Annotated in this window: 54 protein-coding genes and 8 pseudogenes (2 of these 62 only partly in view); 32 read left to right on the forward strand and 30 right to left on the reverse strand. The window is 68.2% G+C overall.

What is annotated here, in order from left to right; genetic code table 11:
- Positions 1-1,031, forward strand: partial view of a hypothetical protein gene (locus ACHFIV_RS12090; protein WP_398966779.1) — the 3' portion only. 481 nt of this gene lie to the left of the window's left edge; only the last 1,031 of its 1,512 coding nucleotides appear in the window; the start codon falls outside the window, past its left edge; its stop codon occupies positions 1,029-1,031.
- Between the two features lie 1,426 nt (positions 1,032-2,457).
- Here ACHFIV_RS12090 and ACHFIV_RS12095 read toward each other — a convergent pair.
- Positions 2,458-2,694 (reverse strand): annotated as a pseudogene (locus ACHFIV_RS12095) (hypothetical protein); the annotation flags it as partial.
- Positions 2,695-2,868: 174 nt separating this feature from the next.
- On the reverse strand, positions 2,869-3,525 hold the full coding sequence (locus ACHFIV_RS12100) for a hypothetical protein (protein ID WP_398966782.1): 657 nt from the start codon (positions 3,523-3,525) through the stop codon (positions 2,869-2,871).
- A 57-nt stretch (positions 3,526-3,582) separates the two neighbouring features.
- On the opposite strand from ACHFIV_RS12100, the gene ACHFIV_RS12105 reads away from it, so the two are divergent.
- Positions 3,583-3,816, forward strand: coding sequence for a transposase (locus tag ACHFIV_RS12105; protein ID WP_398966785.1), 234 nt, complete (start codon positions 3,583-3,585; stop codon positions 3,814-3,816).
- A 25-nt stretch (positions 3,817-3,841) separates the two neighbouring features.
- Here ACHFIV_RS12105 and ACHFIV_RS12110 read toward each other — a convergent pair whose 3' ends face one another.
- The 4 genes from ACHFIV_RS12110 to ACHFIV_RS12125 form a co-directional block, all read right to left on the reverse strand.
- Complete coding sequence (locus ACHFIV_RS12110; RefSeq protein WP_398966788.1) at positions 3,842-3,967, reverse strand: LPXTG cell wall anchor domain-containing protein; 126 nt, start codon at positions 3,965-3,967, stop codon at positions 3,842-3,844.
- 595 nt (positions 3,968-4,562) lie between these two features.
- Positions 4,563-4,988: a hypothetical protein gene (locus tag ACHFIV_RS12115; RefSeq protein ID WP_398966791.1), complete on the reverse strand. Its 426-nt coding sequence runs from the start codon at positions 4,986-4,988 to the stop codon at positions 4,563-4,565.
- A gap of 468 nt (positions 4,989-5,456) precedes the next feature.
- Positions 5,457-5,717: a hypothetical protein gene (locus ACHFIV_RS12120; protein WP_398966793.1), complete on the reverse strand. Its 261-nt coding sequence runs from the start codon at positions 5,715-5,717 to the stop codon at positions 5,457-5,459.
- On the reverse strand, positions 5,714-6,010 hold the full coding sequence (locus ACHFIV_RS12125) for a DUF6247 family protein (protein WP_398966796.1): 297 nt from the start codon (positions 6,008-6,010) through the stop codon (positions 5,714-5,716). The genes ACHFIV_RS12120 and ACHFIV_RS12125 overlap by 4 nt, the downstream gene beginning before the upstream one ends.
- A gap of 187 nt (positions 6,011-6,197) precedes the next feature.
- On the opposite strand from ACHFIV_RS12125, the pseudogene ACHFIV_RS12130 reads away from it, so the two are divergent.
- A pseudogene (locus tag ACHFIV_RS12130) lies at positions 6,198-6,476 on the forward strand (transposase); the annotation flags it as partial.
- Between the two features lie 168 nt (positions 6,477-6,644).
- On the opposite strand, the gene ACHFIV_RS12135 reads toward ACHFIV_RS12130, so the two are convergent.
- The 4 genes from ACHFIV_RS12135 to ACHFIV_RS12150 form a co-directional block, all read right to left on the reverse strand.
- Complete coding sequence (locus tag ACHFIV_RS12135; protein ID WP_398966799.1) at positions 6,645-7,574, reverse strand: DMT family transporter; 930 nt, start codon at positions 7,572-7,574, stop codon at positions 6,645-6,647.
- A 256-nt stretch (positions 7,575-7,830) separates the two neighbouring features.
- Positions 7,831-8,223, reverse strand: coding sequence for a hypothetical protein (locus tag ACHFIV_RS12140; RefSeq protein WP_398966801.1), 393 nt, complete (start codon positions 8,221-8,223; stop codon positions 7,831-7,833).
- Positions 8,224-8,420: 197 nt separating this feature from the next.
- Positions 8,421-8,690, reverse strand: coding sequence for a DUF6233 domain-containing protein (locus ACHFIV_RS12145; protein WP_398968174.1), 270 nt, complete (start codon positions 8,688-8,690; stop codon positions 8,421-8,423).
- On the reverse strand, positions 8,597-9,988 hold the full coding sequence (locus tag ACHFIV_RS12150; protein ID WP_398966802.1) for a serine/threonine-protein kinase: 1,392 nt from the start codon (positions 9,986-9,988) through the stop codon (positions 8,597-8,599). Before ACHFIV_RS12150 ends, ACHFIV_RS12145 begins: the two co-directional genes overlap by 94 nt.
- A 557-nt stretch (positions 9,989-10,545) precedes the next feature.
- Between ACHFIV_RS12150 and rpmF the strand changes: the two genes are divergently transcribed.
- The 6 genes from rpmF (at position 10,546) to ACHFIV_RS12180 (ending at position 16,080) form a co-directional block, all read left to right on the forward strand.
- Positions 10,546-10,716 (forward strand): 50S ribosomal protein L32, encoded by a 171-nt coding sequence (gene rpmF / locus ACHFIV_RS12155; protein ID WP_398966804.1) that lies wholly within the window; start codon positions 10,546-10,548, stop codon positions 10,714-10,716.
- Between the two features lie 7 nt (positions 10,717-10,723).
- Entirely contained in the window at positions 10,724-11,899 is a 1,176-nt protein-coding gene (locus ACHFIV_RS12160) for a GTP-binding protein (RefSeq protein ID WP_398966806.1), read from the forward strand.
- A gap of 743 nt (positions 11,900-12,642) precedes the next feature.
- Complete coding sequence (locus tag ACHFIV_RS12165) at positions 12,643-12,972, forward strand: helix-turn-helix domain-containing protein (protein ID WP_398966809.1); 330 nt, start codon at positions 12,643-12,645, stop codon at positions 12,970-12,972.
- Between the two features lie 247 nt (positions 12,973-13,219).
- The gene (locus tag ACHFIV_RS12170) at positions 13,220-14,269 is read left to right on the forward strand and encodes a permease (RefSeq protein WP_398966812.1); all 1,050 of its coding nucleotides are present in this window, start codon (positions 13,220-13,222) and stop codon (positions 14,267-14,269) included.
- Entirely contained in the window at positions 14,266-15,030 is a 765-nt protein-coding gene (locus ACHFIV_RS12175) for a TIGR03943 family putative permease subunit (protein WP_398966815.1), read from the forward strand. Before ACHFIV_RS12170 ends, ACHFIV_RS12175 begins: the two co-directional genes overlap by 4 nt.
- A gap of 633 nt (positions 15,031-15,663) precedes the next feature.
- Positions 15,664-16,080, forward strand: coding sequence for an FG-GAP repeat domain-containing protein (locus ACHFIV_RS12180; protein WP_398966817.1), 417 nt, complete (start codon positions 15,664-15,666; stop codon positions 16,078-16,080).
- 117 nt (positions 16,081-16,197) lie between these two features.
- On the opposite strand, the gene ACHFIV_RS12185 is transcribed toward ACHFIV_RS12180, so the two are convergent.
- Positions 16,198-17,190, reverse strand: a complete 993-nt coding sequence (locus ACHFIV_RS12185; protein ID WP_398966820.1) for a LacI family DNA-binding transcriptional regulator — start codon at positions 17,188-17,190, stop codon at positions 16,198-16,200.
- A gap of 329 nt (positions 17,191-17,519) precedes the next feature.
- On the opposite strand from ACHFIV_RS12185, the gene ACHFIV_RS12190 reads away from it, so the two are divergent.
- The 3 genes from ACHFIV_RS12190 to ACHFIV_RS12200 all read left to right on the forward strand — a co-directional run bounded on the left by ACHFIV_RS12190 (position 17,520) and on the right by ACHFIV_RS12200 (position 21,625).
- Complete coding sequence (locus ACHFIV_RS12190) at positions 17,520-19,238, forward strand: discoidin domain-containing protein (RefSeq protein WP_398966823.1); 1,719 nt, start codon at positions 17,520-17,522, stop codon at positions 19,236-19,238.
- Between the two features lie 179 nt (positions 19,239-19,417).
- On the forward strand, positions 19,418-20,788 hold the full coding sequence (locus ACHFIV_RS12195; RefSeq protein WP_398966826.1) for a DUF1996 domain-containing protein: 1,371 nt from the start codon (positions 19,418-19,420) through the stop codon (positions 20,786-20,788).
- A gap of 282 nt (positions 20,789-21,070) precedes the next feature.
- Complete coding sequence (locus tag ACHFIV_RS12200) at positions 21,071-21,625, forward strand: hypothetical protein (protein WP_398966828.1); 555 nt, start codon at positions 21,071-21,073, stop codon at positions 21,623-21,625.
- A 253-nt stretch (positions 21,626-21,878) separates the two neighbouring features.
- Here the strand turns inward: ACHFIV_RS12200 and ACHFIV_RS12205 are convergent.
- The 6 genes and pseudogenes from ACHFIV_RS12205 to ACHFIV_RS12230 all read right to left on the reverse strand — a co-directional run.
- Positions 21,879-22,355, reverse strand: a pseudogene (locus tag ACHFIV_RS12205) (NF041680 family putative transposase); the annotation flags it as partial.
- 511 nt (positions 22,356-22,866) lie between these two features.
- Complete coding sequence (locus tag ACHFIV_RS12210; protein WP_398966830.1) at positions 22,867-23,193, reverse strand: hypothetical protein; 327 nt, start codon at positions 23,191-23,193, stop codon at positions 22,867-22,869.
- A 509-nt stretch (positions 23,194-23,702) separates the two neighbouring features.
- On the reverse strand, positions 23,703-24,011 hold the full coding sequence (locus ACHFIV_RS12215; protein WP_398966832.1) for a MerR family transcriptional regulator: 309 nt from the start codon (positions 24,009-24,011) through the stop codon (positions 23,703-23,705).
- Between the two features lie 715 nt (positions 24,012-24,726).
- On the reverse strand, positions 24,727-25,992 hold the full coding sequence (locus ACHFIV_RS12220; protein WP_398966835.1) for an IS701 family transposase: 1,266 nt from the start codon (positions 25,990-25,992) through the stop codon (positions 24,727-24,729).
- Between the two features lie 364 nt (positions 25,993-26,356).
- Positions 26,357-26,782 carry an STAS domain-containing protein gene (locus ACHFIV_RS12225; RefSeq protein WP_398966838.1) on the reverse strand — a complete coding sequence of 142 codons (426 nt, stop codon included), beginning with the start codon at positions 26,780-26,782 and terminating at the stop codon, positions 26,357-26,359.
- 483 nt (positions 26,783-27,265) lie between these two features.
- Positions 27,266-27,988, reverse strand: a complete 723-nt coding sequence (locus tag ACHFIV_RS12230) for a recombinase family protein (RefSeq protein WP_398966841.1) — start codon at positions 27,986-27,988, stop codon at positions 27,266-27,268.
- Between the two features lie 364 nt (positions 27,989-28,352).
- On the opposite strand from ACHFIV_RS12230, the gene ACHFIV_RS12235 reads away from it, so the two are divergent.
- Both ACHFIV_RS12235 and ACHFIV_RS12240 read left to right on the forward strand, forming a co-directional pair.
- Positions 28,353-28,958, forward strand: coding sequence for an ArsR/SmtB family transcription factor (locus ACHFIV_RS12235; protein WP_398966843.1), 606 nt, complete (start codon positions 28,353-28,355; stop codon positions 28,956-28,958).
- Positions 28,955-30,268, forward strand: a complete 1,314-nt coding sequence (locus ACHFIV_RS12240) for an MFS transporter (RefSeq protein WP_398966846.1) — start codon at positions 28,955-28,957, stop codon at positions 30,266-30,268. The genes ACHFIV_RS12235 and ACHFIV_RS12240 overlap by 4 nt, the downstream gene beginning before the upstream one ends.
- A 114-nt stretch (positions 30,269-30,382) precedes the next feature.
- Here ACHFIV_RS12240 and ACHFIV_RS12245 read toward each other — a convergent pair whose 3' ends face one another.
- The 4 genes and pseudogenes from ACHFIV_RS12245 to ACHFIV_RS12260 form a co-directional block, all read right to left on the reverse strand.
- Positions 30,383-30,559 (reverse strand): hypothetical protein, encoded by a 177-nt coding sequence (locus ACHFIV_RS12245; protein ID WP_398966849.1) that lies wholly within the window; start codon positions 30,557-30,559, stop codon positions 30,383-30,385.
- Positions 30,560-31,110: 551 nt separating this feature from the next.
- Positions 31,111-32,001, reverse strand: coding sequence for a MerR family transcriptional regulator (locus tag ACHFIV_RS12250; protein WP_398966851.1), 891 nt, complete (start codon positions 31,999-32,001; stop codon positions 31,111-31,113).
- A gap of 102 nt (positions 32,002-32,103) precedes the next feature.
- Positions 32,104-32,190: pseudogene (locus ACHFIV_RS12255) on the reverse strand (mycothiol transferase); the annotation flags it as partial.
- A gap of 1 nt (position 32,191) precedes the next feature.
- Positions 32,192-32,506: pseudogene (locus ACHFIV_RS12260) on the reverse strand (transposase family protein); the annotation flags it as partial.
- Positions 32,507-33,130: 624 nt separating this feature from the next.
- Here ACHFIV_RS12260 and ACHFIV_RS12265 point away from each other — a divergent pair.
- Genes ACHFIV_RS12265 through ACHFIV_RS12280 form a run of 4 tightly spaced genes read left to right on the forward strand, consistent with a single transcriptional unit; the run spans position 33,131 to position 36,800 of the window.
- Entirely contained in the window at positions 33,131-34,066 is a 936-nt protein-coding gene (locus ACHFIV_RS12265; protein WP_398966854.1) for an ABC transporter ATP-binding protein, read from the forward strand.
- Entirely contained in the window at positions 34,066-34,830 is a 765-nt protein-coding gene (locus ACHFIV_RS12270; protein ID WP_398966857.1) for an ABC transporter permease, read from the forward strand. The genes ACHFIV_RS12265 and ACHFIV_RS12270 overlap by 1 nt, the downstream gene beginning before the upstream one ends.
- A gap of 6 nt (positions 34,831-34,836) precedes the next feature.
- Positions 34,837-36,183, forward strand: coding sequence for a sensor histidine kinase (locus tag ACHFIV_RS12275; protein WP_398968176.1), 1,347 nt, complete (start codon positions 34,837-34,839; stop codon positions 36,181-36,183).
- Positions 36,180-36,800, forward strand: coding sequence for a response regulator (locus ACHFIV_RS12280; RefSeq protein WP_398966859.1), 621 nt, complete (start codon positions 36,180-36,182; stop codon positions 36,798-36,800). The genes ACHFIV_RS12275 and ACHFIV_RS12280 overlap by 4 nt, the downstream gene beginning before the upstream one ends.
- A 213-nt stretch (positions 36,801-37,013) precedes the next feature.
- Here the strand turns inward: ACHFIV_RS12280 and ACHFIV_RS12285 are convergent, their stop codons facing one another.
- Complete coding sequence (locus ACHFIV_RS12285) at positions 37,014-37,937, reverse strand: LysR family transcriptional regulator (RefSeq protein ID WP_398966862.1); 924 nt, start codon at positions 37,935-37,937, stop codon at positions 37,014-37,016.
- A gap of 71 nt (positions 37,938-38,008) precedes the next feature.
- On the opposite strand from ACHFIV_RS12285, the gene ACHFIV_RS12290 reads away from it, so the two are divergent.
- Entirely contained in the window at positions 38,009-38,614 is a 606-nt protein-coding gene (locus ACHFIV_RS12290; RefSeq protein WP_398966867.1) for a maleylpyruvate isomerase family mycothiol-dependent enzyme, read from the forward strand.
- A gap of 114 nt (positions 38,615-38,728) precedes the next feature.
- Positions 38,729-39,184, forward strand: coding sequence for a MarR family transcriptional regulator (locus ACHFIV_RS12295; RefSeq protein WP_398966870.1), 456 nt, complete (start codon positions 38,729-38,731; stop codon positions 39,182-39,184).
- Between the two features lie 24 nt (positions 39,185-39,208).
- Here the strand turns inward: ACHFIV_RS12295 and ACHFIV_RS12300 are convergent.
- Positions 39,209-39,766, reverse strand: a pseudogene (locus ACHFIV_RS12300) (IS701 family transposase); the annotation flags it as partial.
- Positions 39,767-39,917: 151 nt separating this feature from the next.
- Complete coding sequence (locus ACHFIV_RS12305) at positions 39,918-40,061, reverse strand: hypothetical protein (protein WP_398966873.1); 144 nt, start codon at positions 40,059-40,061, stop codon at positions 39,918-39,920.
- 165 nt (positions 40,062-40,226) lie between these two features.
- Here ACHFIV_RS12305 and ACHFIV_RS12310 point away from each other — a divergent pair, with 165 nt between their 5' ends.
- On the forward strand, positions 40,227-40,679 hold the full coding sequence (locus ACHFIV_RS12310) for a VOC family protein (RefSeq protein ID WP_398966875.1): 453 nt from the start codon (positions 40,227-40,229) through the stop codon (positions 40,677-40,679).
- Positions 40,680-40,714: 35 nt separating this feature from the next.
- Here the strand turns inward: ACHFIV_RS12310 and ACHFIV_RS12315 are convergent, their stop codons facing one another.
- The gene (locus ACHFIV_RS12315; protein ID WP_398966877.1) at positions 40,715-41,692 is read right to left on the reverse strand and encodes an ArsR/SmtB family transcription factor; all 978 of its coding nucleotides are present in this window, start codon (positions 41,690-41,692) and stop codon (positions 40,715-40,717) included.
- Between the two features lie 645 nt (positions 41,693-42,337).
- Here ACHFIV_RS12315 and arr point away from each other — a divergent pair.
- Positions 42,338-42,748 carry an NAD(+)--rifampin ADP-ribosyltransferase gene (arr, locus tag ACHFIV_RS12320; protein ID WP_398966879.1) on the forward strand — a complete coding sequence of 137 codons (411 nt, stop codon included), beginning with the start codon at positions 42,338-42,340 and terminating at the stop codon, positions 42,746-42,748.
- A gap of 636 nt (positions 42,749-43,384) precedes the next feature.
- Here arr and ACHFIV_RS12325 read toward each other — a convergent pair.
- Together ACHFIV_RS12325 and ACHFIV_RS12330 are read right to left on the reverse strand one after the other, a co-directional pair.
- A pseudogene (locus tag ACHFIV_RS12325) lies at positions 43,385-43,655 on the reverse strand (Tn3 family transposase); the annotation flags it as partial.
- Between the two features lie 565 nt (positions 43,656-44,220).
- Positions 44,221-44,916 carry an SAM-dependent methyltransferase gene (locus ACHFIV_RS12330; protein ID WP_398966882.1) on the reverse strand — a complete coding sequence of 232 codons (696 nt, stop codon included), beginning with the start codon at positions 44,914-44,916 and terminating at the stop codon, positions 44,221-44,223.
- A gap of 337 nt (positions 44,917-45,253) precedes the next feature.
- Here ACHFIV_RS12330 and ACHFIV_RS12335 point away from each other — a divergent pair, with 337 nt between their 5' ends.
- From ACHFIV_RS12335 to ACHFIV_RS12345, 3 genes are all read left to right on the forward strand, one after another.
- The gene (locus tag ACHFIV_RS12335; protein ID WP_398966883.1) at positions 45,254-45,724 is read left to right on the forward strand and encodes an EF-hand domain-containing protein; all 471 of its coding nucleotides are present in this window, start codon (positions 45,254-45,256) and stop codon (positions 45,722-45,724) included.
- A 188-nt stretch (positions 45,725-45,912) separates the two neighbouring features.
- Positions 45,913-47,349, forward strand: a complete 1,437-nt coding sequence (locus ACHFIV_RS12340) for a PP2C family protein-serine/threonine phosphatase (protein WP_398966886.1) — start codon at positions 45,913-45,915, stop codon at positions 47,347-47,349.
- A complete protein-coding gene (locus ACHFIV_RS12345; protein ID WP_398966889.1) occupies positions 47,346-47,714 on the forward strand; it encodes an STAS domain-containing protein in 369 nt (122 codons plus the stop codon). Before ACHFIV_RS12340 ends, ACHFIV_RS12345 begins: the two co-directional genes overlap by 4 nt.
- 101 nt (positions 47,715-47,815) lie before the next feature.
- Here ACHFIV_RS12345 and ACHFIV_RS12350 read toward each other — a convergent pair whose 3' ends face one another.
- Positions 47,816-48,820: an NADP-dependent oxidoreductase gene (locus ACHFIV_RS12350; protein WP_398966891.1), complete on the reverse strand. Its 1,005-nt coding sequence runs from the start codon at positions 48,818-48,820 to the stop codon at positions 47,816-47,818.
- A gap of 101 nt (positions 48,821-48,921) precedes the next feature.
- Between ACHFIV_RS12350 and ACHFIV_RS12355 the strand changes: the two genes are divergently transcribed.
- Positions 48,922-49,827, forward strand: coding sequence for a LysR family transcriptional regulator (locus ACHFIV_RS12355; protein ID WP_398966893.1), 906 nt, complete (start codon positions 48,922-48,924; stop codon positions 49,825-49,827).
- A gap of 264 nt (positions 49,828-50,091) precedes the next feature.
- Here the strand turns inward: ACHFIV_RS12355 and ACHFIV_RS12360 are convergent, their stop codons facing one another.
- The gene (locus tag ACHFIV_RS12360; protein ID WP_398966896.1) at positions 50,092-50,391 is read right to left on the reverse strand and encodes a MerR family DNA-binding protein; all 300 of its coding nucleotides are present in this window, start codon (positions 50,389-50,391) and stop codon (positions 50,092-50,094) included.
- Between ACHFIV_RS12360 and ACHFIV_RS12365 the strand changes: the two genes are divergently transcribed.
- The 6 genes and pseudogenes from ACHFIV_RS12365 to ACHFIV_RS12390 form a co-directional block, all read left to right on the forward strand.
- Positions 50,390-50,803, forward strand: coding sequence for a hypothetical protein (locus ACHFIV_RS12365; RefSeq protein ID WP_398966899.1), 414 nt, complete (start codon positions 50,390-50,392; stop codon positions 50,801-50,803). The genes ACHFIV_RS12360 and ACHFIV_RS12365 overlap by 2 nt on opposite strands.
- 237 nt (positions 50,804-51,040) lie before the next feature.
- Complete coding sequence (locus ACHFIV_RS12370) at positions 51,041-51,712, forward strand: phosphotransferase (RefSeq protein WP_398966902.1); 672 nt, start codon at positions 51,041-51,043, stop codon at positions 51,710-51,712.
- 33 nt (positions 51,713-51,745) lie between these two features.
- Entirely contained in the window at positions 51,746-53,356 is a 1,611-nt protein-coding gene (locus ACHFIV_RS12375; RefSeq protein WP_398966904.1) for a methyltransferase domain-containing protein, read from the forward strand.
- A complete protein-coding gene (locus ACHFIV_RS12380) occupies positions 53,347-53,562 on the forward strand; it encodes a hypothetical protein (protein ID WP_398966906.1) in 216 nt (71 codons plus the stop codon). The genes ACHFIV_RS12375 and ACHFIV_RS12380 overlap by 10 nt, the downstream gene beginning before the upstream one ends.
- An 85-nt stretch (positions 53,563-53,647) precedes the next feature.
- Positions 53,648-54,709 (forward strand): NUDIX hydrolase, encoded by a 1,062-nt coding sequence (locus tag ACHFIV_RS12385; RefSeq protein ID WP_398966909.1) that lies wholly within the window; start codon positions 53,648-53,650, stop codon positions 54,707-54,709.
- 169 nt (positions 54,710-54,878) lie between these two features.
- Positions 54,879-55,187, forward strand: a pseudogene (locus tag ACHFIV_RS12390) (M15 family metallopeptidase domain-containing protein); the annotation flags it as partial.
- A 27-nt stretch (positions 55,188-55,214) separates the two neighbouring features.
- Here the strand turns inward: ACHFIV_RS12390 and ACHFIV_RS12395 are convergent.
- On the reverse strand, positions 55,215-55,702 hold the end of the coding sequence (locus ACHFIV_RS12395; protein ID WP_398966912.1) for a hypothetical protein. Its footprint extends 1,030 nt past the window's final position; 488 of the gene's 1,518 nt are visible here — the last part of the coding sequence; its start codon lies off the right edge, out of view — the gene reads right to left on this strand; it ends in the stop codon at positions 55,215-55,217.

The following is a 55,702-nucleotide window of genomic DNA, read 5'->3' on the forward strand; positions in this document are numbered from 1 at the left end:
ACCTGCCCGCGGGCAGTGATGACAACGGCGCCATCCAGGCGGCCACCGTCCCCCTCGCGGACGTCCTCGCGGGCAGAGTCGTCGTCGAGCTCAACTTGGAGACGGGCAACGACGACGCCTGCCGAGTCGGCCCCAAACAGTGGACCGTCGACAGCTTCGTCCTCACCGTCCAGGCGTCCGCCCCGGGCTGCGGCAGACCGTTCCTCCGTACGACCTGCCGCGACTGCGACGGCGCGATCACCTGCACGACCGACACCCTCGACGGCTCGTCCCGCCCCTACGCCCCGGTCCCCCCTGTCGTCCCCGTCTCCTCCTGCCAGGACGGTTGCGCCACCGCGCGCCCTCCGTGCATCTCCACCGACCGGGGCAACGCCATCACCCGCGGCAGCGACGGGTGCCTGTACGCACCCGACGCACCAGCTCTGGACCCGTCCCCGTGCAATGCCGCACGGCATACGACCGGTGGGCTGCTCGTGCCGCGGATCGACGTCACGGGTATCGCTCCCGGCGGCAACACCAGCTCCCACCGGTCGGTGGACATCGACGTCACTGGGACGCCCGGCTGCCCCGAGCGGTGGCAGGTCGGCGCCCGCCTCACCCCGGTGAGCGCGTTCCTCAACGCCGAGCGGCAGCACGCCAACCTCCTGGCCCGGGCTGGCACCGACGTGCCGATCCCCGAGTCCGACATCGTGCTCCCGGAAGCCGGCGTCTACCACATCGACAGCGACGTGCGGTACGCGCTCGGTTCCGCCACCGGGGGCAGCGGCTACATCACCGGCTGGCTCCGGGACGAGACCACCGACACCCTCCTGACGAGCTTCACCCAGATCGCGGCCATCAACGCGGAGCGGCAGGAGCAGCAAGGCGGAACCACACACATCATGACCGAGTACACGGTCGCCTCCGGCCCTCGGACAGTCCGTCTGCACCTGATGTTCGTCCTCACCGGCGGCAAGATTTCCAACGCCGAGGCCGGCGGCACCGACAGCAATGGCGCGACCCGGATGCGCTTCCTCAAGGTGCGGGACTAGCTAGGCCGTACAGGACAGGAGTTCGGGCACTCCCTGCGTGCTGAAAACGGCTTGAAGGCAGGGGTGAGGTCGCGGACGAGCTTCACACATCGTGGTGCGCCGATCCGCAGAGCCGGATCAAGGGCTTCGGTCGCTACGGCCGCGGCCTGCTCTGGCTCGCCCCACTCCAAGAAGGACTCGGCTGATAGGTCTGGTAGACACCGTAGGTTTTGATGCCACCGCCATCGGCAAGGCCTCGCCCGGCAGACCCCTACGTGCCTTCGCCGCGCCCCGGCATTCTCTTCTCGGCGGCGGCGGTCATTCAGGAGGCGGTAAGGCCCCATCCGGGGTCCTGGTCCTGCTGGGCGGTGCGCGGGTTCGGCGTGGTGTTCATGGCCGGAGCGTACGCCCGGAAGACCGGGGTGGACAGCCCTGTTCTCGTTGGCTTTCGCCTCGCCGCATGTTCGACACTCCGTCGCGCGGCGAGGTTTCAGGGCGTCCACTCGCTCAGGGCAGAGGCGATTTTCGCGGATGCCGAGCCCGTTCGCGGCCGCCTCCACCAGGTCCGCGGCGCCAGCCCCGCCACCGAGCGCTTCGACACGGAGACCCGCGCTTCGACACGGAGACCCAGGAGCTGCTGGACGCGATCGACGTGGAGCTGCCGGATTTCGGCAACATCGACCTGGACGTCGCCTTCGGTGCGCCGCTGGAGATGCTCGAGGCCGGCCCCCTCCCCCCACGAGCGGCTGGACGGCCTGGACATCACCGCCGCCCTCGCCGCGATCGAGGCCCGCGAGAACCGCATGCTCGCCGCCTCAGCCGCATCAAGCAGCGGTGACCTTCTGTCCCCCATAGACGCGCGCCTCAACGCGCCCGCCGCCGCCCCTCCGCCGCCCCTCCGCACACAACCGCAGCTCACAGGCGTCGAACCGCGAGCCGCCATCTATCGATCAACGTCGCATTCGTCTATATCCGGGGAGTGGGGAGAAATCTCCGGCCTCTGTCCACAGGTCCGCCGCTGGACCCCGCTCAGGACATCACCATGGGCCCGGCCTGGGTGGAGGCCGGGCCCGCTGTGCTCACTGCGGCTTGGGCAATGTGGTCAGCACCCGCCGGTCTTCACCGTGGCCGACGACCCGCCACACGGGCGGGTCGGCCCCGTCGTGGGTGAGCTGGTGCAGGGTCGTCGTCGCCACGCTGATCCGCCAGTTCGGCCGGGCACGGTCGTGGACGGTGGCCTCCCGCGTGTCCGGGGCCGCGCGGCGCGGGGCGGGGCGAAGACAAACAGCAGTGGTGGGAAGGGCCCCTCCAACGACGGCCCGGCGTAGGTCTCCTGCCAGTGGCTGCGCGGGGCGCGGGCGGCATTTCCGCGCCCGGACGCGGGGGCGCCGCGGTAGGCGTCGTAACGCTCCAGTTTGGCGAGCAGGCGGGCGTAGGACATGGTGCGGTCGATCTCCACGAACGCGCTGGAGCCGTCAGCCAGGAGCACCATGCAGTCGGGCAGAAGGTTCCCGGCCGGCGTGGGGTGGGCGACTTCCACCCGCCAGTCGGCGTGGTCGGCCACCTCCGCCTGGGGTGGAGAAGGTTCTACGCCGCCCAGTCCGGAGTCGAAGGCGCCATCTGCGAGTTCATCAACGGACACCGGGCCCGCCGCAGCCGCTACCACGGCCACCGCAAGACACACGTGCAGCCCTCCTGACCGGCATCGCCATCAACATCGAACGCCTAGCCTCGCCACCCCCACCGCCCCCGACGCCCCACGACCTTCCAGCAGTACCTCGATGCCCGCGGCCCGACCTGGGGATGCTGGTGGCACAAGGTAAATGAGCCGCACGCACAAGATCCCCGACAGAGTCGCTCAAGGAGTGAGGAGGTGGACGGCGGGGAGATTCCCGGCCTGTGCGGCATCCTGGTCGATGCTCAGCCCCGTGTACGCGCCCAGCGCGGTGAACACCAGGGTGGGCAGGCGCGCGCCGTGCTGTTCGTAGTAGGCGGTCACCTCGTCGGCGGTGGCGTCGGGGATGGAGGGGAAGACGGCACCGGCGGCGGTGAGCGCCGCGTCCAACGCCGACTCGTGGCCGGTGGTGGTGCCGAACTCTGCGCGCCATATCACCTCGTCGCCTTCGACGTGCAGGATCGCGGCGGGCGGGCTGTACAGGTTCCGGCTGGCGCACAGGATCTCTTCACCCGGGCCGGGCCTCATCGAGGGGACACGGCGGAAGCCGGTTGCCCAGGTCGCGGCGTGGTCGTTCTCCAGCACGTACGTCCACTCACCCTCGCTGCCGTACATCGCGCAGGCGTAGCGGGTGGGGTCGTGGCCGGGCGGGGTGGGCCGGCTACGCAGTGCGGCCAGCGGGGTGCGGGCGGCGAGCTGATCAAGGTCGGCCCCGAGGTTGATGAGGAACTCGTCAGGGTCGATGCCTCGGGCGAGGGTGAGGGAGATGCCACCGCGCATTCCGGGGACGGGCGTGGCGGTGTGGGCGTGGGCGCCTATCCAGGTGAGGCCGTTGGTCACGTAGGGGGGTCCGTTCGCTGGTGCGGTGGGGTGGGGTCGAGCTTAAGAGGGTGTCTCATGTGGTCGTTCGCTGATGCAGCATGCTGCTGTCGGACTGTGAGTGCTGATCCGTCGCGTCGGCTGGTGCCGGGCGAACTGTGGGAGCTGACCGCTCCGTTGTTGCCACCGTTCGCAACCCGTCCGCAGGGCGGAGGAACTGCTTCGGTGGAGGAGCGGGCGGCGTTCACGGACGTGGTGTACGTGCTGACGAGCGGGTGCACGTGGCTGTATCTGCCGGAGGGGCAGGCATGAAATTCACACTCGTCAGAGCGCAGAGCTACTTCTTTTCACGCTTGTAGCGCCAGTAGAGCAGGCCGAATGCCGCCATCATTATCAACGCTCCTAGGATGAGAGTGGCTGCCGGATTATCCTCGAATCCGATACCTACCAGCGCTATGTTCACTTGCATCAACCTTTCAGAGGGCGTGCACTGCTCAAAAAGCGGAGGTTAATTCTCTGGCGCAGGGATGTCCACCGACTGCTCCAGCGCGGCAGATTGCCTTGCCGCAACGGCTACGGCCGTGCGCCGCCAGAACAGTTCCTCTGCTGGGTCGAGGGCCGCTGACGCGCTGCGGGAGGCAATCCTGCGCCAGGCGACGGCCTCAGGCGCTGCGCTTCTGGCCCCGGGGCAGGCCGTCCGTTCCGGGCCGCAGCCCCGGGGCCGCCAGAGGGCGGGCTACTCCGGCTCCTGGCAGTGTGCGGGGAACGCTGCGGTAGGTGTCATGGCCCGGAGCGTGCGGCTCTCTGGTGCGCTCTTGTGCTCAACCCCGCCCCATGTCTGACTATCTGTGAGCACGCGGATACTGCGGAGCCGGGGTTGCGATGTCGTCGGACACAAGCGGGGAGTACTGGGCGGACAAGGCGTTGCCCAGTGTGTTCAAGCACGATCTCCTGAGGCGGTACCTGCCGCAGTTCGGCGGGATGACGGGCGCACAGTCGCACGACAAGCGGGTGGTGTACCTGGACGGGTACGCGGGTGAGGGCCGGTACGAGAACGGTCAGCCGGCCTCCGGGGAGATTGCCCTGCGGGTCGCCTCAGACTTGCGTTCAAAGAATGGGCTGACGCTGGATTGCTTCTTCTCGGAGGCCCAGGCGAAGTGTACGACCGGCTGCATGAGGTGGTCGAGCAGTACAAGGCCCGTGGCGTGCGGGCGCATGCCCACCGCGGTGAAGTCGACGGCGTCCTTGACCAGGTCGTCGAGCGGGCGGTACGGGAGCCGCTGTTCCTGTTCCTGGACCCGTGCGGGCTCGTCCTGCCGCAGAGCCGGCTGGTGGAGGTGCTCGCACGCAAGCGGCCGGAGAAGCGGCCGGCGACCGAGCTGCTGATGAACTTCAGCAGTTGTCGCATCCGGCGGACACCCGGTCGCAGCCGGTTGTCGGATCCAGGTCGCCTCGGTCCACTCGATCGAACTGCGTTCGCTCACCGGTCTCCTCCCGCCCTCACGCCGATTGCCGCACCCTGCGGGACGACGTTGTGTACTGCCTAACGATGCCCCGCAGCCGGGGACACCGCAGCGGGTACGGCGGTATCCGCGCGTACTTGGTCATTACTCGTAACTTCACGTTCGAACCTCCACCAAGGAACCTAGCCTCCGCGATCGACGCCGGTCGATACGGCCAACGTCCCGCGCGGCTTCCTCTCCGGACAGGCCCCGTGAGCCCGACGCTCGCACTTGTCGCCTGATCGCCATCACCCTGCTGAGATCGTCAACTGGGCGGCGCCCGGTGCGAGTGTGCGGGCGGGGGTGCCATTGGGAGCTCCGAACAGCGGAACGTCAGCTGCAGAAGCGTCTAAGCGGGCGGTGGCGGGCTCCCGACTCCGTCGGCCTCGGCGCGGGCCTGGCGCTCCGCCGCCGTGCGCTGGAGCGTTTACGGGCACGCCCGCCTGGTGGCTAGCCAAGCCAGACGATGTCCAGGACAGCCAGGTGCCGAGTGAGCTGGTTGATTACGTAGACGATGGATAGCTGGCCGATGGAGGCGGCGCGGACGCCTTCGCCTTCGGGATCGCCGGTGTTCCACTGCGGCCAGCCCCACGGGGAGCGCACCGCGATGTCGAGGACGTCGCGGGCCATTTCCCGGGCGGCTGGGGAAAGGTCGGTGAGTGTTTTCGCAGCCTGGGGTGACAGGCGTACCGCCCACGGTTCAGCGGTCATCCACGGGCGCCAAGGATGTCGTCCAGGTCGACGAAGGCCGCCTCGTCGCGGCCGGAGTCCATGTAGGCGTCGACGGCCGGGGCTGCGGCGACGCGGAGTTGCCAGGCACGCACGACATCGTGGAGCGGGGTCAGGCTGTAGGTGTGGCGGGAGTCCTCGAGAGCCTTGGTCCAGTCCCGTTCGAAGGCCGGCACCCATGTCTCCGCGCGGCGGTCGGCGCGTAGCTGGGCGAGCACGTGGGCTGCGGCGGCCGGGGCCGGCGGGGTCGGGGCTTCCTCGGGTTGCGCGCTCATCAGGTCCTCCAGTGGTCGTATTGCCACGGTAGCCGTCACCGGGACTGCTGGAGGAGGGGTTGGCGCAGCCGGAGCGGAGCGGCCCACCGTCGGTCGCCGGTCCGGGGCTCCGCGACGGGCCGAAACAAGTGCCAGCGCAGCGCTGCCCCGCTTCCCCGAGATGACGCCCGCCTCAGCCACCGCCCCACTGCTGCGCCGACTTGTCCGGGAGGCTGCAGGCCGGGACGCCGAACCGAGCGCGTGCGTCCTGGACGCCCAGAGCATCAAGACGTCTGCCAACGTCCTGGCCACCGGCCAGGGCATCGACGCGGGTAAGAAGATCGCGGGCCGCAAGCGCCATATGGGCGTCGACGCCCTCGGTCTCCTTCTCGCGGGCTGGGTCACCGCGCCCAGCGTCTCCGACAGCGCCGGCGGGATCCACCTGCGCTCGCGCATCGCCAAAGCAACCCCAGAAGCACCAAGGGCTCCTCGGTCGAGGGCGACCTGCCGGTAGCGCGTGGCGTGGTCCCACCGGGTCGGGCGGGGATCTCGACGGCGACTGTGTGTTAGCGCCAAGCGCATCACCTGCTACCAGTAGTGATGGCGGGCGAAGGCCTCAACGGCCGCCGCCCGCGTTGTGTTTGGTGCTTGGATGTCAGCCCTTGGTCTGTGTGGCCGGACGCGACGTGCGCCGACCGTGGTCAGCACCTGGACCGGACGTCCTCCGGGAGGCGCCTCGGCCGACCCCCTCGTCGGCGGCGAGGAAGACAACGACGAACAGCAGAAGGGCCGTTCCGGTGAGGAGGATCGCGTTGAGCCGCTCGCCGAAGACCAGGACGCCGATGACCGCTGCGGTGAGCGGCTCGACCAGGGCGACCACGGATGCCGTGGTTGCCCGTACGACGCCGAGGCCGGCGAAGAACAAGGTGTATGCCAGCGCAGTCGGCACAGCGCCCACGTAGAGGATCAGGCCCAGGGTCCATGCCGGACGCTCCAGGTCGGGCAGCAAGCCCTCCAGCAGAGCCATCGGCAGAAGGCAGACCGTTCCGACCGCGAAGCCGATCACCGTGGGTTCGAACGCAACCCCGGCGTTCTTTCGGCCGGAGAAGCGCCCCAGCAGAATCACTCCCGCGTAGCCGGCCGCGGAGAGCAGCCCGTACCCGATGCCCAGTAGGGGAGCCGGGCCAGTGCTCCCGTCCGCGCCCCCCGTCAGCAACACCAGGCCGACGACGCCGCTCACCAGTGCTGCGGTTCCTGCGGCGCCGGTGCGCTCGCCCAGCGTGAGCCGGGCTCCGATGGCGACCAGTACTGGACCCGAACCCAGGGTCACCACCGTGGCCACGGTCAGTCCGGCCTGCTGCACGGAGGCGAAGTAGGCCGTTTGATACACCGCCAGTCCGAAGCCTGTGACCAGGGCTCGCCGAGGGTTTGCCGCGAACGTTGCGCGCAGCGACGCCGCCGTCTCCGGCCGCCGTGACCGTCGGACCAGGTGAGCTGAAAGAAGCAGCCCAAGGCCGGTCAGGAACCGCCAGAAGGAAACGGAGACGGGGCCGATTTCGCCGACGTCGTACAGTTCGGCGGCCACTGCGCCACCAGTTCCCCATGCTGTGGCCGCGATTGCGACGTAGAAAACACCCTGCCGAACGGGCAGGGCAGAAGAGGACTGCAACTGAGGTCTCCTCGATTGATTGCCATCACGATGTCTCCGTGGGCAACCCGCGCAGCCACCCCGGTAACCCCGGGACGGCTCTGCATGACTGCCCGCCTCAGGCGGCGGGCGGAGGAGGAGTCAGAAACAGTTGCATGTTGTCACCCTACCCGGCAAAGGGACCGGCGCCCCATCATGGGCCGGTACCTGTCCACGGCTTGGGGACAAGTTCCTCGTGTGAGCTGAGCGTTCTGTACTCAATCGCCCACTTGATCACCGACTCCGAGGTGTCGGTGCGCGACTCGTAGTCGCAGGCCACCCGGCGCCCGGCCGCCGCCTTCCAGGGGGGGGCGATCACCGTGCCGGGATCGGCGTACAGCGCCTTCTTGCCGAGATCGGCGGGCAGCTCGACACTGCCGGTGATCGTGTACGTCAGGTCCGGACCCCGCAGTGTCGTACGCGACCCGGCGGCGGTGACAGTGCCGAGGAAGACGTCTCCGTGCTGGTGAGTCTCTTCAGCGGGCGACGCCCCGCAGAACCCGGCCCGCCGGGCACCGGGGTCACGCGGCGGACGCCTTTCTCCCACGGGCGGGCGGCGGGTCACCATCCGTGGGCAGATCGCCGGGCTCGCCTACGAGGACCAGACCTCATCGAGTTCCTGCGGCGGGCCGGGCTTCCGGACGCGGAGCGGCTGCTGGACCTGCCGGGAATGGGTCCAGTGGCGGGGCGGGCGTGCGCATACGTACGTGGCGGCGTAGGGGTGCGGCATCTGGTGCCGTGAGTTCAGCCCATCAGTCTGGTGTCCGGTCGGCAGACCTCGCACGGCTCGATGTCCGGTTCGGCCAGGGCCACCATCGCGTCTTCCCGGGAGATCAGCCCCACCTGGTCCGGGTAGGTGGCGCAGCCGCCACGGTGCAGCAGTGCCGTTGAGGAGGGGCACCTTCCCGGTGGGCGTTGCGTCAGCGTTTCGGGGCCGCCGACTTGTGCTTCTTTCGGGATTTGCTCTCGTCCGTGTCTGCCTTCCTTGCCTGACCGGGTGGTTGGGAGGGGTATCGGGTCGCCGTGTCACTTGCCGTTGGCGTCCTTGGGGTGTCTTTGTTCTTCGGTGCGGGTTGTGTTGACCTGGATGCTGAGTTGCTTGCGGATGCGTCGGGGCGCTTGTTGGCAGAGGCACTGTGGTCAGGGGCCGATGCCGTCGGCGAGGCAGCGGGCGCCCTTTTGTGTCCCGTGTTGCTGGGTGTGCTTGTCGTGCCGCTGGGGCTACCGGTGGCCCTGGTTGCGGTGCGGTCGTTGTCTTGCGGTGCGGAGGTGCCGGTGACGCTGAGTGCGGTCGCCACGACAGCGGTGAGTGCGACGGCCGTGCCGACTGCCACGGTGCGCCTCCGTGCGGGCGGGCGTGGGCTGGTGGTGTGTCCTTTGCCGAGCCCGGAGTTGGGGTGCGTATGGCCGCCCGTTTGTGATGACGGTCGTGTAGCGACGAGGCTCGTGGTGGGGGGCGATGGAACGAGGGGACGGCGGGCGGCTGTGTCCGCCACTGCGAGCAGTTCGTGGGCGCAGTCGCGGGCCGGTGGTCGGTCCTGCTCGTCCAGGGCCGTCATCCTGCGCAGCAGGCGGCTCAGTCGTTCGGGGAGCTCAGGAGGCAGAACGGGGGGACGGTGCAGTCGTGCGATCGCGGCCTCCAGAGGGAGGCCCTCGTACTCGAGCGTTCCAGTGAGGCATTCGAGGAGTACCAGGCCGAGGGCATAGATGTCGGCGGGCCGGCCGACGGGCTGGCCGAGGACCTGCTCGGGAGAAAGGTAAGCGGGCGTGCCGATGAGTGTGCCGGTGGCCGTGTGGCTGGTGGTGTCTAGAAGCCGCGAGATGCCGAAGTCAGCCAGGTGGGGGTGGTCGGCGTGGTCCAGGAGGATGTTGGAGGGTTTCACGTCGCGGTGGACGATTCCGGCTTCGTGTGCGTGACCCAGAGCCAGAGCGACAGCGGCCCCGAGTGAGGCAGTGGCCTCGGGTGTAAGCGGGCCCTGGGCGATGCGCTCCTTCAGCGTGATGCCTTCGATCAGTTGCATGACCAGGAAGGCACGCCCGCCGTGCTGCCCGGCGTCGAAGGCGGTGAGGAGTCCGGGGTGGTGGAGCCGGGCCAGGATCAGCGCTTCGCTGTCCAGGCCCTCCTGCCCGCCGAGGCACGCATCGGGCCGGAAAATTTTGACTGCGACTGGTCGTCTCAGCCGCAGATCGAAGCCTCGGTGCACGTCCGCGGCGCCGCCCGAGCCGAGGCGGTCGTCCAAACGGTACCGGCCGCTCAGCACCTCTGCTGAACACCGGGAAGCCGTGGCCTGAGCGAAGTCGCGCAGCCTCATTCCCACTCCCTCTGCATCGGGGGGCTCGCACCCTTGGCGAGCCCGTGACAACGTGCCTCCGCGAGGCGGGTACCCGCCAGGAGCTGGAGTAGCCTCGCGCGTGCACAGGCACAGCCGCTCTCAGCAGCGATTGAACAGTCATGGTGGGTCTTGCGATACGGTTACCCGTCTTCGCCGCCGCTCTGCTGATCGCGCTCCAGATGCGCCGTGGACGCGGCTGGGCCCGGACCACTCCGACGCTCGGCTTCGGTGTCCCAGGCACAGCGTCGATGGCGGTCCAGCCAATCGGTTGCCCGCCGTGGGAGACCGAGGGGGTGGACGACTACCTGCGGTTTCGTTCGTCCACCCTTTCGCACATGGTGCAACGGGAACGGTGTGCGCAATGAGCAACCTCAACCGGGAGAGGACGCAGAGGGGGCGACCTCAAGTCGGCGAGGAGTGCGCCGTCCTAGGGAGGCTTCACGGGCGAGGAAGCCGCTTCGTGCCCACTGAGCCATTTGATATTGAATATCATTTTCATATAGCGTTCGTTGCCTACGCCGACCCAGGAGGTCTCCATGGCAGTCCCGAAGCGGAAGATGTCCCGCAGCAACACCCGCCACCGCCGCGCGCAGTGGAAGGCCACGACGCCTCAGCTCGTGCCGGTGACCGTCGACGGCTCCGTCTACCAGGTGCCGCAGCGGCTGGTGAAGGCGTACGAGCGCGGCTTCCTGCACCCCGAGGACTGATCCTTCAATGGCGCAGGACCTGCTGCCCGTAACCGTGCTCTCCGGTTTTCTGGGAGCCGGTAAGACCACACTGCTCAACCATGTCCTCGGCAACCGCGAGGGCCTGCGAGTCGCAGTGATCGTCAACGACATGAGCGAAATCAACATCGATGCGGCGCTGGTGCGCGGGGGCGAGGCGGCCCTCTCACGCACCGAGGAACGCCTGGTCGAGATGACCAACGGATGCATCTGCTGCACACTGCGCGACGATCTCCTCGAAGAAGTGGACCGACTCGCCCGCGAAGGGCGCTACGACTACCTGCTGATCGAGTCCAGCGGCATCTCGGAACCGATGCCGGTGGCCGCCACCTTCTCCTTCCCACGCGACGACGGGGCGACGCTGGGCGACCTCGCCCGGCTCGACACCATGGTCACCGTGGTCGACGCGGCCAACTTCCTGCCGGAACTGGCCGGGGGTGACGGCCTCGCCGAGCGTGGACTCGACCAGTACGAGGACGACGAGCGCACGGTCAGCGACCTGCTCATGGACCAGATCGAGTTCGCCGACGTCATCGTGCTCAACAAGCTGGACCTCGTGGACGAGCGAGAGCGTGAGCAGCTCAACGCCGCGCTCAACCGCCTCAACCCTGCGGCCCGGATCGTGCCCGCCAGCCGTGGGCGCGTGGAACTGTCCGAGGTCCTCGGTACCGGCCTCTTCGACCTGGAACGGGCCCAGCAGGCTCCCGGATGGGTGCGGGAGCTGAACGGAGACCATATGCCGGAGACCGAGGAGTACGGAATCTCCAGCACGGTCTTCCGTTCGGACCGTCCCTTCCATCCCGACCGCCTGTGGACGTTTGTCACCGACGGGCTAGACAGCGGCCGGTACGGCCAGGTTCTGCGTTCCAAGGGCTTCTTCTGGCTGTCCAGTCGGCCGAATGTGATCGGTCTCTGGTCGCAGGCAGGCTCCGTGGCCCGCTTCGAGCCATCCGGCGCACGTGACTCCGGGACCACGCAGGGTCAGGAACTGGTCTTCATCGGTACGGATCTGCGCGCGGAGACACTCCACGAAGCGTTGTCCGCATGCCTGATGTCGGAGGGTGAGGCGCGGCCCGCAGCCGATCCCTTCCCCGAGTGGGACACCTACGGCATCGACGACTCGTGTGAGCACGAGCACCCGGACGCCTTGGCAGCGCACCCCTGAACTCCGGGCCGGACGGTGGTCGCAGCCACGGCATCGTCCGGTCCGGCCCGTACCGCACACAAGTGGGCCCCGCCGACGATGACATCGGTCGACGGGGTCCACCTGCGCTGTCTGCCTGGCGATCATGCTGGCTAGGCGGTGGCTGTGGATGACGGGCAGGTGCTCTCCTGGCTGGTGGCGAACTGGTGGAGCCTCATCGCGCTCGGCCCGCGGCCGTGGCTGTGGGCGGGGCGGTGACCACTCGCCGCGCCCTTGGCGGAGTTCCCGAAGCTCCCGGCCCCGCAGTATCCGCGCAGCCGAAGCCGACATCCTCGACACGCTGCCCGGCATACGCCTCCCATACCTTCAGGAGCTGCGAGCGCACGGGGTGGTCGGATTCCACCTGGCTGGCCCGGCAAGCACTCGCCGGGCCCTCAGATCCGGTGCTGCAGACGAAGAAAGTCAGCAGCGGGCGCACTGTGCCGAGCCCGACGGAGGCTCTCCGCTCCACTGATCTTGGAACCTCAGGGCAGGCAGGGAGCACAGCAACTCGCTGCAATGGAACGAGGGTGAGGTGATCACGGTCGCCGCTTTCAGCCTGCTGCCCAGCACCCTCCCCCGGTTCACCGCCGCCAGGCGGCAGGTACCGATGAGTGCAGTGTCCGGTCATGACGCTTCACCCCGGCGCCTGGAAGCACTGTTCGGCGGCCGAGTTGATCAGTTGACCTGCGAACAGATAGCTGGGCCGGCTGGTGTAGAAGCCGTTGGCCGATGCGGAAGACCTGGAGTTCAAGCGGGAGGTCGCCGCTGCGGATCCGAAGGGCAAGCAAGAGCTGGCCAAGGACATCTGCGCCTCGGCCAACCACATCGGCAGCGCCTTGGTGATCGGCCTGACCGACGCCAAGGGTGTCCCCACGAAGGTTACGGGCATCGACCTCGCGGACGCTCATCTGCGCCACGTGAAACAGGGCATTGGCAGCGGTACGGCACCGCAGGTCCGTTACGAGACCTACCCATCCGCAACCCCGACGATCCCGGCCGGGGCTTCCTCATTCTTGCGGTGCCGCGCAGCCCCCACGGGCCCCACGCCATGACCACACCGCTGGTCAGGGCGACGGAAAAGCGCTGTGCTACCCCCGGCGCACCGGATTCCTGGTCCGGCACCTGGACCGGCGATTCTCCCCACGCCGGCAGGTCGAGCCGGCGCCAGGGCTCCCAACGACATGCGTGCTGCGCCGCCGCTTCTCCTGGCTTGTTCGCCGCGGCCATCACCGGTGTGCGCCGGAGTGCGGGACGAGTGACAGGTATCTTTCGATCCGAGCATCAGATAATCGGAGCGCTATGCAAAAGACAGTTCAACGGTCAGAGGATCCGTATGAGGCCTCGGTGGACGAAGTGGCTCCCATGGTCGCCGACGACGAGGCGCCCCTCCGCGGCTCGCCCCTGTTCTTGTCACTGTTTTTTCTAGGCGCGGCGGTGCTTCCCGGAACGTTGGTCGTCGTCGTCGGCCTGTGGGGCGACGAACCGGCCGTGCAGGCGTGGCGGAACGTCTGCCTTTCCATCTCCGTTCAGGCGTTGCCGTTCCTGCTGCTGGGAACGGCCTTGTCCGGCGCTATCAACGCATTCGTACCAGCAAGGGTGTTCGACCGAGCCCTGCCCCGCAGACCCGCGCTCGCCGTCCCGGTGGCCGGGGCAGCCGGGGTCATACTGCCCGGCTGCGAATGCGCGTCGATACCCGTCGCCAACAGCCTGATCGGCCGCGGTGTCACGCCGGCCGCCGCCTTCGCCTTCCTGCTGTCGGCTCCGGCCGTCAACCCGGTCGTCCTGACCACAACGGCCATCGCCTTTCCCGGCAACCCGTCCATGGTCGTGGCCCGGCTGCTCGCCTCGCTCGCCACGGCCGTCGTGATGGGCTGGCTGTGGCTCGCGCTGGGTCGGGAGAAGTGGCTGCGGCCGACCGTGCGTCACACCGGGCACCAACCGGGACACAGTCGCTGGACGGAGTTCCGGCTCGGCTTCCAGCACGACTTCCTGCACGCGGCCGGTTTCGTCGTCGTCGGGGCCATGGCCGCGGCCACCTTCAACGTCGCCGTCCCCGAATCCGTACTCGACACGTTCTCCGGCTCGCCCTGGCTGTCGGTGCTGTTCCTGGCCGGGCTCGCCATCCTTTTGTCGGTGTGCTCAGAGGCCGACGCCTTCCTCGCGGCCTCGCTCACCGGCTTCTCGCCCGTCGCACGGCTGGTGTTCATGGTGGTCGGACCGATGGTCGACCTCAAGCTGATCGCGCTCCAGGCGGGCACGTTCGGCCGCGCCTTCGCGATCCGCTTCTCCACCGCGACGGCGGTCGTCGCCATCCTGTCCAGCACACTCGTCGGAGGGATACTGCTGTGAAGCGCTCCCTGCAGGCGATCCTGCTCGTCCTCAGCGGTACCGGCCTGCTGCACATCTCGCTCCTCACCGACCTCTACCTGCGCTACGTCAAGGATTGGATGCGTCCGATGCTGATCGCATCGGGGGTTCTGCTGCTCCTGCTCGGCGTGGCCGACGCCTGGTCGCACCGCAGGCCGGGCACACCTCGGGACGAGGGTGAACAGGGAACGTACGAGGACCACGACAGTCACCCTCACGACCACTCCGGTGTGCCCCGGGCGGCCTGGCTCCTATTCCTGCCCGCGCTGAGCATGCTCTTCTACGCCCCGCCGGCCCTCGGCGCCTACACCGCCTCCCGGCAGACCTCCAAGCCGATCGCCGTACAGCAGGACGACTTCGAACCGCTCCCGTCGATCTCGCCCCTTCCGCTGACCCTCGGCGACTTCGCCAGTCGTGTCGGGCAGGACCCCGAACAGGCCCTCAAGGGACGCAGCATTCAGATGACCGGCTTCGTCACGCCCGTCGAACGGGGCGAGGGATGGGACCTGACCCGGCTTTTGATCAATTGCTGCTCGGCGGACGCCCAGGCGGTCAAAGTACGGATCTACGGTAGTGAGACCCCGCCCGCCGACACGTGGGTGACCGTCGTAGGCACCTGGCACGCGGACGGAACGTTGGGGACGAGTTCCGCCACGGTCGCGCTCGACGCTCGTACCGTCAGCAAGGTCGACCGTCCGCCGAACTGGTACAGGGACGCCCTTTTGCTGCCCCTCCCGCGCTGACGGTGGCACCCGTCCTGTCACGACACCGGACGGCAGCAGCGGGCCGGTTCAGCGAACGGACTTCGGACGTTCGCATGGCCGGCGTCCGCGCGTCGACCGGACGGTGCCCGGGCCGGGCGATCACGGCAGGGGCGGACATGACGGTTCGTACCGCCATGGCCGCCTCGGTCTCATCGGCACGCGAACCGCCGCCGGCCCGGATGCAGGACAGCTTGAACTCCACTTTCACCCCACACCACTCCGTTGAACGCCGCGCCGTCCGGCGCGTCTCCGTTTGGCTGACCAGGCCCCGCTCGGACACCCGCTACAGGAGGCCGCTGTCCGGCCGGCACGCGATGACCTCCATCTCCGAGACTATGCCGCGTGGACCCCGCCCGAGCCCCTGCCCTGCCGGGCAGCCAGGTGGGTGGGCGGCACTGGGCGAACGCCTCCTCGCCGACACCACGGGAAGCGGGCAGGCGGACATCGTCGGGCTCAAACCCGCCAAGGGCGCGGTGACCTCCTTCAGCCGAGGGGACGGGACGTTCTACGACGACGAGCGGGTACTGCAGGCGGCCGCATCGTCTGCGAGTCCTGCGGACCTGCCTGTGGACCCTCGCAAAGCTCACGAGCGAGAGCCGTCCCAGAGCCGTTGTGCTCTGCGTCGATGGTGTCCGGCTCTCCGCCCAGGACGAGGGTGTCGCATTCGCGCCCGCCGGCGGCCAACCGGCCCTCAAGGCGTTCGGCCACGGCAAACAGACCGGCGGCTGGCTTGCCGACAAGCACCTCCGCCTCCTCGCCGACGTGACCGGCGACGGCTCCCCTGATCTCGTCGGCTTCGGCAACGAGGGGGTCTGGGTATCACACAACGACGGTGACGGCGGCTTCGAGCAGGCCCAGCTGGTCTGCCGCGGCTTCGGCTACAGCGAGAACGCCGGCGGCTGGCGAGTCGCACGCCACCCACGATTCCTCGCCGACACCACCGGTGATGGACGCGTCGACATCATCGGCTTCGGCGGCCCCGGCGTGCATGTCGCCCGCAACCTCCACCGCCGCTTCACGACCCGATAACCCCCGGGAAGCCACGCCCTGTCAAGAAACCGCCGGGGCGAATGAGCAGTTCCGGCGCGAGCGGAGCGCCGTCGGTGCCAGCGCTCCGCTCGCGAGGTGAGGCGTGCTGACGGGAAATCAGGTCGAGTCGCGCACGACGAGTTCGTTCGGCATGATCACCGGCCCAGTGGGGCCGCCGTCGATCAGGCCGAGGAGCAGGTGGACGGCGGCGGTCGCCTGGTCGGCCATCGGGCTGCGCACCGAGGTGAGCGCGGGACTGGTGTAGGACGCGGCTTCTATGTCGTCGAAGCCGATGACCGCCACGTCTTCGGGGACACGTCGGCCCGCCTGATGGAGGGTGCGCAGGGCTCCGATCGCCATCAAGTCGTTGGCTGCGAACACCGCGTCGAGGTCGGGCTCGTCCTCCAGGAGCTGTTGCATGGCTTCGGCGCCGGAGGCTCTGGTGAAGTCGCCCAGAGCCACGATGGAGCGACGGCCGGTGTCACGCAGCGTCTGCCGGTAGCCATCGAGACGCTCACGCGCCTCGTACAGTTCGAGCGGTCCGGTGATGGTGGCGATCCGGCGCCGACCGCGCTCCAGGAGATGACGCACGGCCAGCGCCGCTCCGCCTGCGTTGTCCAGCGCGACGTACGGGACGTCCTGTGCGGAGGTGCGGTTGAAGGACACGACAGGCAGGCCCTGCCGGGCCAGTGCGGCCGGCAGCGGATCCGTACCGTGCAGGGCGACCAGGAGCACGCCGTCCACATGCCCGCCGGCGATGTACTGCACGACCCTGGTCCGGCTCCGGTCCGATTCCGCGAGCATGAGCACGAGCCGTTTGCCCGCCGTCTCGAGCTCTCTGCTGACGGCGCGGACCACGGCGGAGAAGAGGGGGTCGTCGGAGACGACTCCTTGAGGCGGGTCGGATACCACCACGGCGAGGGTGTCTGTGCGGCGGGTGACGAGATTGCGTGCCGCGCCGTTGGGCACGTAGCCCAATTCGTTTACGGCGCGCATGACGACGTCTCGGATCTGCGGGGCGACCGTCGTCTCACCGTTGATGACCCGGGAGACGCTCGATTTTGACACACCCGCTCGGGCGGCTACCACATCGAGAGTGGGGCGTTTCATACCTGTCCGTCCCCTGTGCCGCCGCCCGGGTTCGTGCGCGGGGCGGGTTTTCTCATCAGGGCGACCTCCGGCTCTGCGTCATGGCGATGCGAGCAGCGTATCCGCAGGCCGGGGCTACACGAGCGTGCTCGGAAAGGCGTCCCTTTCAGCACTACCCCCCTGGCTGTCGGCGCGCTGCGCAGGCCATGAGAGACCGCTCCCTCCGTGGGTCGTAGGTGTTACGCCGCTGTTTTTTCGAGGTGAAGAAGCTCTTGACAGCCTCTACTAGTCCCTCCATTCTCCCTTTCAGGGAGCGCTCCCTGACTCCCCCCCCACTTGAGGAGTCGCCCGTGCAAGCGCCGCTGCGTCGCTTCAGCTTATTTTTGGCCCTCGCGGCCGCACTGCTCGCTTTCATCGCTCTCCCTCCCCCTTCCGCGCAGGCGGCCGAGGTGCTGCTCTCTCAGGGAAAGCCCGCCACTTCATCGAGTACCGAGGGAAACTTCAGCGCTCGTAGCGCCGTCGACGGCGACCCCGGGACGCGATGGTCCAGCGCCTTCGCCGACCCGCAGTGGATTCAGATCGACCTTGGGGCGAGTGCCGGGATCAGCCGGGTCGTCCTCAACTGGGAAGCCGCGTACGGCACGGCGTTCAAGATCGAGGTATCGAGCGACGCGGAGAGGTGGACCGTCGTCCACCAGACAGCCGCGGGCACGGGCGGCACCCAGAACCTGACCGTTTCCGGCACCGGCCGTTATGTGCGCATGTACGGGACGCAGCGCGCCACCACTTACGGCTACTCGCTGTGGGAGTTCCAGGTGTACGGCACCGCCGACGGTCCCGGCGGTGACGCCGCCAGGCTGCTCTCCTACGGCAGGCCGGGCGCGGCTTCCTCTTCCCAGAGTGATCAGAACTGCTGGGATTGCACGCCGGCCAGGGCATTCGACCGGGATCCGGCCTCCCGCTGGTCCACAAGCTCCACCACGGGATGGACTGATCCGGGCTGGATCTCCGTCGATCTCGGTGCGACGGCGCAGATCGACAAGGTCGTCCTGCAGTGGGATCCCGCCTACGCCAAGTCCTTCCAGATCCAGGTCTCGTCGAATGGAGCCGACTGGACACCGATCTATTCGACGACGTCCGGCACGGGCTTCAAGCAGACGCTGACCGTCTCCGGCACCGGCCGCTATGTGCGCATGTACGGGACGCAGCGTGCCACCCCTTACGGCTACTCGCTGTGGGAGTTCCAGGTGTACGGCACCGGCGGCGATCCGATACAGGCTCCGCCGCTGCCGAGTGACCCCGCGAACCCGCCGCGGCTGGTGTGGAGCGACGAGTTCGACGGCGCGGCAGGCGGCAAACCCGACTCCTCGAAGTGGAGGGCCGACCCAGGCACCGGGCCGAACAACGAGCTGGAGAACTACACCGACCACCGCAACGCCGCGCTGGACGGGGCGGGACACCTGGTGATGGAGGCCCGCAAGGAGGTCACGGCCGGATCGTCGTGCCCGCGTGACCCGCTGAGCGGCAGCACCACGTGTCAGTACACCTCGGCGCGGATGAACACCGGCGCGACGTTCCAGTTCACCTACGGGCGCGTCGAAGCACGCATCAAGGTGCCCAAGGGCAACGGTCTGTGGCCCGCCTTCTGGATGATGGGCGGCGACTTCCTGACGGGCCGGCCCTGGCCGTACAACGGCGAGATCGACATCATGGAGATCCTCGGCAAGGACGTGAAGACCGCGTACTCGACCGTCCACGCGCCCGCCTACAACGGCGGGGGTGGAATCGGCGCGCCGTACACACTGCCCGGGAACGCCGACTTCTCCGACGACTTCCACACCTGGGTCGCCGACTGGAACAGCAAGGGCATCACCTACAGCCTGGACGGCCGGACCGTTCTGACTCTCGACAAAGAGCAGGTGGAGCGGACACGCGGTCCGTGGATCTTCGACCACCCTCACTACCTGATCCTCAACCTGGCGGTCGGAGGTGACTGGCCGGGCCCGACAGACGCCAGCACTCCTTTCCCCGCCAAGATGCTCGTCGACCACGTGCGGGTCTATCAGTAACCCTGGCCGTCCGGTGACCGCGAAAAATCCCGGGCGGCTCCACCCGCCCCCTGTGGGCAGTTCTCCGAGACACCTGAATCCCCCTTGCGGGCAAACGCCACTGTCCGCCTTCCGCTCCTCCATCGCCGTACTTCGGCGAGAAGCGGACCCATCACCCCTGATGCCCGTAAGGAAGTGAAATGCGTAGATATTCCGTCCATCTGTACACGCTGTTGGTGAGCACTCTGGCGGTCGTGCTGGTCGCCGCCCTGAGCGTGACTGTGTCGACCCGGCAGGCCCAGGCCGCGACGGTCACCGTCCAAGCCGAGTCCTACGCAGCCCAGTCGGGTGTCGCGTCGGAGGCGACCGGGGACATCGGGGGCGGGCAGAACGCCGCGTTCCTCGCCAACGGCGACTGGATGCGCTTCGACAACGTCGACCTCGGCGCGACCGGCCAGCTGACGGTGTCGGCCCGGATCGCGTCCGCCGTCGGCTCGGGCACGGTGGAATTCCGGACCGGCAGCCTGACCGGACCACTGCTCGCCGTCATACCGGTCGCCCCGACCGGCGGTTGGCAGACCTGGGCGACCCAGGCCACCGATGTCACCGCCCATCCCACCGGTTCCCAGACGGTGTTCGCCGTGCTGCGCAGCACGGCGGCCGGGGACTTCGTCAACATCAACTGGTTCTCCTTCGTCGGCGCGGGCGACAGCCCGGCGGCCGGATGGGTCCCCATCGACCAGGCCAAGTGGGACGCCCAGTTGGCGCAGTTCCGTGCGATGACGCCCGCAGCGGTGCCCACCGGTATCGTCCGGGTCCCGGAGTTCAACGCCACCTGTTCCTACAGTCACTCCAAGCCGGACGACCCCATTGTCCTGCCGGGCCTGCCCGGTGCGTCCCACATGCACAGCTTCTTCGGCAACAGGAGCACCGACGCGTTCTCCACGACCCAGTCGCTGCTGACCAACACACCCACCAGTTGCACCCCCGCCAACGACCTCTCGGCGTACTGGATCCCGACTCTGTACGAAGGCGACAAGGCCGTCGAAGCCGAGGGCATGATCGTGTACTACGGTTCCCGGCTCGTCGACCCCTCGGCGACCGTGCCCTTCCCGCAGGGGTTCCGCATGATCGCGGGCAACGCCAAGACCCAGACGCCCACCCCGGCGGGCTCGCCTGGCCAGTACTGGTGCGCCGGCGAGGGCGGTGAGATCGGCCGCAGCGCCGACGGCAACTGGCCGCGCTGCGCCCCGAAGGCCCATCTCACCCACCAACTCGTCTTCCCCGACTGCTGGGACGGCAAGAACCTCGACAGTCCCGACCACAAGTCGCACGTGGCGACCACCTACGACGGCAAGTGCAGCGGCGCCTACCCTGTCGCCATCCCCAACCTCTCCTTCGTCGTCAGCTATCCGACCAGCGGCAGCACCGCGGGCTTCCGGCTGGCCTCGGGCATGGCATCGTCCATCCACGGCGACTTCTTCAACGCCTGGGACAACGCCGGTCTCGGGCACCGCGTGAAGGACTGCATCACCCAGAAGGCCAAGTGCAACTCCGCCGGCACGTTCTGACCCTGTGGTCGGCATGCGCCATAGTCGTGGCACTGCTGGCCGTCGGCTGCACCTCGCAGTCGACGGCCGGCGCGTCGCCGGGACCGGCCTTCAACGCTACCGACACCGCTTGGATCCTGTTGATGATCCCCATGGCCGAGCGCGCACAACTCCTGACCGATCTGGCTCCCTCAGTCGGCGTCCGATGGTGCACCTGCCGAGGCCATCGCGTTTGGATCAGCGTGCGGGCCAGAGGAAGATGCCCGCCACGGGAAGTCCGGACCGGCGAGAGGGGATCAAGCGATGACATTGCATTCCGATGTGGCCGAATTGCTCGCGGGAGTCGGCATCATCGACGTGGACATTGACGACGCAGTCGCGGACGAGCACGTGCGAGGGTCCGCGTACCGACGCGTCGTCTTGCTGACAGCTTCCTTGCGGAGCCGCGACCGAGACCCCGCAATTGTGGCCACAATCCTGCGAGACCCCATCGAGACGGTGTCCAAATCGGCGGTGGTCGCCCTCATGGACGAGATCGCAATGAGGGTGAGCGGTCCCGCCGAGTTCCGGCAGTGGTCGGCCGAGCTGCTGCCAGAGATCGACCAGCTCAAAGCGGAAGGGCACCGCGAGTTTATCCGCCGCCGCATCCACGACTGGCTGTTCTACCTGTCCATCAAGGATGGACACATGCCGGCACCCCCCGAGTTGGCGAAGGTCACAGACTGGATGCAGCGCCTTCTCGCCCACCAGTCGACGTCCCTGGCGGTCCTCGCCCTGCTCGCCGAGTCGGGCAGCAGCAAGAAGATTCGAAACATCGCGGAGAACCGAGCCGGAAACCGCAAGCTGAGAACGCGATGAGTCGGTAGTGACCGTGGGCAGGCGCACCGACTGCCTCCCCCGCAAGAACGGCATCGTGTCCGCTCGCCGAGCTGGCCGCCCTCTACCCAGAGAAGCCGGTCGGAGGTTTGCTGCGCGCGCGGCCGCAGATGAAGCGCTGCTGGGCATCACCGACACCGGCCTGCGGGGGCAGGCCTCAACACCCTGCTGGAGGCCCACCCTAATGGGCAGTGATGCGGGGCACCGCCAGGCCGGTTGCTGACGACCACAGTCAGACGGGGAGGAGGTCGTGGCCGCCGGGCAGGCGGTCGACCTCCAGGCGGATCAACGTCCTTTCGGTAACAGGGGGTCGCCGGTGTGGTCGATCCACGCGGAGCGGGTGGTGAGCCGAGGACGGATGTGGTCCCAGGCCACCGTGCGAGCTGCGCCGTGACGGTCGGTGACCTGCACGGTCTCGGCATCAGGCTCGCCCCCCGTTGCGGGGCTTGATGAGGCAAAGACCGCCACCGGCAGCCATTCCAGCAGGTGGGCGATGCGCGGAGCGTCATAGCCGGCGTCGAGTACGGCCAGGATTTCGCGGTCCCCCGCCTGCCAACGGCGCATGTCGGTGAAACCACTCGGCAGACCTGGGCGGCGGTGACCTCAGTGACATCGTCCGCCGGTTCCAGCCGCAGCAGGTCCAGGATCTGGCACCGCGAGGTCGGCCGGGCTCCAGCGCGGCGACGAACGAGTGGGGCCAGCCGGGCACGAACAGCCGAAGTGGCATCACGCCGCGGCGTACGGATGCGTACCAGCAGGGATGGCGCCGCGGGGACAGCGAGTGCCCCGCGGGATCCCCCTCAGCCCCGGTCGAGCCCCAACGGGCTCGGCCGACGCCTGATGGCTTGGGCCTACGGAAGCGGTGCTGCGTCTGTTCACCGGGGGCCGGTGACGGGGATCTGCCGGCCGGCTACGGACACGGTGGCGGCCGGGGTTTTGAGGAGGTTGACGGTCCAGGCTGGGTGGTGTCCGACGCGACGGCCGGGGACTGGGAGTGTGGCTCCGGCTTCTCGCCGCCACGTCGAGCTGATTGCCCAGCTCCATGCGTCGAACCCCTGGAACCTGCGCATGGTGCAGAAGCTGCGCGCAGAGCTGCCTGCCCAATCGCTGGTAGGGATGCGGTGGTGGCCGGTACGAGGTAGACATTGCCTTGCTCGTCACGTGATGACGGGGAAACCTCATCAGGTCTGGCCGTCCCTCAACTCAGTCGCCTCCCAGCGCATTCAGCGCGAGAGGTGAGCGAGGGCTGCGGTCAGGCCCGGCTGGACCTCGAGGACCCTCGCAATACCGGTGACGGCGAAGCGACGCTGAAGCTGGTCACTCAACGGACCAACGAGTATCAGCTTCCTCTTGAGACGGACAGCGAGCAGGTGCCCCAATAGGTGCGCATCGCAGAAGACCAGCCCCGCCAGATCCACTATCACCGGAAATCCTGAAGCGACGGCCTCGCCGAAAACAGCGTCCAGCCGCTCGCTTGTATCCAGGCCGGTGCTCCCCCACAGCGCCACCACGAACGCCCCGGGAGCTTCGAAACGGGCACTGAGCACCATCAGTTCATCAGGGGCTGGACAGGGAGAATGCACCCCTCCAGGGTCCCACCCCACCGCCCTGCTCAAGCCCAGGGGCAGAACAGGACAGGAATCTGCGTGGTCGGTGGCGCCTTCCGTTGGCAGAGACAGCCGCCGTCGAGTGCCGCCCCACACCGACACGAGATCTGGGTGGACCGGTGTCCGAAGACCGGTCGGCAGCCTTAGCACGCCAGGCGCCCAGGCTGCGTTGGGGTGGTGTGGCAGTTCCTTCCCACGCGGTACAGGACGCCTTCGTGGGCGCGAGCGGATGGGTGAAAACTGCAGCCGTTTCCAGTGCGGGTGTCAGCTCTGTGGCTCCAAACAGGTGCGGCGTCTCGCCTCCCTGGTGGCAGCGGCCCCGCTGCGAGTCGACGGGGCCAGGGGTGCATACGGCTGTCAGGTCGATACTGGTCGGGGCGCGCACCGGTGGGAGGCCATGGGATGGGGCGGGCAGCAAGCCGTTGCAGCCCTGTCAGGCCGCGGCTGTTGGTTCAGTCGGTGCGGCGGTGTTCGGTGTTGATGCGCCGGGCTTCCTCGAGCTGGTCTTCGAGGATGACGATGCGGCAGGCCGCCTCGATCGGGGTCCCGGCGTCGACGAGTTCGCGGGCGCGGGCGGCGATGCGCAGCTGGTAGCGGGAGTAGCGGCGGTGGCCGCCCGGGGAGCGCAGGGGGGTGATGAGGCGGGCTTCGCCGATGGCGCGGAGGAAGCCTTGTGTGGTGTTGAGCATGTCGGCGGCCCGGCCCATGGTGTAGGCGGGGTAGTCGTCGTCGAGACGGCCGTAAGAGACCTCTGCTGTCACTTGCACCTCTCTTGTGGAACGCGTGGAGAGGCCCCGGTGCCATGGCACCGGGGCCCCGAAGGAACTGCTACACCATCTGCCGGCCCTGGTTCGGCGCCGGCCTTCTGTTTCCGCGAGCCCGACCTGAATGCTGGGGTCGGGGGTGCGGGGATCGCGGTTGCGTGACCGGAGACCACCTCACTATCGATGTCCTGCGGTACCCGGACTCGCGTGGCGTCCGGGCGATCCTGATGGTGTCTGCATCCTCCGTTCATCCCTCTGGGATCACTCAACTACTACTACTGCTGGTACTGCCAACCGTGATGCGTACTGCTCGGTGGCCTGTGACAGCGCCACCCTCTCCGGCAGCCAGCCCCGTCGCCCGTCCTGCGTCTGCTCTGGCTTAGAACCCCACTGCCGAACCTCCCGATGCGCGCGCCCGCAGCCGACGCCTTCACCGAGGTACTTCTTGATCACTGCACTGCGACTGCGTCAACTGCGGTCCTGCTCATGACGGCCCCTGATCACCGCGGGCCGTCCGGCCCGGTCGCCAGCCACGTCGCCTTCCTGCACAAACCCTGGCTTCGAAGCTCCGCCACCGCACCGTCCTGCGAACTGCAACTAGTAGGGCTTGGTCATGTTGGTGCGGGGTCTGGCATGTCGCGGTGACAGATGGGGCAGGCGCCGGTCCAGGTCGCGAGGAGTATCTGCAGCTCGCGGACGACTCGGTAGAGGCTCAGGCCGACGCCGTCTCTTTTGGGGATCGACTCAGTCGCTGGAGGGTGCAGAAGGCGTGGGCGACCGATACGAGGGTGACGTGGTGGTGCCAGCCTGGCCAGGTCCGGCCTTCGAAGTGGGCCAGGCCCAGGGCCTGTTTCATCTCTCGGTAGTCGTTCTCGATGCGCCAGCGGAGCTTCGCGGTGCGCACGAGAACTGGTAGTGGGGTGGTTTCGGGCAGGTTGGAGAGCCAGAACTGCACGGGTTCGTCCTGGTCGGCGGGCCATTCGGCCAGCAGCCAGCGGACCGGAAGCTCGGCGGTGGCCGCGGCCTTGCGGATCTCACGTCCGGCAGGCCGGATCCGCAGGGCCACGAAGCGCGAGTACATGCGCTTGAATCCGCTGCGGCCGCTGCCCGGTCGTGATCCTTCCCTCCACTGCACCGGCCGCGCGGACGATTTGCCGGCCGCGATGACCAGGCTCTTCACCCTCTGGGCCGGCTCGGGGTAGGCAGGAACCGGATGAGGACCGCGGCCGGAGTAGGCAGGTGTGCACGGCTGTGCGTCCTCGGGTTGCGCGGTGGTCGTGGTCGAGATGCCTACCACGTAATCGAGACCGCGTTCCTCCAGGCCGAGCCGGAAGGCGGCGGTGTCCCCGTAGCCGCCGTCGGCGATCACCTGGGGCACCTCGATACCCCAGGACCGCGTCTCGTCGATCATGTCGAGGGCCAGCTGCCACTTCTCGACATGCCCCACCTGGGCAGGGATGGCGCACTTGTCACGGCGGGCCACCTTGGCCCGGTCGGCCTTCGGCGAGGCAGGATCCCAGCTCCCGGGCAGGAACAGACGCCAGTTCACCGCCGCCGAGGCTCCGTTGGAAGCCAAGTGGAGCGAGACTCCGGCCTGGCAGTTGGTGACCTTGCCGGCAGTGCCGGTGTACTGCCGGGTCACGCATGCCGACGCGTCCCCGTCCTTGAGGAACCCGGTGTCATCAATGACCAGCGCAGTGGGCTTGATGACCGGCTGCATGCGCCAGGCCAGCCGGGCCCGCACATGCGCCGCGTCCCACGGGCTGGAGGTGACGAAGTGGGCCAGGGCCTGCCGGTTCCCGTCCTCGCCCAGGCGGGCGGCCATCGGTTCCACCGACTTGCGCCCGCCGTCCAGCAGCAGGCCCCGCAGATAGACCCCACCCCACCGGCGCTGATCCGCCCGCGCGAACGGCTCGAACATCTCCGCCGCGAAGTCCTCCAGATCACACCGGACCGCAGCCAACTCCTCATTCAGCACACACGGTCAACGACACGACCGTTCAAGAAGACACGCCGCCACAGACCGCACATGACCAAGCCCTACTAGCTGTACTGCGTGTCCTGATGCCAGGCAGTTCGTCTCTGCCCGGCCCTGCTGTCCTTCTGACTACGAGAGAAACCATAACCAGGCCAGTGACCAATGTCTACTCTGGCCGCCACAGATTTTCGTTCTCGTACCAGCGAGGCAGTCGCTCTCCTGGCCAACAGACCGGAGTTCGCTCCGCGTCCGGCGGCAGAACATCACGGGGCGCTCACTGCGTCGCTGCGGCCGGCGGACGCGAGCACGCTGCGCAGCCGAGCGTGCCGCGCTGCATGCGGCGGCGCTCGAGCCGAGCGTCGCGTCAGGCCCCGCTGCCGGCGGCCTGCTCGCCTTCAGCCTCGGCGAGAGTTCCGTACATGTGCAGAACAGCGTCCACCCCGGTCACCTGCAGCATCCGCTGCACTCTCGGCGGGACACGGGCCAGCACCAGCACGGCACCGGAACCCGTCACCTGCTGCCAGGCCCCCAGCAGCACACTCAGCCCTGAAGAATCGCAGAACGACACCGCGGACAGGTCCAGCACAACACGCCGTTGGCCTCCGGCGATTACGTCCAGGAGGTGATCACGGAAGAACGGAGCGGTCTCATAGTCCATTTCTCCACTGACGTGCACGAGCAGGCTCGTTCCCGACGTATTCGTCTGAACTGAGGGTTCCCCGGCCATCACGTTCTCCCATCCGTCCGAAATGTCGCTGAGCCTACCGAGTACCCGCGTGGCCCCTCTCATACATACCGTTCACGACGACGGGGGGGGCTGCGGCAGCCCAGTCCCGAGCAGCCTCCACCAGAATCTGATGTCAAAGCTCGGCGGCGGAGGGTTCCGCCGTGGCAATCGGCTCGACGCTCGGTCCTTCACCCGGCACTCCGCTTCCCGTCGTCCTGGCCCGGTGACCGGCCGCCTGGCCAGTCGTTCAGCGAGCGTCGGGCCGGTCGGCCCCCGAGTCGGCCAGGCCTCCGGGAGGCCTGCTGGCGTCACGGTGGCCGCCACCCCATCGCGATCGGAGTGTTCGCCACCGGCGGTGCCACCGCGAGCAAGGCCCGCGACGATGACCACCAGCCGACGACCACCTCCCAGAATCCTCAACCCCCCGCAGGCAACGCCCGGTAGTACGCACCACTCAGCGCCTTACGAGGCGCTGAGCACGCAGCGACCTCGGGCAGGACCTAGGGGATCTGCCGGCAGGGGAGGGTCCCTCCTGCCGGCCAAGGGCTACCGCAGACACTCGTCGCTCCAGCCGTAGGCCGGGTTGGTCAGGAAGTCGCAGAACTGGCGAACGGATCCCTGGTAGTTGCGCAGGGTGGAGCGGACGCAGCCGTGCACGACCGCGTTCGGGTGGGTCTGGGCCTGGAGCCGTTCGCATAGCTCGATCTCCTCAGCGCTGAGCGGCTCCCCGGTCCGACGGATGTGTACGGGTTTGGGCCGCGTCGAAAGGCCGTCTTCCACCGCTGCGGCCTCAGCTTCCGCGAGGGCCCGGTACAACGAGGCGACCGACGGAGACTTGCCCGCGTTCTTCCCGACCTTGATGGTCAGCTTCTCGGCGATCTCGGGGACTGGAACGCCCTTGTCCTTGCACGCGATGGCGAAGGTGAGCATGTCGTCGTGAATGACCTTCGGGCGTCCGCCGTGGTTGCCCTTGGACGCGGCTGTGACCTGGCCTTCGAGGGACTTCTCTCGGATGTAGTTGCGCTCGATCTGGTCAGCGACGGCAAGCACGGCGAAGAGCATGCCGCCCATGCCGTTGCGGTCCTGGATGCCGGTGAGCGTCATCAGCGCAGCTGCGTTCCTGGCGAGGCGCTTGAGCTCATGGACGGTGAGGATGACGGCCGTCTCGGGGGCAGCCTTCTTGAACTGGTGGGCCAGGGCGAGCGCCCTCTCGAGTTCGGGCCGGATCTTCACCCGGGTGCTGATCTGCTCCTTGAAGACCTGTGGCACTCCGCACGATGGAGGGCTTCGAGCTGACTTGTAAGCTCCTGCCGGGCGGTCGACGTCCTCACGTACCCAATGCGGACCGGGCGCTCGATGCGGGGCGCGGGCACGGCACCGGGCCCCGCTTCCACGCACGGCCGGGGTAGCGGTCGGCGGGTTCATCGCGGAGCGCGGGGACGAGGACAAAGCGGGGGGTGTGGTACTTCGCAGCGGTCTTACGCCGCGGGTGCGGCAGGCGGAGCCGGCGGGCTGTGGCCATACGGCTGCTCGGCTGTCCCATCCCACCTGCGCGCCGGCAGTGATGCCAGTGGCAGAGATCACTCTGCAGAGGATCCTGTGCAGAGGAGACTCTGGAACCTACGCTGTTGGCATGTCCGACGAACCGGAACGCACATCACTGCCCGCCAAGCCCACCCGCCGCCTCGATGCGCGCAGCCTGCGAGGGCTGGCCCACCCGCTGCGGATGAACATCTTTGAACTGCTCAGCCTGGACGGCCCCGCTACCGCCACCAGGCTCGCCGAACGCCTCGGGGAGAACACCGGCACCATCAGTTGGCACCTGCGCCACCTCGCCGAACACGGCTTCATCGTGGAGGAAACCGCACGGGGAACGAAACGCGAGCGCTGGTGGAAAAGGGTCGACGTCTCCAATGAGCTGAACTCTGCCGATTTCCGCGACGATCCCGACACCCGGGGCGCGCTGTCGGTCTACCTGCACGAACTGCTGCAGCAGCACTTCAGCCGGGTCGTGAACTACATCGGCGAGGACTGGGGCGACACGTGGCGGAGCGCCGGCACTGTCTCGGACTGGAGTGACCTGCGGATGACTCCGAAGCAGTTGCAGGCACTCAACGCGGAGCTGATGGCTGTCATCGCCCGCCACATCCCTGCTCCCGACGCCGAGCCCGCCCGGGACGCGCTCCCCGTCGTGGTGCAGCTCCAGTCCTTCCCCCGCAAGGAGCGTGGCTCCGCATGAGCTACGGCACAGGCGGTGGCCTCCTGCGTCGCCACCGCGACTTCCGCCTGCTGTGGTGCGGCGAGACCGCAGGCAAGTTCGGCGCGTCCGTCACCGGGGTGGCGATGCCGCTGGTGGCCGTCTCCACCTTGCACGCCAGCACGTTCGAGGTCGGCCTGCTGAGCGCCACGGCCTGGGCCCCTTGGCTGATCATCGGCCTCCCGGTCGGTGTCTGGGTGGACCGACTGCACCGCAGACCGATCATGCTGGCCGCCGCCGCGGTCTCCCTCTTACTCTTCGCCAGCGTCCCGGTCGCCGCGTGGTCCGGCCGACTGAGTATCGGACTGCTGCTGGCCGTCGCCCTGCTGACGGGCACGGCAGCGGTGTTCTTCCAGACCGCCTACACCGCTTATCTCCCCACCATTCTGGAACCCGATGACCAGCCCGAGGGCAACGCCAAACTGCACGGCAGTGCATCCGCCGCGCAGATTGCCGGGCTCGGCTCCGGCGGCCTGATCGCGCAGTTGACAGGTGCGGTGAACGGGATGTTCGCCAACGCCGCGACCTTCCTCGTCTCCCTTCTGTGCCTCGCAGGCATCCGGCATCGCGAGCCACGCATCACCAGAACCGAACACCGCCCCACTTCCCTGGTCAGTGAAGTCCGCGAAGGCATCCGGCTGATCGCCTACGACCCCTGGTTCCGCACGTTCACACTCTTCGGAGCCGCCTCCAACCTGGCCCTCATGGGATACCAGTCGATCCAAGTGGTCTTCCTGGTCCGGAGCGTCGGCCTGACCCCGGGGACGGTCGGCGTACTCATCGCGGCGACCAGTGCCGGAGGCGTAGCCGGGGCATTCGCCGCACGCCGGGTCGCTCACCGGATCGGTACGGCCCGCGCGACACTGCTGTTCGAACTGGGACTTCCCACACTCGGTCTGCTCATCCCGCTGACCATCGGCGGAGCCGGGATCCTGCTCTTTGCGACAGGTGGCTTCAGTGTCTCCGCAGGTGTCGTCGCCGGCAACATCATCAAGGCGAGCTTCCAGCAACGCTACTGCCCACCGGATCTCCTCGGCCGTCTCACCGCAAGCACAGCATTCCTCAGCTACGGAGCGATCCCCATCGGAGCACTGCTCGGCGGCCTGCTCGGAACCGCACTCGGCCTCCGCACCGCCATGGCCATCACGACAGCGGGGATCCCGCTCGCCGCACTGGTCCTGCTCTTCTCCCCGATCCGGCGCTCCCGGGACCTGCCGACGTCCCGCCAGACAACGAGTAATCCCAAACTTCGGCTGGCCTCTGATGGCGCACCGGCTCTACCTCGTCACTGATCACCATCCCGCCGGGCAAGTCCCTCACCTTCCGTCGGCAATCAAGTCGCGGGCTCCCAGGAGGGACCTTCAGCGCCGCGAAGCGCCTGGCCAAGGCATGGGCCCGCAGGCTAATCACTCGTGGGGCGGCGACCGGGCGGCGGGGCCAGGGAACCAGCCCCGACCTCGCGGCGGACGGCCCGCCTTCAGCAGGGCCGGGTAGTCGCCCAGCCCCGGGAAGTGCCGCAGGTTGTCGGGATCGACGACTGAGTGGATCGCCGCGATCCGTCTGTCGGCCAGCTCCAGCGCCATGACCCCGAGCACCTGGTCCTGTGCGTCCAGCCCCAGCGCCCCCGGTTGGCAGTTGACCTCGGCCCGATGAGAAGGAAGGCGACCGGATCGCCTTCGGGGGCGGCTGGGCCTGACGGGCGACGGCGGTGCCACGTTGGAAGTAGCCGGAACCCACATTCTTTTGGACCTCGCCGACCCCCTGCCATCGGCGGTTGGCGATAGCACGTGGGTCGAGATCAGCGTGGAACTGAACAGCGTCAGTCTGTGGCCCTATCTGCTGTGATGCAGGATGAACCCGCAGGCCACAGCGACTACGACGACCAAGTGGGTTTCACACCGGGCAAGATGAGCGACATGGCCATTGAAGGGAACACGGGCTTTACGCTGCCGCGGGGCGCGACAGGCTTTTCCCTACCGAAGGGCGGCCCACTTCCAGAAACCGATCTCCGGCCGTTTCGGGCCGCTTTGTATGCCGCTCTTGCTTACGGCCCAGGCTCGACGTCTGACCCGATCGGTCGCGTGCGAATGAACGCGACCGGTTGTCGGGCCACGTCAGTGCCAGGCACAGGCGATCAGCTGTCCGCGGAGTGGGCGTCGGCAAGGGCCTCGCCGAAGAGCCGTCCGGCGAGTTCCACGCAGCGCATCCGGGCAGGAGAGAAGTCGTAAGGCAGCTTGGTGATCGCTGCGGCGGCACTCATCTCTGTGACCTCCTCCCCTTTCAGGCCGGCGTCGTAGGTTTCGAAGATCTGCTCCTCGGCCGCGTCGAAACCAGCTGCCTCGATGGCCTGATTCAAGGCCATTTGGTGAGCGCATCGCAGTACGGCGAGCTCTTCGACGCGCGGGTCGTCGGGTTCGACGCCGTCGTCGAGGGCGGCCTCGGCCGCCTCAAGACGGTCCTCCTCGGCCCGCAGGTCGGGGTGGGTGGCCAGCACGATGAACGTGCCGGCCTGGATGGCGGCGCCCAGCGGCCCGAAGATCCGTTCCGTGACCAGCAGGGCATCAAGATCGGAGGGACGCAACGCGCCCGGAGGCAGGTGGCTGAGCCGGTCCGTGACCAGTTCGGAGAGCAGCCCCAGCGGACTGCCCACCGCCTGCAGGCGCTGGACAGCCGCGCGCCGACGTTTGATTGCGGCCTCCTGCGCCGCCAAGGTTTCCTCCAGCCTGCTCAGGACCGACTCGATATCCGGGGCTTGGTTCAGGGCTTCGTCTCCAGCTTCGTCCAGGGCTTCGCCGAAGGCGGCCCGCATGTCGTCCAGGCTGATACCGGCATCGGCCATCTTGCGGATCCACAGCAGGCGGGTCATGTCGTCATAGCCGTAGCGGCGGCGGCCGTCTCCGCCGCGCTCGGGCTCCGGCAGCAGACCGATCTCGTGGTAGTGGCGGATGGCGCGTGGGGTGATCCCGGCGAACGCAGCGGCATCACCGATCATGACCTGCCGGGGAGGCGTAAGGGAGGGGTACATCGCAGACAGAGAGCCTTTCGTGCTGGGGTACCCCGACCCCACCACATGCCGCTACGGCATGTGCAACAACCCCACCCAGACGCCACCGGGGCCGGGCCCTAGCTAGTTGCCGGCCGTGCCGTCGAGCATCTCGCGCAGGATGTCCAGGTGGCCGTTGCGGCGGGCTGTCTCCTAGGTGAGGTGGAGTAGCCGCCCAGCACTTGACGTCGTCGACGGCGAGAGCGCCGGGGATGCCGTGGGTCCGGGACGCGGTCAGATCGTGCACGGCTCCGGGTAGCGCGTCCGAGACCCGGATCAGACGGCCGGCGGGATCCGCGAGGACCTGCACGTGCGTCCCGCGGCGCTTCTTCTTCCCCAGTAGTACGGGCGGTCGGCGGTGCTGCGGTCGATCGGCAGCACGGTGCCGTCCAGAATCACCTACGCCCTCTTCCGCACGGTCATCATGGCCTGCTCCAGCGTGGGCGAGGGTGGCCAGGAGGTCGACGGCCTCGCGTATGTAGCGGTAAACGTGTTGCCTGCGCCAGCGCGATGCGATTGAGCAACCCGCCGATCAGCCAGCCGTCGGTGCGACCGGCACCCAGCACTCCCACGCCGGGGTAGCTGGCAGCACACCGATCGCCTCGCCGCCGGTCAGCAGCGTCGGGAAGAGCCTTTCAAGTTCCGCTCTGCTTGAACTCCTTCTCCGCGCTGAACAGCAGCATCTCGCTGATCGCCACGGCCGGTGGGCTCAGCGTCCTGCATCCGGCGCTGCCGTCCATGCTGCTGGTCATCGCCGCACCCCGCAGGTGGGGCGCCATGCGGGTGGCACAGCAACGCTACGTGTCGATGATGAGCTGGATCGAGCACCTAGCGACACGGCGTGTTGAGGGCCGTGCAGAACAACCGATTGACGGCGCTTTCGCAGCCGAGCCGATCCAAGCACTGGGTGCGGCGTGGGAGGTCGAGCATGTCGGTCCGTCTCCGGCCCCAGGTCAGCCGTCTGCTGCGGTGACAGAAAGCGCGACAACCAAGAGGGCTTCGGGCGCTCCGCAAGGTGCTGCGGATCCACCGAACGGTGGAGGTGTGAATCAACCAAGCTCAGACGCCACGGTCGATGCGGCGGGGTGCGGTGCGTCCGTAACTTCGCGGTATGACCGCATTGGAAGTTCGAAATCTGCACAAGCGCTACGGGCACCACCTAGCCGTCGATGACGTTTCTTTCGCCGTGGAAGAGGGGGAGATCTTCGGCATCATCGGGCCCAACGGTGCCGGCAAGACGACAACTGTCGAGTGCATCGCAGGGTTGCGAAAGCCGGACTCGGGCTCGATCTCTGTGCTGGGGCTCGACCCGGTCAAGGACCGGGCGGAGGTTCGTGAGCGACTCGGCGTGCAACTGCAGGAGAGCAGCTTCCCGGACGCGATCAAGGTCGTCGAAGCGCTCGAGCTCTATAGCTCCTTCTACCGGGACCCCGCCGACTGGCGCGAGCTCATGGAGCGCGTAGGTCTCACCGAGAAACGCAACACGCAGTACAGGGCTCTTTCAGGCGGGCAGAAGCAGCGGCTTTCGATCGCGCTCGCTCTGGTCGGCAAGCCGAAGGTCGCGATTCTCGACGAGCTCACGACGGGGCTGGACCCGCAGGCGAGGCGCGACACCTGGAGCCTCATTGAGCGGGTTCGTGACACGGGCGTCACGATCCTCCTTGTCACGCACTTCATGGATGAAGCGGAGCGCCTGAGCGACCGGATCGCCGTCATCGATGGTGGCCGGGTCGCCGCAGTGGATACACCGGCAGGGCTGATCGCGCAGTCGAGTGCGGTGCAGCAGGTCCGGTTCCGCATGAGGCAGCCGCTGGACAAGGGCGTTCTGACCGGGCTTCCCGACGTGGCAGATGTCGAGATCACCGACGGCTGCTGGCTGGTCACCGGCCGGGGGCAGCTTCTGAGCAGCGTGGCAGGGGCTCTCGCCAGGGCGGAGGTCGTTGCGGAGGATCTCCGCGTCGACCAGCGCAACCTCGACGACGCGTTCGTGGCCTTGACACGACGCATCCCGGAGTCCCCGGAGCCCTCCGAGAGGAGGGCTGACTGATGCGTGCTCTCCTGAAGATGGTCAGGGTCGAGACGAGACTCTTCCTTCGAGACTCCGCCACCGTCATGTTCGGTGTGCTGTTCCCGGCGGCACTCTTGCTCGGGCTGGGTGCCATCCCGGCACTCAGGGAGTCGTCGCCGGAGACCGGCGGGCTCCGGTCCATCGACGTCTGGGCGCCGACAGCACTGGTGTTCGGGATGGTGATGATCGCCGTGCAGCATATCCCGGCGGTGATCGCGACGTATCGCGAGCGCGGCATCCTGCGCAGGCTGTCGACCACTCCTGCGCATCCGCGAAATGTCCTGCTCGCGCAGATAATTGTCGCGTTCGCCTCCGTGGTCGTGTCCGCGGCGCTCATGACCTTCCTGGCGTGGGCGGTGCTGGATGTCGCGCCGCCCGAGCGGCCCCTGGAGTTCGTCGTCGCCTTCGTCGTGGGCTATGCGGCTCTGTTCGGGCTCGGCATGATGTCCGCGGCCGTGGTCCGCACGAGCAGTGCCGCAAACCAGACCGGCACCCTCCTGTTCGTTGCGCTGATGTTCTTCGGCGGGGCCTTCCTGCCCCGTGTCCTCATGCCCGACTTGCTGCGCGGAGTCGGCGAGTTCATACCGCCCGGGCTGCAGGCTCTCACCGCGGCGTGGTCCTCCGAAGCGGGTGAGATCACCGCCACCGCCGGTGGGCAGCCTTTCTGGCTGCAGATTGCCATAATGGCGGGTATCGCAGTGATCGCGAGCGCGATCGCCGCGAAGCTCTTCCGCTGGGAGTAGGTGACGATGACGCGAGGTGCCGAGGCAGGTGAGCGCCCGAGCCCCGGAACGCACGAATCCGCCGTCGCGGAAGAAGCGGAGAGCGCGAACCGCTCCCGGTTGGCCTGGAAGGAAGAGCAACTGCGGGTCTGGGACCTGCTGCAGCTGTTCACACCGTGGCTGCTGCTCACGATCTCGACGGCGATCTACTTCTCGTGGGTGCTTCCGGCCTCCGGTGAACACCTCTGGCCCGAGGCCGCCTCCGTCCTCGGGCTGGTCTCGGTCTCGGTGCCGTGGGTGCTGTTCGGTCACACGCTACCCATCAGGAGAAGGACGCTCCGACCCGTGTCGGCGGGCATCTTCCTCGCCGGGCTGCTGGCGCTGTGCGTCACCCTCATGACGTACTCCGACATCTTCCTCGTCTTCACCATCGCCGGCTTTTTCCACGCGTACCTGCTCAGGCCGTGGCTGTTGGGAGTGCTCGGAGTCCTGGCCACCTCCGTGGCCCTCAACGGCTCGGCGATGCGAGTGTGGGCGAGCCCGGCCCCGGACACGCTCGCGGAGTTCGTCCTGATCGTCGCCGTGCAGACCGCGGCGATCGGGGTGGGCATCGTGCTGACGGCGCGCAGCGAACCAGAGGAACGCAAGCGGGAGAAGCTTGTCGCGCGACTCGAGTCGGCACTGCACGAGAACGCCGGGCTCCATGCCCAGTTGGTCGCCCAGGCCCGGGAATCCGGGGCCCAGGACGAGCGGCAGCGCTTGGCCGGCGAGATTCACGACACTCTGGCCCAAGGTCTCGCCGGCATCATCACCCAACTCCAGGCTGCGGAGCGTGCCGCGCGTGTGCGGGGCGAGTCGGAAGAGCACGTCGCGCGTGCACTTCGGCTCGCGCGCAGCAGTCTGACCGAGGCCAGACGGTCCGTGCGGGCACTCGCTCCTGAGGAACTCGGGCGAGCGCACCTCCCCGACGCGCTGCGCACGTTGACCGAGCGATGGTCGCAGGACGAAGGGGTGAGCGCGCAGATGGAGGTCACCGGCCCCCGGGAGCCACTGAGCCCGGCGATCGAGGTGTCACTCTTCCGGGTCGCGCAGGAGTCGCTGACCAACGTGGCCAAGCACGCGGACGCATCGCGCGTCGGTGTCACACTGTCGTACACGGGCACCGAGGTGCTGCTGGACGTGCGGGATGACGGGCGTGGGTTCGCGAACGGGGTCGGCACCGGCTTCGGCCTGACGAGCATGCGCCAGCGCATCAGAGGGGTCGGCGGTCATATAGACGTCCAGAGCGCACCGGGTGAAGGAACATCCGTCAGTGTGCGCGTTCCGGCGATCACCCCCGGAGGCCCGAGAGCACAGGGGGGAACCGACCGATGATTCGACTGGTGGTTGTCGACGACCATCCGATCGTGCGGGGCGGTCTCCGCGACACCTTCGCGGACGCCGAGGACATTGTCGTGGTCGGTGAGGCCGGGGACGGCGCCGAGGGCATCCAACGCGCCAAGCTGCTGGCAGCGGATGTCGTGCTCATGGACCTTCGGATGCCCGGGATGGACGGCGTCGCCGCGACCGCGGCCCTGAGCGAGTCGGCTCCGAGCGTGCGCGTGCTGATCCTGACCACCTTCGACAGCGAGAGCGACGTACTGCCGGCAATCGAGGCGGGGGCGATCGGATATCTCCTGAAGGATGCTCTGCCCGACGAGCTGATGCGCGCCGTCCGTGCAGCCGCGCGGGGAGAGTCGGTGCTCGCGCCGTCGGTGACGCAGCACCTCATGGGACAGGTTCGGAGGCCCCGCGCCGGCACACTGACCGATCGAGAGAAGGAGGTGCTGCAATTGGTCGCGAACGGCAACTCGAATCGAGAGGCCGCCACAGCGTTGTTCATCGGCGAAGCGAGCATCAAGACCCATCTGCAACACATCTACGACAAGCTCGGGGTTCGTGATCGAGCCTCGGCGGTGGCCGAGGGCTACCGCCGTCGCCTGCTCACGTGACGCCCCCGCTGTCGGCCGCCGCACGGCAAACCGTCGCGAGCAGCATCAAAATCGGAGAGGTCGCCCTCCAGGACGGTCCGGGACGATGCCCCGCCCCGCCTCCATGCCTTGTCAGAGGGTGTTTCGTACCGTTGTTTGATCCCGGATTGCGTTGTTGTGGGTGGTTCATGTGCCGCGCCGCGGGACATTTCGGGGTCACGCCTGGCCACGTTCCTAGTGCTGGGAGGGTTTGGTCGGCGGGAGGGCCTTCTGCATTCGGATGAGGAGGGCCTTGGCTGCCGGAGTTTTGGGACCGTTCGTCGGCCATGCGAGAGCAATCCGGCCGCGGAGGCGGGGGGAGGTCAGGGGGAGAGTGCGGAGGCCGAGAGCGGATGCGGCTTCGGACGGGATCTCCGGGAGAATGGCAACTCCGAGGCCGCGGGCGGCGAAGCGTGTCAGCAGACTCGGCGCGGCGGCCTCGAAGGCGATGTGTGGCTGGAAACCGGCCTGTCGGCAGGCGCGTTCGAGTGCGCCTCGTATGCCGGTGCCGCGTGGGAGGCTGATGAGTGGGCGGTCGGCGAGCTCGGCAAGTGGGAGTGTTGTGCGGTCGGCGGGGAAGAGCAGTGGATCCTTCGGGGTCATGGCGGCGACCAGTGGAGTGTCGATCACGACCTGGAAGCTGGTGTCCGGCAGGGGGTCGTCGTCGGTGACGCCGACGATGGCGAGGTCGAGTTGACCGCGACGCAGGGCGATGAGCATGCGTGCTGAAGTGTCCTCGGTGAGGGAAATCTCCACCTGCGGGTGCTCGTCGTGGAAGTCGGCGAGCAAGGCGGCCAGGTCGTACTCGTCGGTGGCCGCCCCTGAGACGACGCCGATGGTGACATGCCCTCGGATCAGACCGGTGAACTCGTCCACCGTCTGCCGCATCCCCTCGATGGCCGCAAGTGCTGCTCGCGCATAGGGAAGGACCGCCTCGCCCGCTTCGGTGGCGGTCACCCTTCGACCGGACCGGTCCAGCAGGGGTTGCCCAAGTTCCCTCTCCATCTGCCGGATCTGAGCACTCACCCCCGGTTGCGCGACATGCAGGCGGGCTGCGGCTCGGGTGAAGTTGGCTTCTTCGACGACGGTGAGGAAGTACTGCAGCTGGCGGAGCTCCATAAGAGGAGATGCTAGTTGCGAGAATGACCGTCTCTTGGACTTCTGCCCCGGCGTCCGAGACGCTGGTGACCATGAAGAGTGCAGCAGTGGACGTCCGTGCCGAGATCGCGGCCGAGCGGCGCGAACTGGCGGACGTGCTGGACGGACTGACCGATCACCAGTGGGATGCGCCGACCTTGTGCAGCGGGTGGCGGGTGCGAGAGGTCGCCGCACACATGAGCATGGGATTCAGGTACTCGTTCGGCAGGACGATGCTGGAGCTGGGTCGGTCGGGAGGCAACCTGCACCGGATGACTGACCGCCTCGCGCGCCGCGACGCCGCTGTCCTCGCGCCCCATGAACTCGCCTCAGCGCTGCGGGACAATGCCCATCACCCCTGGAGGCCGCCGGTAGGCGGACCGGCAGCGGCACTCGGGCACGATGTCATGCACGGATTGGACATCACCGTCGCGCTCAGGCTCGGGCGACAAGTCCCCGTGGAACGCCTGCGCATCGTGCTGGAAACCGTCAAGCCGAGCACGCTCCGCTTCTTCCGGGCGAACCTCGGCGACGTCGAAATGCGGGCCACCGACCTGGAGTGGTCGTACGGCAGGGGCACCCAGGTGGCGCGCCCCGCCCAGGAGCTCCTCCTGCTTGCCTACGGGCGCAAGCTCCCAGCGGTGCGCGCAGACGACTGACGCCGACGCGGTAGTCACTGACGACCTAGGTGAGCCGGGGTGGCGTCCGGCTGTCCGGGTGGCGTAGCCGCTTGGACAGCGCGGTGGGCGAACTGGCAGAGAGAAGGTGGCGTGATGGAGTACTCGCACGACGACGAAGCGCTGGTGAACCAGCCGATCGGGTACTGGACGTGGGCCGCGAACAAGACGCTTACGGCGTACGTCAGGGGGCGGCTCGCGGCCATCGGGATCACACAGCCTCAGTGGTGGGTGCTGCACCAGGTGCTGCACAGCGAAACCGGTGCTACGCGGGACGAGGTGATCAGTGCCCAGCAGAGCAACCTGGACGTTGGCGCCGGCCTTGCTCCCGACATCGACCTTCTGCTGGAGCGGAAGCTGCTCGTGCTGGATAGAACCGGCCGACTCCAGATCACTGACGAAGGCCGGGCGCTGCACCAGCACGCCGCCGAGACTCAGCGCTCCAGCCGGACACAGGTGCACACGGGTATCCCGGACGAGGAATACCTGATCACCCTGAAGGTACTGCAACGCATGATGCGCAACGCGGGTGGAGACGTGTCCGCGGAGTGACGATCGACCGCCCCACCTGCCGGAACGAGCAGATCCGGCGCTTGTCCAAGGTCCTCGCTCTCGTGATCCCGAGCGTTTCTGCCGTGGCCCGTGTGAGCCTGTGCCGCAGGATCGGCGCTTCCACTTCTGCCTCGGCAGATCGTGGAACAGGTCATGCACCGGGTGATCCATGGCCCAGCGGGTGAGGACGGTGTCGTGCCTGGTTGTGGCCAGGGCATCGAAGGCATCGGCCCGCTCGAGCTCGGTCCGCCAGCTTTTCGAGTAGCCGTAGCCTGCGTCCGGCGCCACCCACCCGAACGGGATCTCCTCCGAGATTGCCCGACGGATCATCGCCCTGGCCATCGCGACCTTGGTCTCGAAGACGATCTCATCGTCGATACCGGCCCGGCGGCACCGGTCACGGTCGTCAGTCCAGGACGTCGGCAGGCAGAGGCGCCGGTCGACAAGAGTGCGGCCGCGACCGGACGCATAGGCGAGGAAGACCCCGGCCTGGCAGTTCTCCGTCCGTCCGGCCGTGCCCGAGTACTGCCGCTGGAACGCGGCCGAACGCTCTCCCTTCTTCAGGAATCCGATGTCGTCCACGCAGCTGCACTCTGATCCGCCCGGACGACCAGATGAACAGCCGGGAAGGGCACCAGACGACCCGAACCGGCTCCACTGAACCGGCGACACGCCCTGAACCACTGTCGCGCACCAGGATTGCGACCCCGGCGCACAGCAGGACGATCGGTGTTCATCGCGTGCGCAACACCACCGTGGTGACGATCAACCCGGCCGGCGTGGCGATGCTCAGGACCATCGTCAGCGGCTCCTTGAGTACCGGGTACGCGTGGAGGAGGAACGCGCCGAACGCGCACGCCATCAGCACGATCACCACCCCGACCACGGTCAACGGCACCACCCACCCCGGTCGACGCTCGCGATCAACGCACCCGGCACCGTGACCTTTCGACACACGTCGAATCGATTGGATGCCCACCACCCTGGTGCCAGGCTGAGCTCGGCAACTGCAGGACCCGTCCGTGCGATATCAGGAGACCTCATGATCTTCGTCAACATCACCACAACCGACCTCGAGCGCAGCAAGGCCTTCTACACGGCGCTCGGCTGCGACATCAACCCGATGTTCACCGACGAGAACGCCGCGTGCGTCGTCTGGGACGAGAACACGAACTTCATGGTGCTCACCCACGGGCACTTCTCGCAGTTCACCGACAAGCAGATCGCCGACCCGCACACGGTCGCCCAGGTGCTGCTGTCATTCTCGCGCGACTCGCGGGACCACGTCGACAGGACCGTCGACGCCGGTGTCACCGCGGGCGGCCGTGAGCCGAGATCGGCGCAGGACCACGGGTTCATGTATGGGCGCTCCCTCGAGGACCCGGACGGCAACGTCCTCGAGTTCCTCTACATGGAGCCCCAGGCCACCGAGCAGGGTCCGGAGGCGTACGTCGCCGAGCACGGCGCGGGACCGGATCTCGTTCCCGGTCGGTGACCCAGCGCCGGCCCCGGATGCGCTCGTCCGCCGCGTCAGGCGCGGTGGACGAGCGCATCGCCGAGCGGCGTGCGCGCGTGCAGCACGCGCCGCCCGGCACGCCGGGACGCGATGAGCCCGGCGTCGCGCAGGGCGTCGAGGTGGTGGGATGCGGTGGAAGCCGCGATGCCGGCCTCTCCTGCTGTCTCCGTCGTGGACAGCGGCGCGCCGAGCGCGACGAGCACCGCGGCGCGGCTCTCCCCGAGCAGGCCCGCCAGCGCGTCCGTCGAATCGGCACGATGCCACACCTCGGACAGACCGAGCGCGGGGTAGAAGAGCGTCGGCTGCGCGGGCGGCTCCGTGAGTACCGCGCAGTGGCGCCCGAAGAACGACGGCACGAGCACGAGGCCCCGCCCCTGGCAGTCGACGATCTCTTCGTGTCGTTCCATCCGCACGCGCACTGTGTCGGCGCTCCACTCAACACCTTCGCCGAGATCGGCCGCCATCCCGGCCAGACCGTCCGCGGTCATCCGTCGCACCCGAGAGCCGATGTCCGCATGAAGGACGCGTTCGATCTGCGCCCAGTAGGGCGCGAGTGCGGCCTCCCAGAGCGCCTCGACGTGGCGCACGATCATGGCGCGGATCCTCGCGGGATCAGCCGCCATCCTCTCGAGCGCGGCCCGCGCGACTCCGGCGCTGCGGACCGCACGCTTGCGCAGGTCGACCGCGATCGGCTCGAGCGGCGCCTGTCGCAGCCTCTCGATCTCGTCCGCAGGCGTGAGATCCCACGACGCGGCCGACGTGAACAGATCGGGTGCGTACCCGGTTTCGCCCACGACAAGGCGCAGCAACTCGAGGGACTCCCGCGGGACATCGTCGCGAACGGCGCGCAGCCATCCCCACTGCAGCGGCTGCTCCTGCGGTCGACTGAGGGTCCGCACCGCGTGGACGATCTCATGCCCTGGCGACACGCCGAATCGGACGGTGGAGATGTCCTCCGAAGCGAGGCGGAACTCGACATACTTCTGCGGCACGTCGAGCAGGCTACCGCCGATACGACTCAGCCGATCGAGCGCGGCCCGGCTCCGTGCAGCGGCTCCCTGCTCGAAGCGCTGAACTTGCCGCGATGAACGGCCGCTACGTCCAGGTCCACCCGTAGCGTCCGACGAGGTAAGCCGGGCGCTGATGCCAGGGTCCGTCCCACCCTACAGATCCGACAATCCAGATTGTCAGTGCCGCGGACATCCGACCGGCATCAGGCCCTCGACGACTACCCGCATGTCCGTCCGGACACGCCGACGAACGGGCTCAAGACCAATCAGCTTCCTACAGACATACCCCTGGAGAACACCACAACCAGCGAAGATGCAGCACCGGGAACGCCAACGCAGGTCGGTCTTGCCCTCGGTGTCCGTGGTTTTCTTGTGCAGGTTGCCCTCGGAGTCGAGGTCGAAGACGGGTGCGGCCGGAGTTGTCCTTGGCCCTTGTTCCGTCGGGCAGCCGGTGCGGACGCTCGTCGGCAGGGTTTGGAGGCCGGTCCTGCTGAGGGTGCGGTCCGCTTCCCGGCGCTTCCTTCTGGTCGGGAGCGCGGCGGCGAGTGTGCACGGAAGGATCAAAAGGAGCCTGTTCCGTCCATGACAGCCTGCCGTCGTGGCAACTGGCGTTGATATCCTGCAGCGATGGAAGATGTGCTGGATGAGGGGCCGTTCTTTCACGGCACAAAGGCCGATCTGCAAGTTGGGGAGTACCTCACTGCCGGTTTCCGCTCCAACTACCGGCCTGAAATCGTCATGAACCACATCTACTTCACCGCGTTGCGTGATGGTGCGGGACTCGCCGCCGAACTTGCCGCGGGCGACGGAGCCGCGCGGGTGTATATCGTCGAGCCGACCGGCGACTTCGAGAACGATCCCAACGTCACCGACAAGAAGTTCCCCGGCAATCCCACCCGCTCCTACCGCAGCAGGGAACCGCTCCGGATCGTCAGCGAGGTCACCGACTGGACGCGACAGACACCTGAAGTTCTTCAGGCGTGGCGAGACCGGCTGGCTGCAATCCGTCTAGGTGATCGTGCCGACATTATCAATTGAAGGCTGCCCCAGGACAGATCTGACGCGGCCCAGGCATGTAGCGAACCCCACGGCCCGGTCCGTGACGGAGCCAGGGGCCATTGAACCGGGCAACGACCGCGACGACGGCCGGCCCATGCCAATAGCTGGCCGTCGCCGTCTCGCCGCGCTGTTCTCCGCCAGTCCGCACGCACTAAGCCACTGGCGGGCACTGGCACCCTTGACACTCGCAAGCAGGTGAGCTGCGCTGAACGGAGCATGCGCTACATGCACGGGTCCGCAGCGGCCCCAACGACAGGTCATGGGGCCAGCACATCGCCCACCTTCAGGACCCCGACGGCAATCCGGTTGACCCGACCCAGCCGATCCGGGCTCCGTGACACCGTTCCAGGTGCTTGTGCTGGTCGGGCGCTGCCTGCGGTAGGAGCATCTGCCAGTAATGGCCTCGATGCGGCGAACAGCGCTGCTCGGGGGAGCTGTCCGAGGCACGTCACCACAATGCCCTGAGACCTGCACGAGCAGGGCCGGACCGCATACCCAAAGCGCAGGGGCCACACCTGCCTCACCACACGGTTCCAGGCCGGCATGCCAAACGCCCTGCCCGGTATCGAGTCGCTGGCACGACACACCCCCAGGCAGCCCAGCCGCGGCTGGGATTCATTCCTCCCCGTCGTCGCCCTCATCCAGCTCTGGCATGTCCGGGTCGCGCAGCGGCCACAGGGCGTCGGCGGCCAGGGTCGAGGCGGTGAAGCTGTAGCGGCCGAGCAGGTTCAGGTTGCGGTGCTTGAGCGGGGACAGGCGGGCAATGTCCTCGTGTGAGGATCTCGTGGCCTTCGGCGCGAAGCTGGGCGACGACGACGTCGATGTACTTCGTCGTCCAGAGCACGATGGCGTTGAGCACCAAGCCGAGCGCGCCGAGTGGGTCCTCCATCGGCCCGGGGTGTGCGGCCGGTGCCACAGGAGCGCGCTCAGGCCGTCGAGATCGCCCCCGGCAGGCTGCGCCGGGCCGGAGGCTACCAACGGGGCCTGGCCGCGCGGGTGACCCGGACGCACGGGGGCGGCATCTGAATGTGGGACCGGGCCGTCACCGACATCCGGGCGCAGTACGCCTCCGAGCTCGGTTCGGACAGCGAAGCGCAGCGGCCGGCCTCGCAGCCAGAGTAGGACCAAGCACAGCACGTCGCCTGGTCGCCGGTCCGGTGCCCCTGCGACGCGCCGGGAGAACGAGCCCAGCGCAGCGCCGCCGCTTCCCCGAGACCACGCCCGCCACCAGCCATCCACACCCGCCCCCCACGCAGCAGAACACGAGGTAGAAGAGGGGAAGTCTGAGCACTCGCCACGCAAAAAACCGGGGCGTCATCTGACACACAACTTGGATCGTTTGCCACTGAAGTTGGACCGATGAAGAGCCCGAGTGCGTGAGCACTTGAAGCACGGGAAATCCCGGCGAAAACGATCCGATCGGAGAGACAGATGGCCGACGTGGTGTCTGCTCAGTTCTTATGCGCGGTTACCAGAGCGAAAGAGAGGAATTCTCCGCCGTCTGCGGTGAGCATGTCGATGACAGGCTGGTTCGCACTCTGGCCGTTGGGGTGGTGTTCAGCGCCTGCCCGGGCCCACAGCAGCCAGTCCCACCAGGCATCTTGCTGCAGCCGCGCTGACGTGACCTTCACCAACTCGGTGATCTCCCACTGGAAGCGCCACCACTCCGCCGTGTGCCAGGCGATCGCTTCCCAGCCGACCGTTTCCTTGATGTGGGGCGGGATCATCCCAAGGTCACGGATCTCCCGTGTCATGGCGGGGGTCGCCACGCCCAGTTGGCCGCCGGGCCGGAGGAACCGCAATAGGTAGGGCAGGTAATTGTCCGCCGTACCGAAGTACTCGAAGGCGTCCACGCTGACGATCGCGTCGAATCTCTGCTCCTCGAACGGCAGGGCGTGCGCCTCCGCTCGCACGGCCTCCACCCGGTCACCGACACCCGCCTTGGCGAAGACGGCTGCCGCCTGTTCGGGCGCAATCCACAGGTCGGCCGCGACGACGTCGACTCCGTACTCGCGGGCCAGGAACACCGACGTGGCGCCCTTGCCGGAGCCGAGATCGAGAACCCGCATGCCCGGGCGCAGGTCGAGATCGTGGGCGAGGTCTTCCAGCAGCCACAACGGGTTCGGCCCCATGTCGAGGTCGAGCAACCAGGCGGGGTCATACCGAGAGGAGCGTGGATAGCGGTCCGGACGTACGAGATCGTTCAAAACAGTCACGAGCACGGACCCAAGCCGATCATGTGCACGGTCGCAACCGGTTTTCTTCTCACCACGTCCGGGCAGGGCCTGGTGGTTGCCTCCGCCCAAGGCCTGGCAGGAGAGGATCACCAGAGCGGACCGCAGGGACTTTCCCGGGCTGGACTGAAGTGAGTTGCCATCCCGGTCCCACCAGCCGAAGTGCACTCCTACGGGGTGCTGTATCGCGTCAGGGAATGCCTGGAATGCCTCGACCGCCGAGCGCAATGCCGTCGACCGCACCGACTTCGTGTCGGCCTGTGACCGTCTCGCCGCCGCTTTCCAGCTCGCGCCCGAAGCCGTCGCGCTCAAGCGCATGCGGGAGCTGAGCGACGGCCTGTGGCAGCGCTTGTCTCAAGCTGCGGACACCAACCTAGACGGGCGCATCAGCCTCGCCGAGTACCAGGCGGCGTTCGCCGCCGGGTTGCTGGTCACGCCCGCCTCCTTCGACGCCGGCTACGTGCCATTCCTCGATGCGCTCATGGACATCGCCGACGAAGACGGCGACGGGAAGCTGACCCGGGATGAGCAAGTTCGCTGGTCCGGCGCCCTCATGGGGCTGCCTGAAGCGGACGCTCGCGAAGTCTTCGGCCGCCTCGACCGGGACGCCGACGGCCTGATCAGCCGCGACGACATGCTCCAGGCAATCCGTGAGTTCTACTTCAACGAGGACCCCACCTCCACCGGCGTGTGGCTGCTGGGACCACTGAACCCCGCCTAACGAGAAAAAACGGGCGTCTTCGGTCACTGTTCCACGAAGCTCGTTTCGCGAAATCGGGCGGCGCCGAGAGTTTCGGTAGAGTGCCCGGGTGCTGGCTGTCTGGTCGGTGCCTTCCCGGGGGGGATGACGAGACGAGGACCATGCCGGTACAAGCGAGCCCGTCTGCGATAGCACCGAACGGTTCCCTGGTGGCATCGGTCGAGGCGGCGCGTATGGCGGCGGTGCGCCGTTACGACATCCTCGACACCCCACCGGACGGCGCATACGACCGAGTCGCGGCTCTGGCCGCGCGGTTGTTCGAGGTGCCGGTGGCGACGGTGACGATCGTGGACGAGGACCGGATCTGGTTCAAGGCCACCCACGGCCTGGAAGGCGTCACCGAGATCGGCCGCGATCCCGGCCTGTGCGCCTCGGCCGTGCTCACCGATGACACCACCGTCATCCCCGACACCGTGCTGGACCCGGTCGCCTGCTCCAACCCGCTGGTCGCCGGACCGATGGGGGTACGGTTCTACGCCGCCGCTCCGATCATCACCGCCGACGGGTACCGGCTGGGAACGGTCAACATCCTCGACACCCACCCCCGCGAGATCAGCGAGGCGGATTCGGCCACGCTCGCGGACCTGGCCGCGGTGGTGCGTGACCAACTGGAGCTGCGGCTGTCCGCGCTGCATGTGGTGCGCGCCGAGCAGGAGCGCCGCAAGGTCGAGCAGGATAAACGCCAGGCGGAGGAAGAGGCCCGCCAGCGTGCGGAGCGGGACAAGGCTGCCATCGCCGCGTTCGCCTCCACCCTGCAGCGCACCCTGGTGCCCCCGGCACTGCCCGCGGTACCGGGGCTGGAGCTGGCCTGCCATTACAAGACCGCCTCCCCGCAGGAAGTGGGCGGCGACTTCTACGACGTCTTCCCCGTCGGCGGGGGCCGGTGGGCGTTCTTCCTGGGTGATGTGTGCGGCAAGGGCGCCGAAGCCGCCTCGATCACCTCACTGACCCGCTACACGCTGCGGGCCGCAGCCCTCGTCGACGCGGACCCCACAGCCGCACTCAAGGCTTTGAACACGGCGCTGCTCCTGGACGCGGCAGTCGGTACCCGTTTCTGCACCGCCGTCTTCGGCCTGCTCGATCCGGCCCGGGACGGTGGGTTCACGGTCACGCTGGCCACCGGCGGCCACCCGCCCGCCTACCACCTGCGCCCCGCCGAGGACGGCGGGGCGCAGGTGGAGGCGGTCCGCGCAAAGGGCGGCATGCTGGTCGGCGCGTTCGCCGAAGCCGTCTTCGCCTCACGCACCCTGCACCTGGCACCCGGCGAGGGACTGCTGCTGTACACCGACGGGCTGACCGAAGCCCGAACCGCCGACGGTGACATGCTCGCCGATACGGGCCTGACCGACTTCCTGGCCCGGCGGCCGGGACCGGTGAGCGCCGGCGTTCTGATCGAGGACACCGTCGCACTGCTGGACACACTCCCCGACACAGAACGCGATGACGTGGCCCTACTGGCCCTGTCCGTCCCCACCCCCGATACCGCTCCCACAGGCATCATCACCACCGCCCACAGCGCCGCCGCCCCGACCGCCGACGTCGCCGCCGCCGCCGCCGCCGCCGGGCAGGAGAACACACGCCCATGACCGACGCATTCCACATCGACGTCCCGCACACCCAGGGCGCCCTGGCCGTGATCGCCCTGTCAGGCGAATTCGACATCGCCACCGCACCCGCCGTACGAGCCCGCGCCCTGGAACTCATCGCGAACGGCCACCCCGACCTGATCGCCGACCTGGCGGGCGTCACCTTCTGCGACTCCTCCGGGCTGGGAGCCCTCATCGGTATCTGGCGCTGCGCCAAGGAGGCTGACGGCTCCCTGACCCTGGCGGCCATCCCCGAACGGCTGGGCCGCCTGCTCAGCGTCACCGGAATGGACACCTTCCTGCTCACCCACCCCGACACCCAGACCGCGCTCGCCGCATGCCAGGGCAATCGCTTCACCGCCTGAAACCCCTCACGCGCGCAACCGGCTTCAGCGGGTTCACCTGGCACGGCACAACGACGGCCGATCTGGCTGCAGAGACACGAACGGGCGCGGCAGCCCGGGCCTCAGACGTCTGCCCCGGTCGCTCGCACGATGACCTTGCCCTGGTTCTCGCCCCGTAGCATCCCCAGAAACCCGTTCACGATGCCGCCGAAGCCGTCGATCACGTTCTCGTCGGGCGTGATGCGTCCACTCTGCAGGTGCGGCACCACGAACTCGTACAGCTCGTCCTGCACGTCGCGGTAGTTGCGAACGAGGAAGCCCTCCATGCGCAGGCTCTTCTCCACGATGTCGGGAAGGTTGCGCAGGGCATGGGGGGTGTTGGTGCTGTTGTACTGGGCGATGGTGCCGATCCGTACGATCCGCCCGTACTGACGTAGCGAGGAGATCGCCGCTTCGAGGTGTTCGCCGCCGACATTGTCCATGTAGAGGTCGATTCCGTCGGGTGCCGCCTTGGCGAGCAGCTCGGCCGCCGGTCCTGAGTGGTAGTCGAAGACCTGGTCGTAGCCGACGTGTTCCGTGAGATAGGCGGCTTTCTCCGGTTTGCCTGTGCTGCCGACCAGCCGGCCAGCGCCCATCAGCCTGGCGAGTCGGCCGGTAGCTGTGCCCACACCGCCGGCCGCGGCTGAGACGAACAGGTCCTGGCCCTCGCGGAACTCGGCGATGCGGGTCAGACCGACATAGGCGGTCAGGCCGGTGCCGCCGAGGATGCTCAGGTGTGCGGAGAGTGGTACGCCGTCGAAGCGGGGGACAGCACGTGCCTCTTCGGGGGTGACGACGCTGTGGGTGCGCCAGCCCTGCCGGTGAAGGACGATCTCGCCCTCATTGAGCGCTGGATGGCGGGATTTCACGACCCGGCCGATGGTGCGGCCCTCCAGGGGAGCGTTCAGTGCGAAGCCCGCGTCCATCATTTCGCGGTGGTAAGGGTCCACCGACCAGAACAGGTTCTCCACCACCGCCGTTCCCGGGAGGGATTCCGGCATCGGGGATTCGACGAAGGTGAAGTGGCCGGGGGTGGGGAAGCCGTGGGGGCGGGCGGTCTGGTGCACGGTGAGCGCGGTCTCGGTCATGACGGTGACCGTACGGAGGAATGCGGAGGCCGGGGAGAGGGTTGCGCTCATGGAACGACCCGATCCATGAAGGGTCCTCATAGAAGCAGGTGGGACACCCTATGACAGCTGCAGCCCCCGTGGCCACGACGACCGCTGCCACGGATCTTGCCCCGCACGAGCTCCGCATCCTTGTGACCGTCGACGACGAGCGCGGGTTCTCTGCTGCCGCCAAGGCCCTCGGACTGACCCAGTCCGCTGTCTCGCACTCCGTACGCGGGATGGAACGCAAGATCGGAACGGTCCTCTTCGAGCGGGGCCGTAAGGGTGCGACGCCGACCGCGGCCGGTGCCGTCGCTGCGGCCCATGCCCGCCGGGTCCTGCGACTCCTGGACACCCTGGCATCGGAGGCCCGCGGCGCCGAGCGCGGCACGGTCACCGGCCCGCTGCGCATCGCCGCCTTCCGTAGCGCCGCCCTCTTCCTGCTGCCACCCGTCCTGAAGCGCCTCACCACCCGTTACCCCGGCATCGAGCCGGAGGTGCGTGTCGTCCGTGAACTGGGTGCGGGTACCGCCGGCGAGGTAGCCCAGGGTCGCGCGGACGTGGGCATCGCAACGATCGGCGCCACCTCGCCCGTGCCCGCAGGGCTCATCGGCGATGTACTCATGGAGGAGCCCTACTCGCTGGTCCACCCGGCCGGCCATCCCGCCCCCCGCTCCCTGCCGCTGGTGGACTGGCACGAGAACTGCGGCTCCTACACCCGCCGGTGGTGGGCCGGGCAGGACTGGATCCCGAAGGCGACCATACTTACCGAGGACGACGGAGCGGTGCTGTCCATGGTGAGTCGAGGTCTCGGCATGGCGATCATGCCGGCGCTCGCGCTGAACGAAGCACCGCACGGAATCGAGATCACCGATCTCGGGCCCGAGCGCCCGACCCGTTCCGTCGGCTACGTCACCACTGCGGAAATGGCCTCCAGCGTCTCCGTCCGCGCCCTGATACGAGAACTGAGAGCGGCCCGCCCCTGAAGTGAGGGCCTGAGTTGAAGCGAGTTTCAGGCTCGTGGTCGAGGAACTCGCCCTCGAGGATCTTTGGGCCCCGACACCCGCCTTACTGCCGGTGCGTACCGAACACACCTTTTCAGGAGCCCAGGCACGCCAACGGGCGGGCAGCGCGCCCGTTCACGGATCGGTGAGCGATGAAGGGGCCCTCGCCGTCACTGCTCCTATGAAGCCTGCGTCTCCGAGGCGAGGAGGCCGGTCTCGCTCGGGTTGGCCGCAGGTGTGAATACGTCACCGACGGCCCGTTTGAAGTCGGGGCACTCGACGATCAGTTGTGGTCACAGACGGCCGCGGGCGGAGACTGTCGCGGAGCCGCGTGAGTCTGCCGACCTGCTCATCGAGATCACGTGCTCTGGTGGCCATCCGTACGCGCAGCTCCGCGTCGGTGGGTCGCGCGGCCACGAACCGGCCGATCTCGGCGATGGAGAAGCCCGCGCTCCGCGCGCACGTGATCAGTGCCAGCCGCTCCAGCACCTCCGGCGTGTAGGTGCGGCGTAGCCCGTTACGGCCGGCAGCGGCGATCAGCCGCATGGATATTCACCACTTGAACTGCGGATGCGTTCTGACGATCGAAGCCACCTACGACGGCCCGAAGCCCGCAGCTGCCGTGAACCACTGCCTGCTGATGGAGACCGACACCGCCGGTCTCGTGCTGGTCGAAACCGGCCTCGGCCTCGGCGACGTCCGGGATCCGCGCGGCACCCTCGGTGCGGACCGGGTGGCGATGGCGCAGCCTACGCTTGACGAGGAGGAGACCACCGTGCGGCAGGTAGCCCGGCTGGGTCACAAGCCGTCCGACGTCGTGTGGCACATGGCGGCGGTGCGCACCACTACCGCTCGGCGCGCGTGCACGCGCTGTTCATCGCGGTGCGCGCCATCAGTGCCGGCGCACCGCACCAGGCGAGCTACGGGCGGCGGGCTCCTCCATCACACTCCCCCTTGACCACGACCCGATGTTGTGCGGACGCCGCACGTTCGGAGTTCAGTCGTTACTCACAGTGCTCGGACCACACAACTCGAGCCAAATTCGGCCAACATCCTTTGGTGGTAGTGCCGTTGCGGGAGCTGGGTCGGTGCAGCTGCCACGGTTCCTCGAGCGCTCTATCCCGGGGCTTCAGAGCCGTCTGAAAAACGTGTGTTCGATATCGGCGGCTGCGTCGTTGAGCCTCACGAACCAGCCGTGACGACCGACAGGGGGATCGACTTGACCTCGGGCAGCACAGCCGCACAGCCGAGCACGAAGGCATCGCAGGGGGCTTCGGGGCACAGCGGGGGTGCGGCGCAGGAGGAGTTCCAGTACCGGGACGAGTCCCGGCTCCAGGCCGGCGCGCAGATGACGACGACCACGATGGCGCGGCGCCTGCCCGTGCTGGTTCGCCGGTCAGCCGCCAGCACCCTGCCCCTTGGGAAGCTGGAGCGGCACCTGAGGGATGCCCGACCTCATCTCGCGGCCGGGGGCGAGGAGTTCATCCGCACCACCGTCGAGAAGGCCGCCGGGCTGCCCGCCTTGGAGGCGGTCCCCATACACGGCGACTTCCATGCCCGCAATCTGCGCTGGGACGAGGCCGCCGATGTCCTGTATGTGATCGATTTCGAGCGGTCAGAGGAGGGCCCGGTGATCAGGGACTTCGTGAGGCTGTCCGATGCCTGGCACGGCCGCCCCGACCTCCTGGCCGCCGTGACGGATGGCTACGGCCGTCCCTTCACCCCGCATGAAAAGGCCCACCTCACGGTCCTGTCCGTCCTGGATGCCGTCTCCGGCATCTCCTACGGCGCCGCCCACGACGATCCCGAGCTCGGCGAGCGCGCCCGGCGCACGCTGGCCCGGCTCCGCGCCGCACAACGCCCCTGAACACCACCATGCCTACGTACGAGGAGCAGCACGTTGACGTACACAGCCCGCGACGAGTGGGAGAAGCACTTCAGCGACGGCAAGAACTTCCGGCAGGTCGGTGAGCGGGAGCGGGAGCTCCTCGCCGAGCACACCTCCGCCCCGGATGGCGGGGGCTGGGCGCTCGACGTGGGCTGCGGCACCGGCGAGCTGGCCGCCTACCTCGCGTGGCTCGGCTACACCGTGGACGCGTGCGACTTCGCCGACAGCGCGCTCACACGGGCCCGCGAGGAGCACGCCGCCGTCGAGGGCGTGCGCTGGCTGCACCTGGACATCGAGCGCGACGACCCTGCCCCACTGCATGAAGAGGGGTACGACCTCATCACGCTCCGCCTGATGTACCCGTTCGTGCAGGACAGGGGGCGTGTCCTCCACGGGCTGGGTGAGCGGCTGCGGGACGGCGGCGCTCTCGTCGTCATCACCCCGGTGGCGGAGACCACGCCCGAGGAGCGGCGCGGCATCGCCTTGGACGAGGACGAGATCGCCGTACTCGCCGCCGGATGGGAGACGGTGGAACGCCTGGACGCGGACGGCCTGGCCGTCCTGGTCCTGCGCGGTCCCTGCCACGCCGACACGAAGGCCGTCGAGAAACGGCCGACCACCGCCCATGCCCTGACCGGCGCCCTCGCGGTCGTCACCGACGAAGCCGGCCGGGTCCTGCTCGGCCGATCCCACCGCGGCATGCTCGAACTGCCCGGTGGCAAGACCCGCGGCCCGGAGGGCTTCGCCGCCGCGGCTGTCCGCGAGCTCGCCGAGGAGACGGGCCTGGTCGCCGACCCGGCGGATGCGTATGTGGTCACGATGCTGGTCGACGACAGCCACGGCATCCCGCGGCTCACGGCCGTCGTCCGCATCACCACGTGGACGGGCACCCTGACCGACGCGGAGGCGGACAAGTCCGACCGCTGGGAATTCTTCGACCTGCGCGCCCTCGCCTGTGTCGGGGACGTCTTCGCCCCGGCCGCACGCGCGATCGACAGCGTATGGCCCGGCGTCATCCCGGACTTGCCGGCTGTGGTCTCCTACCCGCTCGCCGCCGATCGGCCGCCCGTGCCGGGTGAGCCGGGTGAAGCCGTCCGGCTGCGCCAGGCGATGGCCCAGACGGTCATCGACGGCGGCTGGGCCCCGTCCGAGCCCGTCCGCGACGCGATGCGGACCGTGCCTCGCCATCGTTTCGCCCCGGAAGTGAACCTGGCGGCTGCGTACGACGGCGGCGACCGGGCCGTCATCACCCGACGCGACAACACCGGGACGGCCATCAGCTCGGTGTCCGCGGCCTGGCTCCAGGCCGACATGCTCGAGAGCCTGCGTCTTCGGCCGGGCGCGATCGTGTTCGAGGCGGGATCCGGTGGCTACAACGCCGAGCTGATCGCCCACGCCGCTGGGCCCGACGGGCGCGTGGTGAGCGTCGACATCGACCCGTGGGTCGTACGCCGCACCCGCGCCTTCCTCATGGAGGCCGGCAGCGGACGCGTCACCGCCGTCGAAGCCGACGCCCCACTCGGCGCGCCCGCCCACCTCGTACCCCGTGGCGGCTTCGACGGCAGCATGATCACCTACAACTGCTGGGAAAGACCCTCCTTACGGTGCCGGACGTGTACGTGACCACGACCGTCGACGTTTCACCGTGGGCCGCGGTAAAGATGGCGGCGATCCTCGCGCACCGCAGCGAAGCCGCCCGCGAGCGGCCCCTGCCCGGCCTGCTCGCCCGCCTGCCCGAAGCAGAACGCGACGAGATCATCCGCACCGAGTGCTTCACCCGGCTCACCCCCGGCCCCGCGCGGGGTCACCCTCACCGGCTCGTCGCCTGACTGACCGCCGTCCACATGGTTCCGCCCGAACGATCGGAGACGAGATGACCGCCACACCCCCCCTGACGCGCCGCCCAGCACGATGATGACCGACGAGGAGTACGGGGTCCTACGCGCCTCGGCGGCCCTGTGGGCCGGTACGTCGGTGCTGATCACCGACCAGCGCGGCCGGGTCCTGATCCAGCGCGTCGACTACCGCACGACCTGCCTCCTGCCGGGCGGCGCCGTGGATGCGAACGAGTCCCCGGCCCAGGGCGCCGCGCGGGAACTGCGCGAGGAACTCGGCGTCACCACGACCGTCGACCGCGGACTCGCCGTGGACTGGGTCAGCGCCGACTGCCTCAACGCACCCGCCAGCATGCGCTTCCCCGGCGAGATCCTGCATGTCTACGACGGCGACACGTGGGACAACGAGCAGATCGCCGCCATCCGGCTGCCCGACCGCGAGATCAAGTCCGTCGAGTTCGTCGAACCCGCCCGGCTGCCGGATTTGATGTCCCCCGGCGACGCCCGCCGGGCCCTGTCCGCCCTGCGGGCCCGCATCAACGCCGCCGGGCCCGCCCTGCTGGAGAACGGCCTCCCGATCGCACCCACCGTCCTGGACCGGGCCGGCGCCCTTCGCACCGCCCGCGCCCGACACCACCTGCCCTTCCACGCCGACCCCGCCCCGGAGCAGCTCTCGGTGGTCCAGGTCTGGGGCTGGCTCCTCGGACCCGACGGCCGCGCCTTAGTGCTTCTCGAACCGGACACCGGCGCGGCTCTCCTGCCGGGCGGCTCCCCCGAACTCCCGGACCGCGGCGACCCACTCGTCACACTGCGCCGGGAGGTACGCGAGGAAGCCGCGGCCGAATGCGGCGAACCATTGTTCCTCGGCCACCTCTGCGACCCCGACAAACCGTACGCCCGCCTCCGCTATGCCGCGCCCCTCACCCGCCTCGGCCCGCCATCCGTCGACCCGGCCACCGGCCGCACCCACATCCGACTCCTCGCCACACCCGAGCAGGCCCTGGAGCTCTTCGACTGGGGACTCCCGGCGGCCGACCAGCTGGCTGCCGTCCACCAGGCCCGCGCGCGGCTCGGGATCCCCCGTGCCGCGCGGCAGCCCCTCACCGAACTGCCGGACGCCACCGACCTCACCACCTTGTAGCCCTCCGGCCCATCTATCTATAAGCGAGGACCCGCATGAACAACACATCACCCACGTGACCGGGTTCAGCCTCACCGACCAGAACGGCATCGCACCCCTCGGTCACTCCCACCGCGAGAACGCCGCGCCCTGGATGCACATCACCCTCGCGCCCGATCCGATCGTCCTGATGTCCGACCCGCGCGTGGCGGCCGTCCCCGTCGCCGACTGCGGCGAGCCGCTCATCGACGTACGGGGAACCCTGCTGGCCGACGACCGCAGAGCCGACACGACCGGCTAGTACGCCCGTCTGCGCCGCGGCGTCCTCGGTCGGCTGGCCCATGCCCAGTCGCTCCTGCCCGACGGGCTGCGCCTGTTCTACGTCGAGGGCTACCGCCCGCCCGACCTGCAGCGGCGCTACTTCGCGGAGTACGCGGACGAGCTCCGCACGGCCAACCCGGCCTGGTCCGACGGCCAGGTCCTCGAGGCCGCCAGCCGGGCAGAGAGCTCAATTAGCGCCCAGTTCCTACAGCCGGGGTATCAGATCCGACATGACAGCGAGGGGCAGCGAAGGATTGGCGGCTGCCGCCTCCACCACCTGCCAGTCGGCGTCGGTGAGTAGCCCTTCGACGATCGGCGGTGGCAGTGCCGCATGACTGGCGGCTATACGCCTCGCCTGTGCGTCTGCCAGGCAGGCGAGCAGCGCCGGTGCGGACGCAGTGCGATGCCGGGCGATTTCTCGAAACGCTTTCTGTACCGATGGTTCGTGCTGGGCTAGGTCCTCCAGAAGTGCCGGAGTCGCGTCTGGATTGGCGGCCACCTTGGCAGCGACCCGGACTCCGTGCCGGTCGAGCATGGTGCGCAGTTGAACTTCCGTGAGGCCCGGGTGCGGAGCGATGGACTTGACCACTTTCGCGTCGGAGTCAGCTGCCAACCCGTCGCGTATAGCGGGTGGCAAATCGCGGCGCTGGGCTACGAGCATGCGCGCGGCTGGGTTCGGTGATTCGGCCAGCT

This window comes from Streptomyces sp. ALB3, assembly GCF_044385685.1.
Lineage (GTDB): Bacteria > Actinomycetota > Actinomycetes > Streptomycetales > Streptomycetaceae > Streptomyces.

Excerpts from the sequence above, each read along its gene's own strand:
- ACHFIV_RS12290 (WP_398966867.1), top strand. The coding sequence starts at position 38,009 with ATGAAGAGTGCAGCAGTGGACGTCCGTGCCGAGATCGCGGCCGAGCGG.
- ACHFIV_RS12170 (WP_398966812.1), top strand. The coding sequence starts at position 13,220 with ATGCAAAAGACAGTTCAACGGTCAGAGGATCCGTATGAGGCCTCGGTG.
- ACHFIV_RS12385 (WP_398966909.1), top strand. The coding sequence starts at position 53,648 with ATGACCGACGAGGAGTACGGGGTCCTACGCGCCTCGGCGGCCCTGTGG.
- ACHFIV_RS12225 (WP_398966838.1), bottom strand. The coding sequence starts at position 26,782 with ATGAGAGGGGCCACGCGGGTACTCGGTAGGCTCAGCGACATTTCGGAC.
- ACHFIV_RS12310 (WP_398966875.1), top strand. The coding sequence starts at position 40,227 with ATGATCTTCGTCAACATCACCACAACCGACCTCGAGCGCAGCAAGGCC.
- ACHFIV_RS12270 (WP_398966857.1), top strand. The coding sequence starts at position 34,066 with ATGCGTGCTCTCCTGAAGATGGTCAGGGTCGAGACGAGACTCTTCCTT.
- ACHFIV_RS12195 (WP_398966826.1), top strand. The coding sequence starts at position 19,418 with ATGCGTAGATATTCCGTCCATCTGTACACGCTGTTGGTGAGCACTCTG.
- ACHFIV_RS12105 (WP_398966785.1), top strand. The coding sequence starts at position 3,583 with ATGTGGTCGTTCGCTGATGCAGCATGCTGCTGTCGGACTGTGAGTGCT.
- ACHFIV_RS12275 (WP_398968176.1), top strand. The coding sequence starts at position 34,837 with ATGACGCGAGGTGCCGAGGCAGGTGAGCGCCCGAGCCCCGGAACGCAC.
- ACHFIV_RS12250 (WP_398966851.1), bottom strand. The coding sequence starts at position 32,001 with ATGTACCCCTCCCTTACGCCTCCCCGGCAGGTCATGATCGGTGATGCC.
- ACHFIV_RS12365 (WP_398966899.1), top strand. The coding sequence starts at position 50,390 with ATGGATATTCACCACTTGAACTGCGGATGCGTTCTGACGATCGAAGCC.
- ACHFIV_RS12355 (WP_398966893.1), top strand. The coding sequence starts at position 48,922 with ATGACAGCTGCAGCCCCCGTGGCCACGACGACCGCTGCCACGGATCTT.
- rpmF (WP_398966804.1), top strand. The coding sequence starts at position 10,546 with ATGGCAGTCCCGAAGCGGAAGATGTCCCGCAGCAACACCCGCCACCGC.
- ACHFIV_RS12280 (WP_398966859.1), top strand. The coding sequence starts at position 36,180 with ATGATTCGACTGGTGGTTGTCGACGACCATCCGATCGTGCGGGGCGGT.
- ACHFIV_RS12285 (WP_398966862.1), bottom strand. The coding sequence starts at position 37,937 with ATGGAGCTCCGCCAGCTGCAGTACTTCCTCACCGTCGTCGAAGAAGCC.
- ACHFIV_RS12360 (WP_398966896.1), bottom strand. The coding sequence starts at position 50,391 with ATGCGGCTGATCGCCGCTGCCGGCCGTAACGGGCTACGCCGCACCTAC.
- ACHFIV_RS12265 (WP_398966854.1), top strand. The coding sequence starts at position 33,131 with ATGACCGCATTGGAAGTTCGAAATCTGCACAAGCGCTACGGGCACCAC.
- ACHFIV_RS12345 (WP_398966889.1), top strand. The coding sequence starts at position 47,346 with ATGACCGACGCATTCCACATCGACGTCCCGCACACCCAGGGCGCCCTG.
- ACHFIV_RS12210 (WP_398966830.1), bottom strand. The coding sequence starts at position 23,193 with ATGGTGCTCAGTGCCCGTTTCGAAGCTCCCGGGGCGTTCGTGGTGGCG.
- ACHFIV_RS12235 (WP_398966843.1), top strand. The coding sequence starts at position 28,353 with ATGTCCGACGAACCGGAACGCACATCACTGCCCGCCAAGCCCACCCGC.
- ACHFIV_RS12240 (WP_398966846.1), top strand. The coding sequence starts at position 28,955 with ATGAGCTACGGCACAGGCGGTGGCCTCCTGCGTCGCCACCGCGACTTC.
- ACHFIV_RS12160 (WP_398966806.1), top strand. The coding sequence starts at position 10,724 with ATGGCGCAGGACCTGCTGCCCGTAACCGTGCTCTCCGGTTTTCTGGGA.
- ACHFIV_RS12245 (WP_398966849.1), bottom strand. The coding sequence starts at position 30,559 with ATGGCGCTGGAGCTGGCCGACAGACGGATCGCGGCGATCCACTCAGTC.
- ACHFIV_RS12125 (WP_398966796.1), bottom strand. The coding sequence starts at position 6,010 with ATGAGCGCGCAACCCGAGGAAGCCCCGACCCCGCCGGCCCCGGCCGCC.
- ACHFIV_RS12350 (WP_398966891.1), bottom strand. The coding sequence starts at position 48,820 with ATGACCGAGACCGCGCTCACCGTGCACCAGACCGCCCGCCCCCACGGC.
- ACHFIV_RS12120 (WP_398966793.1), bottom strand. The coding sequence starts at position 5,717 with ATGACCGCTGAACCGTGGGCGGTACGCCTGTCACCCCAGGCTGCGAAA.
- arr (WP_398966879.1), top strand. The coding sequence starts at position 42,338 with ATGGAAGATGTGCTGGATGAGGGGCCGTTCTTTCACGGCACAAAGGCC.
- ACHFIV_RS12150 (WP_398966802.1), bottom strand. The coding sequence starts at position 9,988 with ATGAGGCTGCGCGACTTCGCTCAGGCCACGGCTTCCCGGTGTTCAGCA.
- ACHFIV_RS12200 (WP_398966828.1), top strand. The coding sequence starts at position 21,071 with ATGACATTGCATTCCGATGTGGCCGAATTGCTCGCGGGAGTCGGCATC.
- ACHFIV_RS12185 (WP_398966820.1), bottom strand. The coding sequence starts at position 17,190 with ATGAAACGCCCCACTCTCGATGTGGTAGCCGCCCGAGCGGGTGTGTCA.
- ACHFIV_RS12295 (WP_398966870.1), top strand. The coding sequence starts at position 38,729 with ATGGAGTACTCGCACGACGACGAAGCGCTGGTGAACCAGCCGATCGGG.